The organism is Desulfovibrio sp. ZJ746 (genome assembly GCF_011039155.1).
Classification (GTDB): domain Bacteria; phylum Desulfobacterota; class Desulfovibrionia; order Desulfovibrionales; family Desulfovibrionaceae; genus Desulfovibrio.
Genome location: NZ_JAAKEK010000004.1, coordinates 169,796 through 223,422, shown reverse-complemented (window position 1 = coordinate 223,422; position 53,627 = coordinate 169,796). Strand labels below are relative to the sequence as shown.

The following is a 53,627-nucleotide window of genomic DNA, read 5'->3' as shown; positions in this document are numbered from 1 at the left end:
CGTCGCCAAGGCTTATGCCGCGCACCTCGTAATCGGCCCGCGCCTGCTCCCATTGTGCGGCTGTCAGTCTGCCCATGTTGGCCTCACTTGCGCCGACGGCGCTCCTCTGCGATCCGAGAAACAGCCACAACCCAGCCCGGCCTCTCGCCATACTCCTTGCCGATGATACAGCGGGCGACTTGGCTATCGTCGCGCCAAAAACGGAGACGGGTCATGCAGTCCTTGAGTTGCTTGGCGAGGTTGTCCAGATCGGGCTTTGACGTGTGCCCTATCGTGCCCCGCAGCATTGCCGCCCGCTCGCGCCCGGACACAGATTTTGGGACGGGGAAGATCGCCTGAAAGGCCAGTTGGAGTGTGCCGTCCATCGGCTCGTCGGGCACCCACTTGAGCATCAGGGCTTCCAGGGTTCGCTCGTTGGCCTCCTGCGCCTCTGATTTATACGTCCTGTGGAAGCCGCCCTTGGTCATGTGCCGCGCCCGCTGCTGCGCCGTGGGGATGCAGGACAAGAAAAACGATATGGAGCCCGTGGGCGTATCATTGCGCCGGGGCTGGTGCTCACAGCCGGGGAACATTGCCTGCTCCATGCTCATTGCCGCACCGCCTGAACGCCCATTGCACGCCCCATGAGGCGGGCCATTTTCTCCCTTGCCTCCATGTCTCCCCGAAGGGCGCGGGTCACAACCATGCCGATACCCGGCGTCCTCGTGCCTTCGCCCTCCATAGGCAGGGCCGCGTAGTCGTGACGCTGCGCCCGGCATTGCGGGATAATCGCAAGGATGTGGGCCGGAGTCGGGAAGCGTGTGCTGCCCCGGCGGTGTGCGGCGAAGGCCCGGTCAATGGTCTCGGCATCCTCGCCCGCCAGATCGTCGGCAAAGATGTCCGCCAGCAGGGCAAGCTCTTCCTGGCTCCGCCCGGTGCGATAGACCATCTCGGCGTCGATAAGGCGCACGAGCAGCCTACGACGCAATGCTTCTCGTTCCATTCTTCGCCTCCCGCTCACTCTCGCGCATTGCCAGTCGTGTCCTTGCCAATTCTCGCGATTCCTGCTGCCGCCGCTGGTGTTCCGTCGGCGCGGATGCTGCCGTCTGCGCGCGGCCAGTGACGGGCGCAAGCCATGTCTGCTCACGCAGGTATCGCCCAAGGCCGATCTCAAAGCCTGGGCTCCATACCCCTGCCTCCTTCCGGGCCGATATGTCCTCGGCTATCCGCGCAATGCCAGGCCACTGACGGGCAGCCTTGAGTTGCTTGTACTCGGCAAAGCCTGCTCGCGGGCCTTCGGCGCGCATTAGCCTGCTGTAGAGTTCCCGGAGCTCCACGAACTCCATGCCGGGATCATCCTGGGAGACTGACGCGGGTGCGTCCCCTCCCCCCTCCTCGCGGCGCTCTGGGGAACGCGCGCGTCTTTCATTCACAGTCTCCCCTATGTGTATTTTAATATTCTTAATATCTTGTTCATGTTCATGATCATGTTCAGGGGGAGGGGCTACCCCCTCCCCTTGCTCGCCCGTTGCCGAGGGGCTTGCCAAGGGGCTTGGTAAGGGGCTTCCCGACTCGTGGGGAAGGGGCTTGCCAAGGGGCTTGGAAGGGACTTGCCCTCCCCCTTGCTCGCCCGTTGCCGAGGGACTATCGGCCATGCCGTAAGCCTCGGCATACTGCGCCCGGAACTCGGCCAGCAGATCGCACTTGGGGAGCTTTGCCCACTCGCGCGCTACCCAGGCGGCGCGATTGTCCTTCGGGCTGATCTTTTCCCCGATCTGGAACCGCGCCATATTGCGCACCCAGACGACATCCGCGTCGAAATCGTACTCGCAGAACCCGGACTTGACGCAATACTCCATAGCCTCAGCAGCTTCCCCAACGCTCATGTTGAGATCATGCGCAAGGTACATGAGAGGCATGTAGTAGAAGCCAAAGGCGTTGCTGTGCGGCGTCGTCATGAGGTACATGGCCACAAGCAATGTATTCGGGCCTGCCCGCCGAAGGGCGCGCCCGGTCTCTCCCGACCAGAATTGCGGGGCTACTGTGGCATAATCGCGCATTTTGACGCCTCCTCAACGCTGATTGGCCGGAACGTGTATGTCCAGACGTAAGGGTTATTTTCCCAAGAGTTATCGCTGCTGGCCCCGTACAGGCGATCCCAGACAAAGGCGAAGTAGTCCCGGCGGCACACCGCTTCCATGCCCTCGGCTTTGACGTCGGCCTCAGTGATGTCCTGTACGCGCGCGAGGTCGATACCCTCCACGCGCAGGAAGATGCGCGCGATCTCAAAGCGCATGTGGATGCTCGGACGCCACTTGCCGGGGAGGCTGTCCGGGCTAAAGCGTGGCCCATTGGTGGTACAGAGGCAGTAACTGCTCAGGTAGCCGTCCAAGAGGTAGTAGCGGCGCCCGTCCGGCCCCACGCGCCAGCGGTAAACCTCGCCGCCGTACTCGTAGGCAATCCTGCCGTCGGGCAATTCGCGCCATGCCTCCCGGCCCCAGAAAATATCTCCGGGGCGCACGGGTGGACGGAAAACGAGGTTTTCCTCGTCCCGGAACTCATTATCCCCGAGACGGATAACCGTCCCCACGGGCTGCTGACGCAACGGCCTGCGGGTCTGCGTCTTTTTGCGTTGCCTGATTGCCCATACCATGTCACCGCTGAAAATCAGCGGGTAAAACTTGACGCCGGGCGTGGTTTTGCTCATACTCAACTCTCTTTTGTTCGGGCGGCTGCCCACCTTTGCCCCGGAACCTCGGACCGGGGCTTTTTTATTTGCCTTCCATGTGCGCGGGCCATTCGCCGTCACCAGCGCGCAAACGAGGACGGGCGGCACAGAGTTGCCGCACATCCGCACCTGCGCCGTCTTGGACATCGGCTTGCCCTTGTAGGGCGTGTCGATCTTGTAATCCGGTGGGAAGCCTTGGGCGTTGTAAAGCTCGCGCGGGACCAGCATCCGCATACAGATGTCAGTGATGCGGTATGTCTCCGCGCCATGGCCGATGATGGGCTCGTCCGTCGGGCCGATGACGCCCCACTCGCGCAGCCAGTCTCTTGTCCGGGCCGCGCGCTCGTCCACGCCCTCAAGCGTTGCCGTGATCAGGCCCATCCGATCCTTGCTGGTAATCGTGTGCAGCGGCGCGGAAACAGGGACGCCGCCCTGCTCGTTGCCGTAGTATTTGACCATGCAAGCCGTAGCGAGAGAATGGTGATCAATGGTCGTCACCGTGCCAAGGGGACGGGCAACATCATGCCCCACGACGCCGCCATAGTTTTTGGCGACAAACGGGGCGCAGGCCGACACGGACTCCTCTGCGCGCTCCAATGTGGCGCCAACGAGCGCCATGCCGCCGCCCTTGGGATATGCCGTGATTGTCCGCAATGGCTCGTTGGCGGGCATGACACCGTGTTTAGCGCTTCCGTGCTGGACGTGTTGCACGAAGGGCACAGTGCGCAGCGAGGCAAGGGCAAAACCCGGCGCGCGCGTGATGGTACGCAGCGGCCCCTTGATGTCCTGTCCGCGAAATGGCGTATACTTCGGCGCAACATGATTGGGGCTGATGATTGCCCCGGCCACAAGCTGCTGCTTGCCCGTGGTCACGGTGGGCAGCGGGGTATCAACGGACTTCGGGGCGTGGCCTGTGGTATTGGTGATCACCACGGGCGAGACGAGCCCAAAGCGGTTTTCGGTGGTCTGGGTGGGGAGTGGCCGATGCAACGTCTGACCGCGAAAATCACTCTCGGCCTTAGCGCCATAGTAGGAGATGACAAAGGGTTGTACGGCCTGAAATACATACCGCCGCAAGCCCTCAGCGATCCGGCGCTGCGTATTGCGCGCCAACGGTTTTGCGCGGTCAAAGATGCTCCGGCTCTGAATGTGCCAGTCAATGCACTCCGCCGCCGTGCGCCAAGGCAGGAGCTTGCCGGATTGCACCTCTGGCGACTCCGGGGCCCCATGCGTGGGCCGTGGCCATGCAATGCGGCCACGGTCGCACCTGGCGACGATGAACAGGCGCTTGCGCGTAGTTGGGGCGCCGTAATCGCAGGCGCGCAGCAGGCGCCACTCCACCTGATAGCCCAGGCGGCGCAAACGGCGCGTCCATTCCCGGAAGGTCTGCCCGGCCTGCGCCTTGATGGGGTGGCCGTCCCGATCCAATGGCCCCCACGTCTGGAACTCCTCCACATTTTCCAGAGTGATCAAAGTCGGATGGGTATCCTCGGCCCATCGGATGACCACCCACGCCAGATCGCGGATGTGCTGGCTACGGGGCTTGCCTCCCTTGGCTTTCGAGAAATGGGTGCAGTCCGGGGAAGCGTGGAGGATTGCCACCTCTCGCCCGCCCGTAGCCTCAAGAGGCAAAACCCGCGTGATGTCGTTTTGCAGGTGTTGGGTGTGCGGGTGGTTGGCAGCGTGGAGCGCCAGCGCCTCGGCATCGTGATTGATCGCAATGTCCGGGTCGCGCCCAAGTGCCCAGGCAAGGCCAGTTGAGGCGCCGCCCCCGCCCGCAAAGAGGTCAACCACAAGACCCTGCATCACATATCCCCCACAGGCAGGCCGCGCCCGATGCCCCACAGATCGCTAGGGAGCGGCAGGCTATCTGCGGACATCGGCGGCATATCCGCTGCTTGGAGCTTGTCGAGGTCAACCACGATAGGCTCAGGGACTACGCATTGCCGCACGGTCTCGCGGCGCACCTCCTCAAGGCCGAGGGAGAGGTCCGCGGCCACTCCTTCGCTCAGGATGTCCGCGTAGCTCTTTCCTTTGGGCAACGCGCTGTAATGGCGTTGCAGGAGGTGTGACATAGCCGAGACCTGCGCCAGATACCTCTTGCGTGTGCGGCTATCCATTACTCCCTCCCGTCTGGCCGCGCCCTGCTTGCCACTCTCGAAAGCTCGGCACCTCCCGCGCCTTCGCGCGCAGGCTGTCGGGCATCTGCTGGTACAGGGTGCAGTACCGCGCCTGAAAAATCTTGAGGGGAGCCGACTGCATCTCGCCCGTTTCGGGGTCGATGATGTCAACGGCGTCGCCGAGGTGGCGATAATACACCGGCGAGGCGTCACTCATTCTGAGCGCCACTTCCCAAAAATTGCTGGTAGCCAAGGATTTCACCATCTCCAAAACCTCCCCCACCACGGCGCATTGCGTCGAACCGAGGCAAGCGGGGCCACCTCGGTCATATCCCGGTAACTTGCTTGCTCGGCCAGGCTGGCCTGAGCTTGGCGGCATTCCGCGATCACGTCGCCGAGGAGGCTCCGCACGTCGCGCGCGCAGGCGGGATCAATCCCCCTGCCCTCGCTATCCGCAAGGACGCGCTGCGCGTCTCCCATGCAGGCAGCGGCGCGCGCCATGGCCGTCAGAACTTCCGCCCGGCTCCGTGCGGGCGGAGCCTCCGGCACGTCAAGCTGCGCCTCGATCCACTGGACAATCACCTCATTGCCCATGGCGCGGCATAAGATCGGGATGCGTTCCAGCGTGGGTGCATACCCCGAATTGCGCTCAAGATAGTGGCGTATGGTGGACGCGGGCATGTCAGCAGCCTTGGCAATCTGCTCCACCGTCATGCCTGATACGGCCTTGGCGTGGCGCACGGCCCCTATGGCCGACATGTTCTGATAGTCCGGCATGGTAAATCACCCCCATCTTTACCCGGTGACGGCTTGCTGCGGCTGGCTTACGCTTTCCACAGGGGCCGGGGCAGGCAAGTCCTGGGCGGCGGTCATGGCCTTGAGGATGATCAGGTTTTCCATGCGCCTATTGATGCGCGAGTGCCCATTCCTCAACGCCCGGTAATATCCTGGGGCGAGTTCCAAAAACCGGGCGGCGGCTACATGGTTCCCGCACTTAGACCTCAAAACTTCAAACGCCTGTTCGAGAGTGAGTTCCATAGTCGCTCCTTACGGGGGATAATAGCAGTATTTCTGCTAGTGATGGAAGCAAAAAATCTGTCGTTGAAAAAGTGCATAAAATAAAGTGAATTAGACAAATGGATGCGTACCGATACGAAAGGATGTTCGTCCAGATTATATCCGAGATCGCCGCCCAAAGGCAGATCAATGATGCGCAGCTAGCGCGCATGGCGTGGCCGCATCAAAAGTCAGCCGCTACCGCTTGGCGGAAAATGAGAAACGATGACGAGAACCCCAAACGGCTAAATATTGAGGAAGCTGTTTTGCTGACTCAAGCTCTTGGCGTTTCCATGTCCGATGTGTGTGGGATGGTGCAGGGACGCCTCATGAAAATAGATGTACCCGCAGAGTTTCCCCCCTCAGAAAAGGGAAAGGCGCTCACTGGACACACAGAAAAACAAGGCGTTTCTGGTCATTCCGTACTCCAAAATCAAACAGTAGCATGAGAGTAGTCGTATCAGTACTTTTCTTCCTGCTATTGCTTCCTGCTACGGTTTTCCCCTCGTCAGGTGAGGAGGAAACCATTGGCTACGGCATCTCACTCACAATGCCAAAAGGCTGGAGACAAGTTTCCAACCAGCTATTGACACAGGCGTACAATAAGACGGAAGCCCTAACAGGAATAAATCAAAGAAATAATAAAGTATTGTATGGAAGTGTATGCCGCCTTGAGGACGGATCAGAAGTTGCCAGCTTCCGTATAAGTATAAAAAAGGCAAACCCAAAAGAGACGGAAGAATATACACATAATATAATATTTGCTGATGAAAATTTTTCTAAGTTTAGATTGAGTTCTGTAGCTATCGCAAAAGAATTGAACTCCAAGCACAATATGGGGATAGATATAATCAGTATTCACATTGAAGAGGTGCATATAGATAACATAATCGGCATACTCACCTCTTTTGATAGGAGATTTGGAAATACAGTTGAATCTATTTCGTCAATAATTCTTCCAGTATATGACGGATTTATAAAAATTAGGTATAGCTATATAAAACAATACAAAAATTTATTTGCTCCGATTATAAATAATATTCTTTCATCAATTAAAATAAAAAACTTTTATATTGAGGATAAAGTCAATAGCAAAAGGCATGATTATAGACCATACCTTATTAATTAATATCCAGCAGTACCCATTGTACCATTGCCGACATACCCAACTTTCCGCCTGCCAGAGCGCAGATACCTACGCGCGCGTCCGCTAATGCCAACCAGTTCATAGCGCATCTCGTTCCCTACCCACTGATCGACTGAGCCAAAGTCAATTCATTTCCCGCCATATTTCTCTAGCAGAAAAACTGCTATTTTTTTCTTGCGCACTAGCAGAATTTCTGCCATTATGGAGCTGCCAACGGGGAATGGCGGCGAACGCGATCCACGGATCAAAGTAGCCACGAACCAGGAACCAGCAGCAACCGCCTGCGCGGCAGGGAGGCCGGGACTACGAGCTCGGTGGGGCCGGAAAAGAGCCGCCCCCGCAAGCTGGAACGAGGCGCGAAAAGGGCGGGAAGCACACAGAATCGCATCACGAAGAACAAGACAACAGCCCAATAGCATGGGTTTCCCGCAAGAATGGCGCTCTGCGAGAGCGCAGGCCGAGAGGCGGCGGGCGGTGGCGACGAGAGCGCCGCACGGGTGGACGCCAGATACGAGCAGCCCGTGAAACCCCACAGCGAATTTTGTTTCTGACGGCTCGCAACCCCCGTTGCGGGCCGGATTGAAGCAAAAATCAAAGAAGGAGAGGACAATGGCAACCTATCAGGTTTCCCGCGCCAGTGACAATTCGTGGTTTGAGGACGATCCCATCCGTATTGAGGCTGATAGCCTCGCCGCCGCCAAGCGCAAGGCATACGCGCTGCGGGAGGACGGCATGAACATTTACTTGGCCGATGCCAAGGGCACCATCATGTTCGTGCGCCGCTGGCTTCAGTGTATCGACTCCCGGTTCAATCGGTTTGGCAGGTGGGAGTTTGTTGCCCCGGCGTTCTAGCCTGTCATGACATTTCGGCCCTTCGACTCCCCGGAGGGCCTTTTCTTTTGCCAAAAAATCGGAGCGTGGCGCAGCGGTAGCGCGCCTGCTTTGGGAGCAGGAAGTCGCGGGTTCGATCCCCGCCGCTCCGACCACAAGGGGCCATAGCTCAATCGGGAGAGCAGCGGCTTTGCAAGCCGCCGGTTGCGGGTTCGATCCCCGTTGGCTCCACCAAGGCGGCGTAGCTCAATAGGCAGAGCCCCCGGCTCATAACCGGAGTGTTACAGGTTCGAGTCCTGTCGCCGCCACCACACAGCCGCATAGCCAAGAGGTAAGGCATCGGGTTTTGGCCCCGACACCGTAGGTTCGAGTCCTGCTGCGGCTGCCAAATTTCAACCCCCAGGAGATGCAATATGTCCCTCAATCCGCAGAACGTCCGCCCCGGTCAGGAACAGTATGAAGAGTACACCGTCCCCGCGCGCCTGTCGCGGGATCGCAAGGCGCACAAGAGGTGCCAGTACGACTACCGGGCGCTGGACGGTGAATTGTTCTCCTGCACGGCGCCGACCCTTGAGGAGTGCCGCGCCAAGCGCGACGCCTGGCTCGCGGAACGCGCCGCGTAACCCCTCCCACGACACCATAACACCGAGGAGCAACGCTATGGCCGAGAGGTACACCATTTTCAAGAAGGATAGAGCCTACGAAAATTTCCGCTGCCTGTTCCCCTTGCCCTTCCCGGACGAGTCGAGGAACTGCGTCCCTTGGAAATGCCCGGCGTGGATTGATGAACTGGACGAGAACGGGGAACCCACCGGGCGCGGGCGGTGCGGCATGGTGCCCGCGAGGATCGAGCTGGCGCCCGCGTAAAAACACCTACCAGACCACCACGGGCCGGGGCTCATGCTCCGGCCCTCTTTTTTTGGAGGGGATCATGACCCTTGAAAACTTCATCCGGGAGCGGGCCGACGTGCTCGCCTATGAGGCCGAATGCTATCCGGCCACGGCCCATGTGGCGCAAACGTGGCTCGACAACGCGCTCCGTTGGGCCGGGGAACGCAATGCCACTGACCTTGAGGAGCACCTGCTCAAGCGGCTCAACCGCCTTTCCTGCATCCGTTGGAAAAGGCTCGGCGTCAGCAACTCCGCCTTCGCGGTGGGATAGGAGGCGCCCATGTGCTACACCGGCACCTGCTACTATGAGGACTCCTTCGGCGAGTGCCGCAAGCCGCGCCGCGTACTGTGCCCGCTGGAAGCCGAGGACTGCGAAGCATTGGACGACAGCGGGCGCGACTCCCTCTGCGACACCCTTTACGAGCAGCGGCGCGATGACGCGCTCATGGAGGCCCCATGTTCGTGTTCATAGCCCGTGACCGCGCCACAGGGCGCGAAGCCACCATCATTATGCCCCGCGCGGAGTTCCTTGAATGGCTCCGCGCCCTCGGCAAGACGCGCCTCTATGACGCGCTTTTTATTCCGGCCAGCAGGAGGCTCCAATGATGACCCCCATCCCCATCCGTGCATCCTCCCTGGGAGAGCTTTTTGACTGCCCGGCCCGCTGGGAGGCGAAGCACATCCGCAACCTGCGCCTGCCGCGCTCGGCAGCGGCGCAGCTTGGCACGGCCGTCCATGCGGGCACGGCGCTCTATGACCAGAGCCGCCTGGACGGCAATCCCCTCACCGCAGACGAGACCGCAGGGGCCGTTGTGGATGCTTTGCAGCATCCGCGTGAGGATGTGGACTGGGAGGACACTTCCGCCGCCGAGGTGGAGCGCATGGCCCTCCCGCTGCACGGCCTCTACTGCCGGGAGATAGCGCCCCGCCAAGAGTATGTGGCCGTGGAAGCCCTCTGCGAAAACCTCACTTTAACCGACATCGGCCTCACCCTCACGGGCACCGTTGACCGAGTGCGCGCAACCGATGACGGATTCGGAATTGTGGACATCAAGACGGGCAAGACCGCCGTGGCCGCTGACGGCACGGTCAAGACCCAGGGCCATGCCGCGCAGATAGCCGTGTATGAGGTCTTGGCATCCCACGCCCTTGAACACCCCATTGACGCCCCGGCCCAGATCATCGGGCTGCAAGTCGCCAAGACGGACAAAGGGCGTCGCGTGGGCGTCGGCACAATCCCGGCCGCGCGCGACATCCTTCTGGACGATGGTGAGAGCCCCGGCCTGCTGCGCCATGCCGCAACCATGCTGCACAGCGGCAACTTTTACGGCAATCCCCGCTCCCAACTCTGCAACCCCAAATACTGCCCGGCCCATGCCGGATGCCGGTGGAGGAAGTAATGAGCCTGATCCCAAATGCGCCATCGCCCAGTGGCAATGCTACCAGCCTTGCGGCTCTGAAAGCGGCAACAAAAGACCTGCCCCCCGATACCCCCATGAGCTTCTTTTCCGCTGGTGGCTTCACTCTCATGCAGCGAGCCGCAACCATGCTTTCCCGTAGCACCCTCGTCCCCCCACAGTATCGGGAAGAATACGAGAAAAAGGACAGCAGGGGTGGAAAAGAAATGGTCAAAAACCCCAATGCGCTGTCGAACTGCGTCCTTGCGCTGAACATGGCCCAGCGCATAGGCGCTGATCCTTTGATGATCATGCAGAACCTCTACATCGTGGAGGGCAGGCCCGGCTGGTCGAGTCAGTTTATCATTGCTGCCATCAACGCCTGCGGCAAGTTCAGCCCGCTTCGATTCACCTGCGAGGACAATGGCGAAAAACAGATCACTTGGAAAACACAGGAATGGTCCGGCCCCCAAGGTAATCGACAGCGCAAAGAAGTTGAGCATAAAGCGATCATTCGGGCCAAATCGTGCACCGCGTGGGCAATCGAAAAGGCTACCGGTGAAAAGCTCACGGGCCCCGAAATAACCATGGAAATGGCGGTTGCCGAAGGATGGTACGGCAAAAACGGTTCCAAATGGCAGACAATGCCTGACGTGATGCTCCGATACCGCGCCGCATCCTTTTTTGGACGCCTGTATGCCCCAGAGCTTTTCATGGGACTGCAAACGGCGGAAGAAGTCAGGGATGCCACCATCACCTTGGAACCCACTGAGCACGGTGGGTTCACGATGGAGCTTGATGAACTGCGGGCACCTCTTGGCGAGGCCGCAACGGTGGCGGAAACCCCGGCTGAAGTGGAGGCCCCCACGGAAGCCGTGAAGGCGTCGCCAGAGCAGCGCGCCGAGCCCGAAGCCGCGCCGAAGCAGGCGGGGAATGACACACCACACCAGCAGGCGCAGCAGGCCGCCCTGTCTGCAACGCCCACGCCGGAAGCGGCCCCGACGCCGCAAGCTCCCCAGGAAATGCCGACCTTCCAGTGTCCGCGCCCGAACAAGGACGGCTCCACGCGCATTGTTGACGAGAGCGTGTGCATGAACTGCAAGGATAGGCCGGGCTGCCCTGAATGGGATGGAGGTTTCTGATGGACGTGACGCAGGAAAATGTCCTTGCACTGGAAAAAGTCCCCATGACCGACGAGGCGTTCGACATGCGGACGCGAGCGCCCGCAATCAGCTTCAATTATGCCGGGCTTGAGGAGCAAGCCAAGGCCCTCATGTCGAAGTATGAGGGCCTTATTGTGTCCGAGGATCAGGTCAAGGGCATCAAAAAGGAAATGGCCGAGATCAACGCCCTCAAGATACGCCTCGATAATGCGCGAAAGGAGGCGAAGAGGCAGATTGAGGCCCCTGTGAAGGAATTTGAGGCGCAGGTCAAAAAGATTTGCGCCATTTTCGACCGAACCTATGCCGCCCTCGGCGCACAGGTAAAAGCCTTCACGGAGAAGGAGCGCGAGGAAAAGCGCGGGAAGGTGCAGCCAATCATTGACGAGGAACTGCAAGCCGCCTCCGCGCGCGTTGCCCCTTTCCCCATCCCCATACAGGAAAGCTGGCTGAACAAGTCAACCACGCTCAAGGCCGTCCGGGAGGCCGTTCGCGACATCATTGAGCAGCGCATCCAGTCTGAAGCGGCCCGCAAGCAGGCGGAACAGGCCCGCACGGAGCGGGCGTCCGCCATTGAGCAGGCCGTGAAAGCTGCCAATGCCGAATATGGCACGGCCCTCACCGTGGCGCAGTTCATGTCGCAGGGGAACCTCAATCTTGAAACCCCGCTCACCGACGTAACCATGGGCATCATGCAGGCCGCCCAAGCGGCTGCCAATGCCCAGGCGGCGCGCCAAGCTCCCGCCGCAACGCCGAGCGCCCAGACGGCCCAAGCCGCCCCGGAAACTTCCCTTTCCATCATCCTGCGGTTCAGCGCCGAAAACGAGGGCGCCGTAAGGTTCGCCCTCAACAAACTCAAGAACCTCTGCACGGAATTTGCCGTGCGGAAGCAATAAGGAGGCATCATGGCCCGGAAAAAAGCAGAAGCCTTGCCCTATCCCAACCCCGAAATGTGGGAGATCAAGGGCGAGCTCGTGCAGGAGACCGAGGACGCGATCCTGCTCATTATCGACGATGACGAATACTGGCTGCCCAAGAGCCAGATCAGCTACGACGGCGAGCGCGGGGACGTGGTTACGGTGAGCGTCCCCGACTGGCTCGCCAAGGAAAAAGGGCTTTCCGACGGTGACGGCGGCGCATACGCGCAGCGGGCACAGCGCGGCGCCTCGGCCACCTCGGAGCCGGGGGAGGAGGACGCCCCCGATGCCTTCCCTGAAGGAAGCAACAACCTCGTCCTCGATGCCGACCGCACCGTGGACATCACGCTCACCATCATTGCCTTCTCCGAGGACGGGGAAAGCGCCACCGTCAAGGTCGAAGGCGGCGAGCCCTGCGAACTCAGTATGGCGGACTTCACCCACGACGCCGAGAGCATCAGCGAGGGCGACACCCTGCTTTGCCACGTCAACCTTCTGGCCGCTATGGCCGCTGGCCTTGTGGGCCCGGACGCCCCCCACGCCGACAAGGGCGTGACATGGCTCCGCAAGGACAAATTCGAGCGGAGCTTCCCCCTGGGCGACGAGGAAAAGCTGGAACTCGGCAACCGCATGGCCGAGGCTCAACAGCAGATTGACGATTTTGAGGACGAGCTTGCGGGCATCCGCAAAGAATTCAAGGCCAAGATCGAGTTGCAGCAGACGATCCTCTCCGATGCCGCCAAAGCCTTCCGCGATGGGAAATCCGAGCCGGTGCTGGTGGAATGTGACGTACTCCAGGACTGGAACACGGAGGAACTTGTGTTCGTCGCCTGCGACGATGGCGTGGAGCTTTTCCGCCGCCCCATGACCGCCGAGGAAAAGCATCCCACCCTGTTCACGAGCGCGCCGGGCGGCGCCGCACCGCTCGGCGAGGATCCCCGCAAGCGTCACGACATCCCCACCGCCACGCCCATGACATGGGGCCACACCTGCGTTGACTGTGCCCATCTTTTCGACAAGGAATCCGGGCAGTCCGAGGAGTGCGCCACCTGCGCGCAGGCCGTGGAGGGCGGAACGGACAACTGGACGGCCCGGCGCGAGTGCAAGACGTGCAACTACCGCACGATGTCTGTCAAGATGCCGCCGTGCAGCGGGTGCAGCCGCAACCCCGAATACCAGGGCGCGCCGGAGGACGCTGACGATTATTGGGTCATTGCCGCCAATTCTGCCGATGCCAACGCCCCCGAGGACGAGACGCCCCCGGAATCCGACGGGAAAATCGCAGGCGCGGCCACGGGAGCCATTCAGTGAAGGACTACGACAACCCGGCGCGCCCCGAATGGCGCGGAAAACGGAAATCAAAAAACTTCGCGCGCATCTACTCAAGCTGTAAGGGCGAGCGCCTTTCAGACGGTAAGCCGCCCCGCGAGTGCGCCAAGTGCGGCCTCGTCTCCCGCAAGAAAATATGCCCCGGATGCGGCTGCACGACATTCAAAAAGCTGTGATCCTCCTCTCTGACTTCCCGCGTCCCCGGACGCGGGGAGGATTGAGCGGGGGTGCGGACCAGACGGTGGTTGCGCGCGTAAAACCAGGTGTAATGTCGGTTCAGATCCGACCCGCGCCCCCGCTCTATGCACGAATACACGAGGTACGTTGTGAGCGAAAAAATCAGCACCGCCAAGCCCAATTACGGAATCGTCTGTACCGACTGCGGCAGCAAGCCAACTGTGGACATCGTGAACCCGGACGGCAGCATTGAGCATACCGAGCTTTGCGGCGTGTGCTGCTTCGGGGATGCAGACTGTGCCGACCCGGAAAATTGGTGAAGGGAGCAGGGGCTATCCATGCGTATAGGCACCACCCGCCAAGCAAGCCTGCCTGGCTATGACCTCGGGGATTACATCCGGGAAAGTATCGACTTCCTGCGGGCGCACGAGCCGGGGGAAGGGTATTTTGTCGGCTTCAGCGGCGGGAAGGACAGCATCACAACCTTGGCGCTGTGCCGCCTCGCGGGCGTTAAGCATCGGGCCTTTTACTCATGCACCCGGATCGACCCGCCGGAAGTCATGCGCTTCATCCGGCGGGAATACCCGGCGGTGACGTGGCTCTATCCGAGAGCAAGTTTTTGGGCGCTGATCCAGCGCAAGATGCCGCCCATGCGGACGCAACGCTGGTGCTGTGACCTGCTGAAGAAGGCCCCGTCCAAGGACGTGCCGATGAAATATCGGCTCATGGGCATCCGGGCCGAGGAAAGCGCACGGCGCGCGAGCAGGCCGCGCATTGACCACTATCGGAGCAACCAGGTGCTACTCAAGCCGATCTTCTTATGGCCGGAGTGGGCCGTCTGGGAATTTATTGACTCGCAACGACTGTCGTATCCCTCGCTCTATGACGAGGGCTTTGCCCGCATCGGTTGCGTGGTGTGCCCCTTCATCTTCGGCTCACGCCAACGCCTCCGCGCCAGCATGGAGCGTTGGCCGGGTATGTGGCGTGTATTTGAACACGCCGTCAAACGATGGTGGCAACCGAACCGGGAACGGAGCTTTTGGCCCACGGCTGACGCCTTTTGGCAGGCGTACATCAACGGCGGAAAACTGGATGGAGAGACGCCATGAGCAATAGCATAGGATGGTGCGATTGCACCATCAACCCCACAGTGGGCTGCACAAAATGCAGCCCCGGATGCGAGAACTGCTACGCCGAGAAGTTCGCCGCCCGGCTGGCGAAGAATCCGAAGACGGCGAAGAAGTATGCTGGTGTGGTCGATGCCTGCGGGAAGTGGACAGGACAGATAAACCATGAAGGATGGGGCTGCTTGGATACTTTGCCAGAGGGTCCAAAGCGCGTTTTTCTTGGCTCGATGACCGATATTTTCCATGAAAATAGCTCCGAATCTACCTTAGATGATCTTGTGGATTATATGCAGTATGTGTACCCGCAGCATACCTTCCTGATTCTCACAAAACGGCCCCACATTGCAAAGCAACGCATACAGGCAATACCGCTCCCGAAAAACGTTTGGCTTGGGGTGACCGTCTGCAATCAACAGGAGGCGATTGATAAAATCCCCGTCCTCCTTGATACCCCGGCGGCAAAGCGCTTTTTGAGCGTGGAGCCCATGCTTGGGCCCGTGGATTTGACCCGCTTCCTTCCGGGACTCGATTGGGTCATCTGCGGCGGCGAATCCGGCCCCGGTGCGCGCCCAATGCACCCGGATTGGGTACGGCGTCTGCGCGACCAGTGCGTGAATGCTGGCGTCCCGTTCTATTTCAAGGGGTGTGGCGGGACGAAGAAGGCCCCGCCCCTGTTGAACGGCAGGGAGTGGCGGGAGTTCCCCAAGCAGGAGGCATAAAATGACCGGCGCAGAACTCATTGCCCAAGAGCGGCAACGGCAGATTGATGAAGAACAGTATTCCCTTGAGCACGATGCCACCTGGCATTCAAAAGGGGAACTTGCCAGAGCGGCGGCATGTTATGCCTTTCCCAATGAACTCCGCTGCAATATCGAGTATGCCTACATCCCCAATTCCATACCCTCGTTCTGGCCTTGGTCTTGGGAAACATGGAAGCCCACACCACAGGATCGCATCTGGGAACTCGTGAAGGCGGGGGCCCTCATTGCCGCCGAAATTGACAGGCTACAGAAGCTACCCAGAAGTAGGAGACAGTAATGCCGAGAGAAATCGACCTTTCCACTGAGGCCCTTCTCAAACACCGGGCCATTGCCGAAAAGGCCACGCCGGGGCCGTGGGCCGTCCAAATATATAATGGAGGCCCCTACCCAGGCCCCTTCCAGATTTGGAGCCAGTCTGCCCCGAATGCAATACTGGTCAGCATATCCGTAGAGGGCTCCCGGAACTGCGCCCACATTGCGGCCAACTCGCCGAATGTGGTCATGGCCCACGTTGACGAAATCCTGCGCCTGCGGAACGACCTCGCGGCCACGGAATGCCGTAAAGGCGAAGGCGACGCCTATGTGGAACAGTTGTGCCTTGAGCGTGATGATCTGGAAGCTCAGGTGGCGCGCTTGGAAGGTGAGGTGGAACGGCTGAATAAAGAGGCGGACTGGCTGGCGCATAATGTGTGCAAGGGCTGCCCCCCTATTCCCCCTGAGCGCCTCCCGGATTGCGACAACGAGAATCACCCTCATGACTGCGCCGCCTGCTGGCGCGAAGCCGCCCGCAAGGCCGTGGAGGAGCAATGCCAAAAGTGATAGATACCCCCCCCCCGAAAATAATTTAGTAATTACAATGCCCCGCAACTTCAACAGCAACACGGACAATAACGATGAATGGCTCACGCCGCCCGAAATACTCCGGGCGCTTGGGCCATTTGATCTTGATCCCGCCGCGCCCATCGTGCGCCCTTGGGATATGGCCGCGCGCCACTACACCAAAATCGACAACGGCATGGCGCAGCCCTGGGAGGGCCGCGTCTGGCTCAATCCTCCCTATGGGCGAGAGACCTTCCACTGGCTTGCCCGGCTGGCCGAGCATGGCAGCGGGCTCGCGCTGATATTTGCGCGCACCGAGACAGTGGGCTTCCACGCCGAGATATGGGCCAAGGCCCGCGCGATCTTCTTTTTCCGTGGACGGCTCCGCTTTCACCGCGTCACAGGGGAACGCGGAGGCACGGCCAATGCGCCCTCATGCCTTGTGGCGTATTCGGGGGAAGATTGTGCCCGGCTGCTTCGGGCACAAAACGAAGGGGCGCTCTCGGGCGCCCTTATTCATTTGAGGTAGCCCACAATGCCCGAAAGATTTTTGCGAAAATCGGAAATCGGCGCCGTGTTCGGCACGTCCCCCGATGTTGCCCGCGCTATCCTCATGGATCACGGCGTTCAGCCGGTCGATCTCGGCGCAGGCCGTGGGCGCGGGCTCCGTTGGTTGGAATCCGCTGTGCAGGCGGTGGCCGAAGAAATGCACAGGCGCGCGCAGCCCCCGCCAAAGACCTCAAAGACTCCCCTTCGACCCGTGGCCGGCGCCCCCGCCGGATTCCTGTCAAGGGTAACGTTGGATGAACTTTACCTGCTGACACACAAGCCAAGCGTCCAATAAATCCCTTCTGGGCACATTGGCGCATGATGGAGGGCATCATGGCCATTCGTGAACGGAAAGGGCGTGCCAGTCCTTGGCAGGTCTATTGGAACAACCCCATAACCGGGCGCAGGGAGAGCGCCAGCTTTGAAACCAAGCAAGAAGCGGAAAAGCAGGATTCTTTGGTCAAGCATCGGCTTCGCTTTGAAAGGGAATCATTCCGGGAGGAGCAAGGAGCCGGAGAACAAGGGGGAGGGGAGATAACCTTGGAAGGAGCATATCTGCTCTATCTCAGGGAAAAGCAGTTCGACCGGGAAGGGCTCGCGTGGCAAATGGGCGCTATGCGGCTGCCGTTGCGGCTGTATGGGGCGCTCGCTCTCTCAGAAATTGATGCTGCGAAAATATCTTCGCTCATGGCAACCATGAGCGCACGGCCCGTAAAATCAGCCACGGTGCGGGGGAGGCTATCCGTTTTGCGTACCGTGCTGAGATGGTGCGCTGAACATGAGTTGTGCGAACCCATCAGGTTTCCCAAGCTACCGCCAGCGTTGTACGAAAAGTTCATTCCTCCTTCCCCGGAGGAGTTGTCTGCAATCATCAGTGTTGCTGAACCTCATATCGTGAGGGTGGTCATTCTCGGCGCTCAATGTGGCGTCCGCGTCGGGCCGTCTGAATTGCTCCGCCTCACTTGGGATGACGTGGATATGCTCCAACAGGTATTGCGCGTTCATGGCGCAAAAAAGAACGCCGCCGCCCCATGGCGCGAAGTGCCAATCAGAAAGGGGCTCTTGCCGCTCTTTGAATCATGGCGGGCAGACGACGCAAGACTCGGGATCAGCCACCTAATCCACTACAACGGGCGCAAGGTTGCTTCTATCAAAACGGCCTGGCGTCGTACCCTCCAACGGGCAGGCATCCATCGGCGGATACGCCCGTATGATCTCCGACATGCGTTTGCCACGGAGCTTATTGCGGGCGGCGTGGACATTGGAACGGTGGCAAAGCTCATGGGGCATAGCTCGCCAACCATGATCTTGTCACACTACCAGTATGTTCTGGACACGCAAAAACGGGCCGCTGTCGAGGCGCTTCCTGAAATCGGAAATGTGCCCAAGGTCATGTGCCCAAAGCAACAGGCGGCTACCTCGTCACAGTAACCGCCTGGGATAATTGGCGCGCCCGAAGGGAGTCGAACCCCTGACCAAGAGCTTAGAAGGCTCCTGCTCTATCCTACTGAGCTACGGGCGCGTAAGGTGATGTGGTCTAGGTGTCGGCGTTGTCCTTGCGTTTGGGGAGCTCGAGGAAGCCCAGGCGCGCGGCAAGTTCCACGGTCTGGAGCGCGAGCGGCACGAGCGCGAGGCCGCCTGCGCCGCGCCTGAGAACGCTCAGCGAGAGGCCGAGCAAAAAGGAGCAGGACAGGCTCTTCACAGGGTGCGCGCGCACATAGTTGAGCGGCGCCACGGAGGCCGCCGCCTGGAGAAAGCGCGTCTTGGCCTCGCGGACATTTTGCGCCGCGGCCCCGAGCTTTTCCTTCATCGCTTTTCCTGCATCCGGCCGCCCCGCTGCGGGGAGTGGGGTTTTCCGCACTCGGCCCGGGTGGCCGTGGCGCCCCCATGCCCATAGGGGGCAGCGTGCGCCCAAGGGGCATGGCTCTCGGCCGCCGGCTGTCCGGCCGCGGGCTTCGGGGTCGGCGCGCTTGCAGACTTCGGGGCGCAGGCCGTTTCCGCCTCCCTGGGCTGCTTGACCGGCTCCTCCGCTCCGGGCTTGCCGGCCCCCTCCTCCGCCTTCGTCTCCCCGGCGTCCTGAGCAGCCCCGCCGCGCGCGCTCCAGAGGAACAGGCCCGCGATGACCGCGCTGGCGGCGCCAAGAAGCCCGAGGGCCGCGGGCCTGGGCAAAAGGGCGGTCAGCAGGGCATAGAGCGCGGCCAAAAGCAGCGCAAGGGCGGCGGCGCCGAAGAGCAGCCCCAGAGAGAGCAGGCCCACCCGGCGCACGGTGCGCAGGATGCCCGCCTCGAGGAGGCGCCCCTCGGCTTCGCACAGGTCGCAGAGGCTGACGACCAGTTCCGCCAGGCCCTTCACGCGGCGGGCTACCTCAAGTTCCTGAACAGGCAGGAAAAGACGCAGCCCGCGCCGAAGGCGATGAGCAGGCTCATCATGGGGTTGCGGCGCACCTGTTCGCTCACTTCGTCCATGCCTGCGCTCCCGGCGTCCTGGAGCTTGCGGGCCTGGTCCTGCGCGAGGTGGCGGTAGTGCGAAAGCTCCCGCGCGAGGCGCGAGGAAAGCTCGCCGCCAATCTCGTCCTTTTTGTCTTTCAGCGTCTCGAGCAGGCTGTCCATCTGCTCGCGCATGGCGTTGAGTTCCTGCCTCAGTTCATCCACCGTATGTTCATGATGGTTGTCGGCCATGATATTCTCCGTCTTTTGCCGGGCAAAGCCCGTCATATCCGCACCCGGGCACCCTTTGCCCGGCATGGCGAGACTTTACATAGCGGCCCGGCCCTTGGCAAGGGGCGCCGCTTTGCCTTTGCGCCGAAACGTGCTATGCCTGCTGGCGTGCCGGGATGCACCCGGCGAACGCGCCGGAGGCGGCATGGCGGACGAGCCCAGCATCAAGCCCATTATCAGGATAGAACACCTCGAAAAGAAGTATCCCGGCCACGGCGAGGCCGTCTATGCCCTGCGCGGCATCGACCTTTCCATCGGCAAGGGCGAGATTTTCGGCATCATCGGCAAGAGCGGCGCCGGCAAGTCCACCCTTGTGCGCTGCATCAACCTCCTCGAGCGGCCCACGGCCGGGCGCGTGCTGTTCGAGGGGCGCGACCTCTGTGAGCTCTCGGGCGCGAGCTTACGCGAGGCGCGGCGCTCCATGGGGATGATCTTCCAGCAGTTCAACCTGCTCATGCAGCGCACGGCGCTCGAGAACGTGCGCTTCCCGCTGGAGCTCGCGGGCGTGTCCCGCGCCGAGGGGCGGCGCCGCGCCGAGGAGCTGCTCGACATGGTGGGCCTTTCCGCCCGCATGCAGGCCTATCCCTCCCAGCTTTCCGGCGGCCAAAAGCAGCGCGTGGCCATCGCCCGCGCGCTGGCCACCCGGCCGCGCGTGCTGCTCTGCGACGAGGCCACCTCCGCGCTCGACCCGGCCACCACCGACTCCATCCTCGCGCTCATCAAGGACATCAACGCCCAGCTTGGCATCACGGCCGTGGTCATCACCCACGAGATGCGCGTCATCGACCAGATCTGCAGCCATGTGGCCATCATCAGCAAGGGCGTCATCGTGGAGCAGGGCCCGGTGGAGGAGGTCTTCTTCCACCCACGCACCGAGGCCGCGCGCAAGCTCGTGCTGCCCGAGGCGCTCCAGAACCTGCCGCTCGACAAGTGCGACAACCTCTACCGGCTCATCTTCAACGGGCGCTCCTCGTTCGAGCCGGTCATCTCCAACCTCGTGCTCCACTGCGGCTCACCGGTGAACATCATGTATGCGGACACGCGCGACATCGGCGGCACGGCCGTGGGGCAGATGGTGCTCCAGCTGCCGGACGCCAAGGCCACGCGCGAGCGCATCATGGACTGGGCGAGGGACCACCACCTCGCGCTGGAAAAACTGGAGGACGCGCCCCATGATTGACGAAAAAACGCTGGAGATGCTCCTCGTCGGCACCTGGGACACCATCTACATGACCGTGGTGGCGACCTTCTTCTCCTATGTGTTCGGCATCGTCATGGGCGTGGCGCTCGTCATCACGCGCAAGGGCGGCATCCGGCCGCACGCGGCCTTTTACAACGTGCTCGACGTGGTGGTGAACCTCACGCGCTCCTTCCCCTTCCTTATCCTCATGATCGCGGTCATCCCCTTCACCCGCTTCCTCGTGGGCACCACCATCGGCAACAACGCCACCATCGTGCCGCTGGTGCTGGCGGCCGCGCCCTTCGTGGCGCGCCTGGTGGAGTCCTCCCTGCTCGAGGTGGACCACGGCGTGGTGGAGGCGGCGGAGAGCATGGGCGCCTCCGTGTGGCAGATCATCACCAAGGTGCTTATCCCCGAGGCGCTGCCCTCGCTCATCAACGGCAGCGCCGTGGCGGCCATCACCATCCTCGGCTATTCGGCCATGGCCGGCGCCGTGGGCGGCGGGGGCCTCGGCAAGCTCGCCATCATGTACGGCTACAACCGCTACCAGACCGACATCATGATCATCACGGTGGTGCTGCTTATCATCATCGTGCAGGCCATCCAGAGTTTCGGCAACTGGGCCACCCGCCGTTCCGACCGGCGCGGCGGCTAATGGCGGCGCGGGCCCCGGTCCGCACGCCCCCGGCATCACCCTCAACGTGAAGGAATCGCAGGCATGAACAAACTCTTCCTTGCGGCGGCATTCGCCGCCAGCCTCTGCTTCGCCGGCGCGGCCCACGCGGCCACCACACTCACCGTGGGCGCCTCGCCCACGCCGCACGCCGAGATCCTCGCCGAGGCGGCCAAGCTGCTCAAGCCCGCGGGCATCGAGCTCAAGATCGTGGAATATTCCGACTATGTGCAGCCCAACGTGGCGCTGGACAGCGGCGATCTCGACGCCAACTACTTCCAGCACAAGCCCTATCTGGACGATTTCGTCGCCCAGAAGGGCGTCAAGCTCGCCTCCATGGGGCCCGTGCACTACGAGCCTTTCGGCATCTACGCCGGCCGCAGCAAGGACCTGAAGACCCTCAAGGACGGCGCCATCATCGCCGTGCCCAATGACGCCACCAACGAGGGCCGCGCCCTGCTGCTGTTGCAGGACGAAGGTCTCATCAAGCTGGCCCCCGGCTCCGGCCTCACCGCCACGACGCGCGACATCGTGGAGAACCCCAAGAAGCTCAGGATCGAAGAGATCGAAGCCCCGCAGCTCGTGCGCGCCCTGCCGGACGTGGACGCGGCCGTCATCAACGGCAACTACGCCATCCTGGGCGGCCTCAAGGTGGCCGAGGCGCTGGCCGTGGAAGCCGCCGACTCCATGGCCGCCTCCACCTACGCCAATGTGCTCGCCGTGCGCGAGAAGGACACCGCGCGCCCCGAGCTTCAGGCGCTCTATGAAGTGCTGGTCAGCCCCGAGATTGCCAAGGCCATGCGCGAGAAGTACGCCGGCGCGGTGCTGCCCTCGGTGGCCAAGTAGGAAAGTTGCAGAAAAGGGAGCGCGGCGCCCGCCAGGGGCGCCGCCTCCGCACGCCAGCCATGCCCCCCCGCGACAGCTATCATCTCTGGCACCCCGACATCCTGGGCATCTTCCAGGCCGCCCGGGCCCAGGGGGCGCCCGTCACCCTGAAAAGCCACATGCGCCTCGACGCCGCCAACGAGGCCGACGTCACCCTGCGCGGCGGCATCACGGCCGTGCGCGGGCAGGTGGCGCGCTTCAGGGCCGACGGCTACGATTTCTCCTTCGGGAGCCGCGCCCCGCTCGACCCGGCCTGCGCCTATGCCTTTGCGGTGGACCTGCCCCGGGGCCTCAGGGATGTCATCCGCGTGGAATACGAGGGCCGCGCCACCATCCTCGACCGCGCCCTCGGCCGCAACAACCTGCCCATGGCGCTGGAGCTGCGCGTCTCCCTGCCCTCGAAGATCCGCCGGCGCCGCCGGCACGACCGCATCAACTGCGGCCCGGGCCGCGTGGAGGGCGCGCGCCTCGTGCTCGTGGAGGCGCCCCCGCGCCGGCCGGCAGACCTCGAGCGCCTACTGGAGCCCGGTGGGCAGGCGCAGCAGCAACTGCTCAATCTTTCCGTCAGCGGCGCCTGCCTTCTGGCCGGCGAGGCCATCCGGCAGAAGCTCATGGCCGCGCAGGAGCGCTACCTCGTGGCCTTCACCCCGCTCACGCCGGAGCGCCCGGCGAGGCCGCTGGCCTTTCTTGGGCGCAAGGTCGGCGTGTTCCCCCGGCGCGACGGGCCCGCGGCCCTGCGCATCCGCTTTTCTGAAGAACTGGAGTGGAATGACGGCGAGCTGCGCTGGCTGAACATCGAGCGCAACGGCTCGCAGGCCCTCGCGCGCCTGCTCCGGCACTGGGAAAAGCTGGACGCCGAAGAGGCCGCGCGCGCGGCCGAGGCGGAAAGGAAGGCCCGGGAAGAGCGGGCGGCCATCGAGGCCGAGGCCGAACGCGCCGCTGACCTCGGGCTGCCCGTGGCCTTTCTGGACGAGGAAGAGCCGTAGGTATCAGCTACGACTGCACACGCGGCGCTTTCGTTATGGCTTTGTTATACTTTTGAGCAGGTGGTGCGGCTGTGCTGCATCTGTAATGCCGAAATTATCCGTCAAAAACAGCCTTGCTCCAGCCGTTGCGACGCAGGAAGCTACGGATGGAGACAGCAAATAGTTTCCTCTACATCCAGCCAACGCTGCCACTGTCGCTATCCGTGCTCCAGCCGTTGCGACGCAGGAAGCTACGGATGGAGACAGCGGTTAGGTAACGCGGCAATCATTCAACGAAACCGCTGTCGCCATCCGTATGGCTCGCAAGCTCGCCGACGGCTAGCGCGCCAGCGTCGAAAAATCTTATTTTTTAGGATTCTTCCGGCACCAGCGCCCGTCTTCCGCTGCGCTCCAGACGGATCTAAGGAAGATCTGGCAACTGCTCAGTATAACATAACCCCCGTTATCCCAACGACTGTCCCTCAGCGCTCGCGCAGGGCGTTCTGCTTGGCCTTGAGGATGGGCTTGAGCAGGTAGTCGAGCACGGTCTTCTTGCCGATGAGGATATCCGCCGTGACCATCATGCCCGGGATGATGGGCAGGGTCTCGCCGTGGTGCTCGATGGCCGTCTTCTGGGTGCGCACCTTGACCACATAGTGCAGGTCGCCGCGCTTGTCCTCGATGGTGTCGGCGCTCACCGATTCGAGCTTGCCGTCGAGGCCGCCGTAGATGGAGAAGTCATAGGCCGAGACCTTGACCATCACATCCTGCCCGGGCCGCAAAAAGGCCACGTCCTTGGGCTGCACGCGCGCCTCCACGAGCAGGGTGTCGTCCAGCGGCACGATTTCCATGATGGGCTCGCCGGGCTTGACCACGCCGCCCACGGTGTTGATGTGGATCTGCTTCACCGTGCCGCGCACGGGCGCCCGAAGCTCGGTGCGCTTCACGCGGTCGCCGCCGGCGGAGATGGTTTCGCGCAGGCTGGTCAGCTCGAGGCGGCGCTTGGTGATCTCCTGGGTGATATTGGCCTTCTGCTCGGCCTCGCGGGCGGCGATGCGCTGGCGCGATTCCTGCGCGGCGGCCTGCGCCTTGGGGATGCTCGCGGCGAGCATGTCGATCTGGCCCTTGAGCTCCACCACCTTGGCCTCGAGGCCCAGAAACTCCATGCGCGCGAAGTTGCGGCGGCGCATGAGCTCGGCCGCGGTGTCGCGCTGCTCCACGGCGATCTTGTAGCTCTTTTCGAGCTGGTCCTTGCGCGCCTCCTGCTCCTCCACGTCGCGCTCGCGCTGCTCGTACTGGGCACGGAGCACCTCGAGGTCGGCATCGAGCTGGTGCTGGCGCGACTGCCACGCATATTCCTGGTCGCGCATGAGCTGGCGCGCGCGGGCGAGGGTCTTGCTGTCCACGTCGCGGCCGAGGCGGCTCGTGAGCCAGCGGCGCAAATCTTCGGGGAAGACCGGCTTTTCGCCGCGGTGCTCGGCCTCGAGGCGGATGATGGCGAGGCTGTTCTCGATGGCCTTGCTCACCGCGTCGCGGAAGGCGGACTCGGCCATCTCGTTGTCCAGCTGGGCGAGCACGGCGCCCTTCTCCACGATCTGGCCCTCGTGCACCTGCACCTCGCGCAGGATGCCGCCCTCGAGGTTCTGGATGGTCTGGGTGCGCTGCGAGCCCACCACCTGACCCTCGGCGTGGGTGACTTCGTCGATGTCGGCCACCGCCGCCCAGATGATGAGGCAGAGGAACATGACCGCCACGGTGACGGAAAGCGCGCGCACCCCGAAGCGCGGCCGGCGCGCCAGCGCCGCGTCCACCTCGTCGGCATAATGGATGTCGTCGGGCGTGAGGCCGTTGAGGGGCGCGTCCATGGCCGCGAACAGGCCCTGGCCGCCCGCGCCCGGGGCGCCTGCCGGGCCTTGCGCGCCGCCTTTGCCGAGGCGGCTGTCCAAGGCCGCCCGCGCCATCTCGGAGAGGGGCTTGTCCGGGGTCTGCTCGTTTTCGCCACGCACGAAGATGGCGCGCACAAAGGCCGCGGCCTCGGCGAAGAAAGCCCGCCAGCCGCCATCCTGCGGGGAGACTGGGGACGCCGGCGGCGTGGGCGCGGCGGCGGACGGCGCGGGGGATTCACCGGGCATCTGGCCAGCGGGCCGCCCGGCCTTTTCGGCCGGAGCGGCGGGCGCCGGCGTTTCGCTTTCGGGAACGGAAGTTTCTGGATGTTTCTTCATCACGCCGCCCCCCCGGCCGAGGCCGGCCCGGCATTCACGGCCCGCGCACGGGCCCCGGCGCCGGCCTGTCGGGCGCCCCGCGGGGCCTTGCCGCGCAGGCGCGCCAATACCTCGTCGCGCGGGCCGTCCAGCTTGATGCGGCCGTTTTCCATGACGATGAGCCGGTCAACGATGCGCAGCATGGAGAGCCGGTGCGTTATGAGGATGAGCGTGCGCCCCTGGATGATGCCGGCGAGGCGCCGCTGGAGCAGGAGCTCCGAGTCCGTGTCCATGTTGCTCGTGGGCTCGTCGAGAATGAGCACCTCGGGGTCGCGCACGAGCGCCCGCGCAAGCGCCACGGCCTGCCGCTGGCCGCCCGAGAGCGCCCGGCCCTGCTCGCCCACCTGGCTCGCGAAGCCGGCCGGGAAGCCGCGGATAAAGTCCGTCACGCCGGCCAGCGCCGCCGCGCGCAGCACCAGATGGTCATTGATGGAGGGGTCGCCGAGGGCGATGTTCTCGCGCACGCTGCCGTAAAAGAGGGTCACGTCCTGCGGCAGCACGCCGATGCGGCCGCGCAGGTCGGCCGAGGGTATCTGGCGGATGTCCACCCCGCCGAAGCGCACCGCGCCCTCGCCCGGCTGGTAGAGCCCGAGCAGCATGCGAGAGAGCGAGCTCTTGCCCGAACCCATGGGCCCGATGATGCCCACGCGCTCGCCGGGCCTGATGGTGAGCGACACCCCTTCCAGCGCCGGGCGCTCGGAATGCGGGTAGGAAAAGCTCACGTCATCGAGGGTGAAGGTGGGCTCGAGGCTGCCGTAATCCATGCTCACGCGCTCGGCGTCGTTCTCCGAGGGGAGCTCCATGAGCATGTCCAGCGCCTTGAACGCCACGCGCGAATTCTGCACCCGCGTGAGCAGCGAGGCCATCTGGAGCAGCGGCGCCATGGTGCGCCCAACGAGGATGTTGCAGCCGATGAGCGCGCCCATGCTCATGAGGCCGTCGTTGATGCGGTAGACGCCCCAGACGATCATGATGACCGTGACGATCTGGGTGATGAGCATGGCCGAGGTCACGGCCATGCTGTTGTATTTGCGCGCCTCGCTGGAGGACTTGGCCGAGAGCCCGGCGATGGCCTCCCACAGGCGCTGCATGCGGCTTTCCGCCATGCAGGACTTGAGCGTCTCGAGGCCGCCCACCATCTCCACCAGCAGGGCGTTTTTCTGCATGTTCTGGCGGTAGCCGGCCTCGGCGCTCTGGCGCGCGCGCCGCTGGAGGAAGAGCCCGAGGCCCACGAGCACCGGGATGGCGCCCAGCGGCAGGAGCACCATGGGCCCGGCGATGAAGGCGATGAGCAGAAGAAAGATGACGAGGAAGGGCAGGTCGATGCAGGCGAGCAGGCTGGAGGAGCTGAAAAACTCGCGCAACTGCTCGAACTCGCGCAGGTTGTTGACCATGGCGCCCGTGGACTCGGGCTTGGCGTCGAGCCGCATGGAGAGCACCTTTTCCACCAGCGCGCTCGAGAGCACGATGTCCGCGTTGCGGCCGGCCACGTCCACAAAATGCGTGCGCAGGGCCGAGAGCAGGAAGTTGAAGAAATAGATGACGAAAATGCCGGAGGCGAGCACCCACAGGGTGTCCGTGGCGTTGTTGGGCACCACCCGGTCATAGACGTTCATGACGAAGAGCGGGCTCGCCACGGCGATGAGGTTGATGACCACGCTCGCCAGCGCCACATGCCGGTAGATGGGCGCGTAATAGCGCAGCACATCCCAGAACCAGCGCTTGCCGCGGCCGAGGCGCGGTGCGTCCATGCGGCGCTCCGGCGCCTTGGGCACGGCCGCGAAGATGGCGTAGCCCGCGTAGTCTTCCTGCAACTCCTCCTGCGAGACCGTCTGCGTGCTGTCGCTGATCTCGGGAAAGATGACCTCCGCGCGGCCCCCGCGCAGGGCGGTGAGCACGCAGGAGCGGTCATTTTTTAAGAGGAGGATGCAGGGCAGCACCAGGGGCGGGATGTCGTCAAGGCTCGGGCGCGAGGCGATGCGCCCGGAAAGGCCCGCCTTGCGCGCCGCCCCGAGGCAGGCGCGCGGCGTGACCTGGCTGCCGGAAAGGCCGGCCAGCAAAAGCTGCGGCGAGACCGGCTTGCCGCGCAGGCGCATGAGCACGGAAAGGCTGCGCAAGAGGCCGGGCATGAAGTCCACGTCCGACGGGCGCAGGCCGCCCACACCCTGAGCCCCGGAATTCACGGACGCCTTGCCGCCACCCGCGCCATTTTGGCCCGCGGGAGCCGCGTCTACCGCTCCTGCCGCCGCCATGGTCCCGCCGCCGGAAGCGGCGCCAGACTGCGCGGCTTCGGCCTGTGCGGCGTCGTTGCGGGCGCCGCCCTTCTCCGCGTGTTCCTCGGGCGTGTTGCCGATTCTCTCTTTCTCCGCAGGCTGTTCCGCGTTCGGCGTTTCCATGCCCTCCCCCCTGCCGCTCAGTTGAACCAGCCGAGGTCAAAGTCTTCGCGCGGGTCCTTGGGGTCGCGCGGCGGGTTCTCGCCCAGGGGCACGAGGTCGATGGAGAGCATGGGCAGAAGGTTCCCGGTGAGGGCGCACAGGCGATAGGCGCCCACGAGGATGTTGCCGCGCGCGGTCTCGGCCTGCGTGGAGGAGCTGTAGAGCTCGTTTTCCGCGTCGAGCACGTCGAGCAGGCTGCGCTTGCCGAGCTGGAACTGCTCCAGATAGGCGGTGCGCGTGAACTCGGCGTACTTCATGGCCTCGGTGTAGTTGCGGTATTGGTCCTGCGCGGCGAGGTAGTTGACCCAGGTGCTTTCGATGTCCAGCTTAAGGTCGTCGCGGAAGTCGTACATGAGCTGGCGCGCCTGGCGGATGCGCGCGGAGGCCGCCCTGGTCTCGGCCACGTCAGCGCCGCTGTTGAAGAGGTTCCAGCGCATGGTCGCCACCACGTCGAAGCTGTAGACCCAGCGGTCATAGGCGCCGCCTCGGTCGGTATAGGAGGGGCCGACCTCGGCGTTGAACGTGGGGTAGAAGGTGGATTCGGCGAGCTGCTTGTCCGCCTGCAGGGCGCGGATGTCCTGCATGTAGGCGAGGAGCTTGGGATTGTACTCCTCCGCCATCTCAAACACGGGCTCGGGCCCGGAGAAGGTCTCGGGGGGCATGGCCACGGGCTGCATGTTGGCCGCGGGCGGCATGCCGGTAAGGCGGTTATAGGTGTCCTCGGCCACGAGCAGCGCGGCCTGGGCCTCGGAGAGGCTGGAGAGGGCGCGCATGAGCCGCGACTGCGCCTGGCTCACGTCGGCCTCGGTGTCGGCGCCGAGATTGGTGCGGTCCTGCGTCTGGCCGAGGATGGCGCGGTGCTGCGCCACGTTGCGCTGCGCGAGCGCATAGAGGGCGCGCCGGCGCAAAAGGTCGATATGCGCGATGATGCCGTCAAGCGAGAGGGTCGTGGCCGTGTCGAACACGCGGGCCTTGACCGACTCCAGAGTGGACTTGGCGTTGCGCACGCGCGAGCGCGTGGCGAAGCCGTCCCAGATGGGCTGGGTGAGGCGGGCGCTGATCTCGCCGATGCCGTACATCTGCTTGTCGAGGTCGGCGTTGCGGGTGGTGTTGTCGCTCAAAAGCTGGCCGCCGGCGAGGCCCTGCACGTCCACGCTGGGGCCAAAGCCCGCGCGGGCACGGCGCAGCTCGTGCTCGAGCACCTGGCGGTTCTCCTGCATGCCCTGCAGGGAGCGGTGATGCCTGAGCACGCCATAGATGGTGTCCGCCAGGGTCACGGTGTCGCCGGCGGGCGGCGGCGGGGGCCAGGCGCTCTGTGCCTTGCCCTCGGCGCAGAAGGCGGGCGCCGGCAGGCAGAAACAAAGGGTGAGGAGCATGGCCACGAGCGCCGGGACAATGGTGACACTTTTCGCAGTTTTCACGACGGTCTCCAACAGTTTCCCACACTTGACAAGGCGCGCCCCCCACGGCCTTTTCTGTCCCTTCTGACAGAACGGCGCGGCGTTGCCTGCCGCGGTCCGGCAGGCGCGGCCACGCCCGGAACAAGGTTTGACGCGCCTTTCAATTTATCGGCGTTTGATGTATACCTCTTTAGGCATTAAGGCAATACGCCCCCATGCCCGTCACCCTCTTTCCCGGATGGACCATGCGGCAACGGTTTTTCGCTTTCTTCCGCGCTTTCCCCCGTCCTTGGGGCGCCGCAGCCGCGGCTCTCGCGCTCATCCTTCTCGGCGCCGGTGTGGCCGGAGCCCTCGCCGCGCCGGTTCAACGCACCCCCGTGGGCGTGGCCCCGGACATGGAAATGGCAGCGGAGCCCGAGGTCCACGTGCCTGAAGCAACGTCGCCCGACGCGGTATCGGGCGCCCCCGCGCCCGTCCTCCCGGCCGCGCAGGGCGCCACGGGCCACGGCATCAAGCTCTTCGGCACGGTGGAATTCCGCCGGCCGCTCTCCACCCTGCCGGGCTGGCTGGACGTGCTCGACCGCAATGCGGCTAGCCCCATCTTCAGCCCGGAGCGCCAGTTCAACCGCACGACCACCTGGAAGATCCTGAGGGACCGCGCCCAGGGCAAGAGCCCGCGCGATGTCCTGAAGGTCGTCAATACCTTCTGGAACACCTGGCCCTACCGCGAGGACATGGTCAACTGGGGCAAGCCCGACTACTGGGCCGTGCCCGCGCAGTTCCTGAAAAAGTCCGGCGACTGCGAGGATTACGCCATCGCCAAGTATTTTACTCTCAAGGAGCTGGGCATCCCGCCGGAGGACATGCGCATCGTGGTCCTGCGCGACACCATCCGCAACCTGGCCCACGCCGTCCTTGTGGTCTATCTCGACGGCGAGGCCTATGTGCTTGACAACCTGAGCAATGTGGTGCAGCCGCATTCACGGCTGCGCAACTATGTTCCGCAATATTCCGTCAACGAAAACGGCCGCTGGACGCATATCAAGGGGCGCCCGGCGGGTACCGCCAAGGCCCGGGGGGGGAAACGGCAATGATGGCACTGGAAGATACCGACAGCGCATTGGGCAACGAGTCACGGCGAAAAATGCTCCGCCGCGTGCTGCTGGGCTGTTTCCTGATTTTCCTCATCCTGATGGCCCTCCTCATCGCCCGCTTCCGGGTGGAAAACGCCACCCAGACCATCCTCGCCAAGCAGCGCGACACCCAGCAGACCTGGCTCGACAAGTCGCTGGACGCCATCCGCGTCTGGCGCAACGAGCTCGTGGAACAGTCGCGCTTCATCAGCGCCTCGGAGATGTTCCGCCTCTTCGTCATGGACGCGCGCGAGCTCGACGCGGACGCGCTTTCGCGCATCGCCGACCCCGAAGCCCTCAATTCCGATGACGAGGCCGTGCGCTCGCTCGCCGAGCAGCTCACCTACATGCAGGACCTGCTCAAGGATTTCACAAGGCGCCGCGCCTGGACCAGCGCCCGCGTCATGCGCGCGGACGGCACCCCCCTGGTCGCCCCGGATTTCGCCACGCCGCTCACCGCCCCGCAGACGGCCCTCGTGCGCCGCGCCGGCGAAAGCGGCAAGGCGGCCTTCGGGCCCCTGCGCATGACCGACAACGGCCTTGTCATGGACATGGCCGACCCGCTCTTTGAAGTGCTCGGCGCCGAAGAGCCGCAGACCGTGGCCGTGCTCCTGCTCTCGGTGCCCATGGACAAGCCCCTGGCGAGCTTCCTCGCCCGCACCGGCGAGCACGAGGAGACCCTGCTCCCGCGCATCGTGGACCAGGGCCCGGACGGCCCGGTCATGGTGCTCATCAAGGGCGGCCATGTGGTGCAGGAGCCCGTGACCCCCACCCTCGTGCAGGAGCTGGAGCCCAAGACCATCCCCTTCATGCGCCGCGAGGCCCTGGACGGCCACGGCGAGGTCTATTCCATGGGCGCCAGGCCCACCGTCCTCGACTGGCGCTTCATGCTGGAAACGCCCGCCGCCGAGGTGGACGGCATCATCCGCAGCAGGACCATCCTGAATTATGCGCTCTTCCTCGCCTGCGCCGGGGTGCTCTGGCTCTTCATCACCCTCATCTATGTGCGGCAGTCCAACCGCGCCTCCGAAGCCCGGAACCGCGTGCTCATGGACAAGAACGCCACCATCAGCAGGCAGAAGGCCCTGCTCGACAGCGTGAACGCCTCGCTCCACGCCGGGCTCGTGCTGGTGGACAGCCAGGGCCGCGTCCAGATGGAAAACCCGGCCTTCACCGCGCTGGCCGGCCACAAGGACGCCATCGCCCCGGGCACGCCGCTCGTGGAGGTGCTGCCCGGCAAGGTGGCCGTGCAGCTCCTGGGCGACATGGCCGTGGTGCATGACTGCGGCCAGTCGGCCACCGTGGAGGTCGCCATGCCGCCGCTCCCGGGCGCCCCGGCCGACGCTGACGATGACGGCGACGGCACGCGGCTTTTCCGCGTGACCCTCTATCCTTATGACGCCGACGCCAAGAGCGGCGAGCTGGCGACCACGGGCTGCGTGGCCACCTTCCAGGACATCACGCGCTTCCGCCGCAATGCCGAGCGCGCCCGCCAGCGGCAGCTCGCGCTCATCACCGCGCTCGTGCACGCCATCGAGAGCGTGGACCCGAACCAGAACGGGCACTCGGACAGGATGGCCCGCGCCGCCGAACTGGTGGCCGACGAGCTCGATCTCGACAGCCGCGAGAAGGAGACCCTGGGCCTTGCAGCCAGGCTCTCGCAGATCGGCAAGATCTTCGTGCCGCGCGAGCTTTTGACCAAGCGCGAGGCGCTCACCCCGGAGGAAAAGCAGGAAGTGCTCCGCGCGCCCGAGCATGCGGACAGGATACTCCACGACCTGCGCTTCGACCTGCCCGTGCGCGAGACCGTGCGCGAAATGGGCGAACGCATGGACGGCTCGGGCAGCCCGCAGGGCCTCACCGGGGAGGAGATCTCGCGCGCCGGCCGCGTGCTCGCGGTGGTGAACGCCTTTGTGGCCATGACGAGCCCGCGCGCCTGGCGCGGCGACAAGGGCATGGACCCTGCCGAGGCCGTGCGCCAGCTCTCCAATGACCTGCGCTTCGACCAGGAGGTGGTGGCGGCGCTGGCCCGGGTGGCCGGAAGCGCCGCGCCCGGCGGCGCGGCGGCAAGCGGGGAAGCGGCGCAGTCATGAGCCGTCCAGCGAAACGTCCGCGGCGCCCGGGGGGGGGCGTGCAGGTGACCCGCGCCAACCTGCCCCCGCTGGAGGACTATCTCGGCTGCGTGCGCCGCATCTTCGAGACCCATGACCTCACCAACATGGGCGAATACGCGCGCCGGCTCGAGGCGGAGCTCGGGCGCATGCTCGACGCGCCGGCCATCGCCGTCTGCGCCAACGGTACCCTGGCCCTGCAGCTCGCCCTGCGCCTGCTCGGGCTCAACGGCAAGACGGTCATCACCACGCCCTTCACCTATGTGGCCACCCTCTCGGCCCTGCTCTGGGAAGGCTGCACCCCGGTCTTCGCGGACATCGACCCCGAAAGCCTTTGCATGAGCCCGGAGGAGACGGCGCGCCAGCTTGAGGCCCACCCCGGGGCGGCGGGCCTTTTGCCCGTGCATGTCTACGGCAATGCCTGCGACGTGGCGGCCCTCGGAAGCCTCGCGGCCGAGCGCGGCATCCCGGTGCTCTACGACGCGGCCCACGCCTTCGGGAGCCGCCTGGGCGGCAAAAGCCTCTTCGCCTTCGGCGACGCGGCCACGGCGAGCTTCCACGCCACCAAGCTCTTCCATACGGTGGAAGGCGGCTGCGTGGTGGCGCACGACCCGGCCGCCAAGGCGGAGCTCGAGCTTTTGCGCGCTTTCGGCCACAGGGGCGACACGCATACCTCGCTCGGCATCAATGCCAAGCTCTCCGAGCTGCACGCGGCCATGGGCCTCTGCCTGCTGCCCGGCGTGGCGGAAAACATCGCCAGACGCGCGGCCCTCAATGCCGTCTATGACGCGGCCTTCGGCATCGGGCCCGACGGCGCGCCCGGGCGCGAGGGGCTGCGCCGGCCTCGGCTGGCGCCCGGGCTGGTATGGAACAACGCCTACTCCCCCGTCATCTTCCCGGACGGCGACGCCCGCGCCCGCGTCGCGAAGGCGCTCAACGCGCGTGACATCCACCCGCGCCGCTACTTCTATCCGAGCCTTACGCGTCTCCCCTATGTGGATTCGCCGCCCTGCCCCGTCTCCGAGGACATGGCCGAGCGCGTGCTCTGCCTGCCGCTCTGGGCGGACATGGCGCCGGAGCTCGCCGCCGAGGTGGCGGACGTGACACTGAAAGCCCTGCGCGGCTGAGGGTGAGGCGGCACAAGCCCGCGCCGGGCCTTGATGCTTTGGCCGCTCTCCTGTACAACCATGGCACGGCTCCCGCCGGGGCCGCAGCCCGGAGCCTTCATGCCCTGCACGTTCACGCCCGCCTTCTGCCGCATCGACCTCGCGGCCCTGCGCCGCAATTTCCGCCGCCTGGGCGATCCCGCGGGGCTTATGCCCGTCATCAAGTCCGACGCCTATGGCCACGGCCTTTTGCCCGTGGCGGCGGCTCTGGCGGATGCGGGCGCGCGGCGCTTCGCCGTGGGCACGGCCAGCGAGGGCGTAGCCCTGCGCCGGGCCGGCTTCGGGCAGGAGATCGTGCCCCTCATGGGCTGCCTCACGGCGGGGGAATGGCGCGCGGCCGCGGCCAGCGGCCTGACCCTGCTCATCGCGGGCTTTGACGACATCGAGGCGGCCGCAGCCGCCGCCACGGCCTCGGGCGCGCGCTCCGTGCCCGTGGCCCTCAAGTGCGACACCGGCATGGGGCGCCTCGGCTTCACGCCCGAGGACGCCCCCGCGCTCGCCGAGCGCCTGCGCGCCCACCCCGTGCTTGCGCCGCGCTTTGCGCTCTCGCACCTTTCCAGCGTGGACATGCCCGTGGAAGACGCCTACACCGCCATGCAGGTGGAGCGCTTCGGGCGCTTTTTCTCGGTTCTCTCCACGGCCTTCCCGGGGCTGCTCCCTTCTCTCGGCAATTCCGCAGCCACCGTGGGCCCCGCGCGGGCCGAGAGCGGCATCTGCCGGCCGGGCCTCGCGCTCTATGGCGGCAACCCCTTCGCCGGCACGAGCCGCGAAGCCCTCGGGCGGGACCTCGAATGGGCCATGAGCGTGGCCGCGCCCATCCTCGCCGTGCACCCGCTGCGCGCGGGCGAGAGCGTTTCCTACGGGCGCCTGTTCACGGCCCCGCGCGACATGCTGGTGGCCGTGGCCGCGGCCGGCTACGCCACGGGCTACGCGCGGGCGCTCTCCGGGCGCGTGTCCCTGCTCGTGGGCGGCCGCCGCGTGCCGCAGGTGGGCCGCGTCTGCATGAGCATGCTCATGCTGGATGTGAGCGCCGTGCCCGACACCGCGCCCGGCGACCTCGCCTGGGTGCTCGGCGGCCCGGCCCAAGCGGGCGAAACCCCGGTGGACGCGCAGGAGCTGGCGCAACTGCTCGACACCATACCTTACGAGATCCTCTGCCTCATGGGGGGCCTCAACCCGCGCGTCTATGCCTGATACCCCCAAGACGGACGCGCCGCCCCTCTTCTTCCTGCATTTCCCGCGCACGGCCGGCACCACCGTCGACGACATCTTCGCCGCCAACTACCCGGCGGAGCAAATCCTGAAAATTTATTCGCAGGAAGAATTCAAGAAATACCAATATATTGACGAAGCGGCCTTCGCCCGCATCCGCTACATCACCGGGCACTTGCTGCTGACCAGCACGAACCCCACGCAATTTTACGGTATGCCTGTGCGGGCCTTCACCTTTTTGCGCGACCCTGTGAAAAGGCTCCATTCGGAATATATCTTCCTGAAAACGTGGAAAAACCAGCATCTCTACGAATACCTGAACTCGCAGGACATCTCGTTTTCCCAATACATCGCGAGCACCGATAAGCTGCTGCGCTACCGCGGCAAGAACTTCATGACCCGCTGCATCTCGGGCGACCCGCTGGAAAAAACCGACCTTGCGGCATCGCTCGCCAAGGCGAAACACAATCTCGAGCACGCCTTCCTGTTTTTCGGCATTCAGGAACGCTTCATGGAAAGCATGCTCTTGTTGTCAAAGCTGGTGGACCTTCCCAATATCCTGCACCAGAAAAGGAATGCCCTTACCCATGCGGGCACGCAGGCGCCCATGGGCGCGGAAGAGGCGGAACTGGCCCAGGAATACAACAGTGCGGATATGGAGCTTTACCGCTTCGCGCAGGAGCTTTTTGCGCGGCGCGTCGAGCAGGCGGGGCCGGAATTTCAGAAGCAGCTGAAAGAATACACTTTTATCAACGCCAAATATCAGAAAATCTCAAATCTGCTCTACGAGCGCGTGGCCGAAGCCCAGGACGAGACGGCCGGCATCGCCCTGTCCAAGGACATCCGCTGGTAGGCGGGGAGAAAACGCTGCTGGCGCGGGGGGCCACCGTCACAGGCGCCCCGGCAGGGCGGCACGCCCAAACGGCCAAAGGAACCCGGAAAAGGGCGAGGCGCTAGCCCTGCTCGGCCGGCGCCTTGGCCGCGGGCTTGGCGGGATTGCGCATGGTGATCTGGCCCTCGATGACGCCGCCCTCCTCGGTGAGCAGGCTCGGCGTCTGGAGCGTGCCTTCGAGCACGCCCGAGCCGTAGACCACCACGCGGCGCTTGGCCACGACCTCGCCGTTGAAATGCCCGGAAAGCAAAAGCTCGCCCACGTTGAGCGTGCCGCGCACCTGCGCGTCCTTGCCCACGTTGAGGGTGCCGTCGCTCGTGATGTCGCCGGTGAAGCGGCCCTCGATGCGCACGGTGCCCTTGAAGCTGAGCTTGCCTTCATAGACGGTATCCGAACCGAGATAGGCGATCTCGTCCTTGCCCATGTTTCCTCCCGGGTGAAGCGGCGCTAGCCCTTGAACATGAAGCGCCGCATGGACACATTAAGCACAATCCCGAGCAAGGTAAAGTTCACCAGAGTCGCGCTGCCGCCGTAGCTGATGAAGGGCAGCGGGATGCCCACCACCGGCATGAGGCCGATGACCATGCCCATGTTGATGAAGATCTGCCAGAAAAAATAAAAGAACACGCCCACCACGAGCATGCTGCCGAACCTGTCCTTGGCCTGCACGGCCGTGGAGAAGATGGAGAGCAGAAAGAGGCAGAACAGCGTGACCAGGGCCACGCAGCCCACGAAGCCCCACTCCTCGCCGAACACGGCCACGGCGAAGTCCGAATGGCGCTCCGGCAAAAAGCGCAGCTGGCTCTGCGTGCCCTCGCCGAAGCCCTTGCCCCAGATCTCGCCGGAGCCGATGGCGATGCGCGACTGGAGGATGTGGTAGCCCGATCCGCGCGGGTCATTGCCCGGATTGAGAAAGGTCAGGATGCGCTGCCGCTGGTAGTCGTGCATGCCCACGAACCACATGAAGGCCGCGGCCAGCGGCACGGCCACGAGGCCGGTCTTGATGATGTAGCCGCGCACCCCGTGGAAGAGGATCATGCCGCCCAAAATGAGCAGGATGAGCATGGTCGTGCCGAGGTCGGGCTGGATGAGGATGAGCCCTGCCGGCACGAGGCCCACGGCCATGACCGAGCAAAAGGCCTTCCAGCCCAGGGGGCGGCTGTCGCGCGCGAGCAGGCGCGCGCCGAGCACGAGCACGGCGAGCTTGGCGAGCTCCGAGGGCTGCACGCTCATGAACCCGAGCGAGAGCCAGCGCTTGGCGCCGTAGACCGTCTTGCCGGCGATGGGCACGAGCAGCAGAAGGACAACGGTGAGGAGAAAGAAGGGCCAGGCCATGTTGCGCAGCCGGCGATAATCGAAGCTCATGGCCGCGATCATGCCGAGCAGGCCGACGAGCCCCCAGATGAGCTGGCGCTGGTAGAAGTCCGAAAAGGCGAGGCCCGCCTCAAGGCGGGTGCCGCTGGCGGAATAGAGGTTGCCCACGCCCACGAAGTAGAGCGCGAACATGCAGGCCAAAAGGCCCCAGTTGAGGTGGCTGAAGAGGCGCTTATCCACGAGAAATACCGGGGGATAGACCGGGTGTGGTTCCGGGGGAGGCGCGTGGGGCCGTGGGGGGGGCTGTCGCGCCGGGCGCGGGCAACGCGGCCGCCGGGGCCGGAACAGTGGCCGCGGCGCGCGGCTGTGCCGGGGCTGCGGGCTGGCCGGCAGCGGCAGCGGGCGGGGGCGCCATGCCGGCATCCGGCCCGAACAGGTGCTCGTAGACGCGCTTGGCCACAGGCCCGGCCACGCTGGAGCCGCCGCCGCCGTGCTCCACCATGACGATGACCACATAGCGCTTGCCGTTCTTGCTGCCCCACGTGGCGATCCAGGCATGGTCGCGCTGGGCGTATTCCATCTCCGAGGTGCGCAGGCGCCGGTCGCCCGCGGCCATCTTGAGCTTGACCACCTGCGCCGTGCCGGTCTTGCCGCCCATGTCCGCGTCCTTGCGGCCCACCACGCGGGCCGTGCCCGCGCCGGCCGTCTTGCGCATGGCGTTGACCACAAAGTCCAGCGTTTCCTTGCGCGCGGGCACCTTGCCGCGCACCTCGCGCGGGGCGTCCTCCAGCAGTTGGGGCTTCAGGAGGTCGCCGCCGTTGAGCATGGCCGACACATAGACGGCCATCTGCACCGGCGTCACGAGGGTATAGCCCTGCCCGATGGAGACGTTGAAGGTCTCGCCGCGCACCCAGGGGCGCTTGAAGCGGCGCTTTTTCCACTCCTTGGAGGGCACGAGGCCCGATTTCTCGTGCGGCAGGTCGATGCCGGTGGGCGCGCCGAAGCCCGCGGCCTTGGCGAACTGCTCGATCTTGTCGATGCCCAGGCGCTCGGCCATGAGGTAATAATACACGTCGCAGGAATGGATGAGCGAGCTCTCCATGTTCATGCTGCCGTGGCCGCCCTTTTTCCAGCAGCGGAAGATCTGGTTGCCGAGGCGCACCTGCCCGGCGCAGAACACGGTGTCGCGCGGGCTCACCCCGCGCTCGAGGAACATGGCCGCCATGAGCAGCTTCCACACCGAGCCCGGCGGATAGACGCTCTGGATGACACGGTTCTGGAGCGGGAAGCGGTTGTTGGTGCGCAGGGCCTCCCAGTCGCGCCGGGAAATGCCGCCGGCGAAGAGGTTGTTGTCATAGGCCGGCGAGGTGACGAGCGCCCTGAGCTTGCCCGTGTCCGGCTCCATGACCACCACGCAGCCGGCCTCGCCGTTGAGCGCGTTCCACGCGGCGCGCTGGAGCTCGCTGTTAAGCGAGAGCCGCATCTCGGCGCCGCCGCGCGGCTCCTCGCGCAGGGTCTTGCCGAGGGCGCGGGCGTGGGCGTCCACCTCCACGTCGTAGAGCCCCTTGCTGCCGCGCAGGTCTTTTTCCAGCTTGTATTCGAGGCCCTGCTTGCCCACAAGGTCGCCCATGGCGAGCGCCGGGTCGGCCTCCATCTCCTTTTCGTTGGCTTCGGCCACATAGCCGAGCACATGGGCGAAGAGCTCGTTTTCGGGGTAGCTGCGCTTGGTGCGGACGACTATTTCAAGGCCCGGCCAGGCATGGATCTCGGACTCGATGCGCGCCACGAGGTCGAAGTCGATGTCCGTGATCATGAGCAAGGGCTCAAAGGGCTTCACCTTGAAGCGGTCCTGCTGGTACTTCTCCTGCACATGCGAGAGCGGGATGCCCGACCAGGCGCTGATCTGCGCGAGCGTGGCCGGCAGGTCCTCGCAGTCCTCGCGCACGAGGGAGAGGCCGTAGGCCGTGCGGTTGTCGGCGAGCACGCGGTTGGCCTCGTCGAGGATGCGGCCGCGGGGCGCGAAGATGCGCTCCTGCCGCAGCCGGTTTTCCTGCGCCTGGCGCGTGAACTCGGCGCCGAGATGCACCTGGAGATACCAGAAGCGGACAACGAAGATGAAGAAAAAGACCCCCACCAGCACCTGGAGGAGGATGACGCCGCCGCGCGGGGGCTGGTAGCCCTCGTTCTCCACCTGGATCCTGAGCCAGGAGTGGCCCTGCGGACGCTTGGCGTCCTGGCCTTGGGGTGATGCGCCGTGTGTATCTTTCTGCTGCATGGGCTCGATGGTTAAAAGTTAGGAAGGCCGCAATTTTCATGCACATTCGATGCCAGCGAAACCCGGCAAAAAGCGCCGCGCTTGCAGCCCGGCTATTCCTCCTCCTCGGGGACGTTCAGCTGCCGCGCCGCCACCAGCAGGCGCCACGCGAAGGGCATGAAGAGCGCCTGCATGAAGGCCTTGTCCAGCGTGTCTTCAACATTGAAGCTCAGGTTCTGCAACGGCGCCATGAGCCACGTCACGCCGTAATAGGCCGCGCCGAGGCAGGCCGAGAGCAGGAAGACGAAGACGAAATTCTCCACCTCGAAGAGCCAGCGCCCCAGCCGGAAGAGCACGATGGTCGCCGCGTACCAGACGATGACCGCCCCGAAGGGCCGCGTGCCCATGCCCTCCTGCACCAGCACGAAGAGCGGCAAGAGCCAGGCGAGGTTTTTGTAATCCCGCTCCTGGAGCAGGATGATAAGGCCGACCGCCAGAACGTCCAGTCCCGGCGCCAGGGCCTGGATGCACACGCCCACAGCGAGAAAAATGAGCCACCAGCCGGCGGTCTTCAGCACCTTCATGGGCGCTTGCGCCTCATGGCAGCACCACGCGGTAGCGCGGCGCCGTACCGTCGGAAGCGGGCGGCGCCGGCGGAAGCGGGGAAGCCCCGGCCCTTGCGTTGCCGGCGGCTGGCGCGGAGGGCGCCGTGCCCGCTCCCGGGGCCGCGGGCGCGGCCTCCCTTCGGTTTGCAGCGGGACGCGCCACGGGCGGCGCTGCCGGGGCGGACTCGGGGGCCGCTCGTTCGGCTGCCGGCGTGGCCGGCGGGGCGGCTGGCTCCGCCGGTGGCTTGCGGGGCTGCGCCGGGGCAGAAGGCGCGTCCTGCACGGGGGCCGGCTGGCCCGCTGCCGAGGGCCCGGTTGCGGCCTGGGCTTGCGCCGCCCTCGCCTGCGCGCGCAAGGGGCGCAGGCCCTCGGGCTCGGGCGGCCCCACAAAGATCGGCGGCGGCCCCTCGGGCTCCTCGGGCGGCGGCGCGATGCCGCTGGGCTCCAGCAGGAGCACTTCCTCAAGGTGCTGCAAATCCACCAGCGGCACCGCGGCCACGGCCATGAACTGTGTATAGTCCGAGGGCGCCACGCTCACCACGCGCGCCACGGGCAAGCCCTTGGGATACTTGCCGTCGAGCCCGGAAGTCACCAGTATCTCGCCGTTTTTCACGCTGGCGTCGCGCTGGACGAAGTTGACCTCGAGCTCGCGGCCCTTGCCCTTGCCCATGAGGATGCCGGGGGCCCGGCTCTCCTGCCCGAACACGGCCACGCGGCTCCCGGGGTCGGTGATGAGCAGGGCCGTGGAGGCGTGCGGGCTCGCCTTGAGCACGCGGCCCACGAGCCCCAGGTGTGTCACGAGCGGCGTGCCCGGGCGCCCGCCCGTGGCGTAGCCGCGGCTGATGGTGATGCTGTCGAGCACGGCATTGGGCCCGAGCCTGCCGGCGAGCACGCGCGCGCCCAAGGGGCGCCAGCTCACGTCCACCGGGAGCTGCACGAGCTCACGCAGGCGCCGGAGCTCGGCCAGGTCCTCGCCGCTGGCGAGCAGGCGCGATTCCAGCTCGTCCACGCGGGCCTTGAGGCGCAGGTTTTCCCCGCGCACGTCCACAAGGTCGAAATAGCGGTCCCAGAAGCCGGAAAACACGTCCTGCACGGCGCGCAGGGGGCGGAGCACAGCGCCACCCACCTCGAGGCCCACGGAGGCCGCGAGGTCGTCAAGGGCATGGGTGCGCTGGTTCCAGGAATACATCCCCAGGAACAGGATGAGCAGAACGCCCGCGAGAATAAGGATGCGCCGCAGGTTCACAAAAGCCTACCCCCGGGGCGCCTGCCCCGAAGCGCGGGGGCGCCGCAGCCATGTGCGCGGCCGCTCAATCGATGCAGACTTCCTTGAGGATGTGGAGATTGTCCAGCGTCTTGCCGGTGCCCACGACCACGGTGGAGAGCGGGTCGTCCACCACGGTGATGGGCAGCGAGGTCTCCTCGCGCAAGAGCTGGTCCAGCCCCTTGAGCAGGGCGCCGCCGCCGGTGAGCACGATGCCGCGGTCGACAATATCGGCGGCGAGCTCGGGCGGGGTCTGCTCAAGGGCGATGCGCACGGCCTGGACGATGCTGTCCACCTGTTCGGAAATGGCCTTGCGCACCTCCTCGGAGGTGATGATGATGTTCTGCGGGATGCCGGTCACAAGGTCGCGGCCCTTGACCTCGATCTGCTGCTCCGGGTCCTGCGGGTAGGCCGAGGCGATCTTGATCTTGATCTCCTCCGCCGAGGATTCGCCGATGAGCATGTTGTACTTGCGCTTGACGTGGGTCATGATGGCTTCGTCCATCTTGTCGCCGCCCACGCGTACCGAGCGCGAATACACGATGCCGGAAAGGGAGATGACCGCCACCTCGGTGGTGCCGCCGCCGATGTCCACCACCATGTTCGACGTGGGCTCCTGGATGGGGAGGTCCGCGCCGATGGCCGCGGCCATGGGCTCCTCGATAAGGTAGACCTCGCGCGCGCCGGCGGACTGGGCCGACTCCTTGACCGCGCGCTTCTCGACCTGGGTGATGCCCGTGGGCACGCAGATCATGATGCGCGGGCGCACCATGCGCCTGGAATTGTGCACCTTGGCGATGAAGTGCCTGAGCATGGCCTCCGTGACCTCGAAGTCGGCGATGACGCCGTCCTTCATGGGGCGGATGGCCCAGATATTACCGGGCGTGCGGCCGAGCATGCGCTTGGCGTCCTGCCCCACGGCGAGGACCATGTTGTTGCCGCGCGCGTCTTTCTTGACGGCCACCACCGAGGGCTCGCGGAGCACGATGCCGTGCCCCTTCACATAGACACAGGTATTGGCCGTGCCGAGGTCAATGGCAAGATCATTGGAAAAAAGGCCCAATACGGCATCCATAACCTTGGACATGCTTCGTTCGCCTCGCTTGGACGCTGGCTTGGCATGCTAAGGGCGCATGCGGGATTTGCCCCGGGCGGGAGCTCGCCGGGGTGGAAATGTGTTCTTCCAAAATATCCGCAAAGTCAAGCCTGCCGGGGGAAAGTTCAAAATCTTTGCCGGGTTCCACGGGCTTTCCGGCGCAAGGGCGCCCGATATACGGGGCCTGCGCCGATGCGGGGCGGGCGGGCGCCCCTGGCCGGGTCAAAGTTCTGTACAGGCCCGCCAGAAGCGCCCCCCAGAGGCTCCCCTAGAAGCGGAAGTCCCGGCGCCCCGCGGCGATGTCCGCAAGGCGCTTTTCCGCGATGGCGCGCACATGCGGGCTCTCCACATTGGCGAGCTCCTTCTGGATAAGTTCCTCGCCGCGCTCGCGCGTGGCCGGGCTCGCGTAATCCTCCAGATATTCCTTGAGCGTGAGCAGCGCGTTGGGATGGCAGCAGTTCTGGATCTGCCCGCTCTTGCACAGGCTCATGAAGCGGTCGCCGGTGCGGCCCTCGCGGTAGCAGGCCGTGCAGAAGCTCGGGATATGGCCCATGCCCATGAGCCAGTGCACCACCTCGTCCAGGCTGCGATTGTCGCTCACGTCGAACTGGCGCGAATTTTCCTCCTCGGCCTCGGGCGCGGCATAGCCGCCCACGCTGGTGCGCGAGGCGCCGCTGATTTGCGAGACGCCGAGCCCCAGCACCTGTTCGCGCACGGCGCGGCTCTCGCGCGTGGAGATGATCATGCCGGTATAGGGCACGGCGAGGCGGATGGCGGCGCAGATGCGCGCGAAGGTGGCGTCGTCGATGCCGTGGGCGAAGTCGCCGGGGTCGATGCCGTCGGCGCGCCGCACGCGCGGAACGCTGATGGTATGCGGGCCCACGCCGTGCACGGCCTCGAGGTGCTCGGCGTGCATGAGCAGGGACGCGAATTCCTCCCGCCACGAGCCCAGGCCGAAAAGCACGCCCAGGCCCACGTCGTCGATGCCGCCCTCCATGGCGCGGTCCATGGCCTCGGTGTGCCAGGCGTAATCGTGTTTCGGCCCCGTGGGATGGAGCTGCGCGTAGGCCACGGGGTCATAGGTCTCCTGAAAAAGGATATAGGTGCCGATCTCGGCGGCGCGCAGGCGGCGGTAGTCCTCCACCGTGGTGGCCGCGATATTGACGTTGACGCGGCGGATGGCGCCGTTGCGGTGATGGATGCCGTAAATGGTGCGGATGGACTCGATGATGTAGTCGAGCGGGTTCTCTTTGGGGTGCTCGCCCGCCTCCACGGCGAGGCGCTTGTGGCCCATGTCCTGCAGGGCCGTCACCTCGCGCACGATCTCCTCCTGCGTGAGCTTCTTGCGCGGCATGTGGCTGTTGGTGCGGTGATAGGGGCAGTAGACGCAGCCGTTGATGCAATAATTGGAGAGGTAGAGCGGCGCGAAAAGCACGATGCGGTTGCCGTAGAAGCGCTGCTTGATGCGGCTGGCCAGGTCGAACATGGCCCGGGTGGTTTCCGGGTCGTCCGCGGCCATGAGGACGGACGCCTCGCGGTGCGAGAGGCCCCGGCCCTCGGCGGCCTTGTCGAGAATGGCGGCCACGGCGGCGCGGTCTTTGGCGAGCCGGTCGGCCTCGGCCACGGAAGCGGCCGCTTCCTGACGGTCAATGAATTCCGCCGCGTGGCGGGATGCGGGATCATACATGGCAAACCCCGGAGCGCGCCGCCGGGGCGCGCCATTGCTGAAAAGGGACGGGGCGGGAAGGATCATGCCCGGGTTCAGGCCAGGATGGCAAGGCGCCCGGCGCAAAGCCGCGCCTCGCGGACGCAGCAGGCCGGGGCGTCCCCCGCCTCATGGGAAACGAAGACGAGCGCGGGCCCGGTGCCGGACGCGGACAGGCGCTCCAAGGAAGAAAGATAACGCTCCCTCGCCGCCTCGTCCAGACCGGAACAGGGTTCGTCCAGCAGGAGCACGTCCGGGGCTCCCATGAGGGCGCGCGCGAGAAAGAGCCGTCGAAGCTGCCCGGTGGAGAGGCGGCGGATGGAGGCCGCCGCCACGCGGCCGGCCTCGCCTTCGGGAAAAAACAGCTCCACGAGCCGCCGGGCCTCCGCCTGCTCCGCGGCGCTGAACTCGCGGTAGAGGCCGATGCTGTTGTCAAGCCCGGAGCAAACGAGCTCGAGCCCCGTGAGCGGATAGCCGTAGAGCGCCTGGGAGAGGTCGGAGACGAGGCGCACGCCGTGGCGCACCTCCTCAAGGGTCTCGGCCTCGCGCCCGAGGGAGGGCAAAAAGCGCCTGAGCGTGCCGCCGGCGGCGGCGAACTCGTCCCCGGCGAGCAGGCGCAGCAGGGTGGACTTGCCCGAGCCGTTGCCCCCCGTGATGCGCCAGTGCTCGCCCCGGCGCATGGTCCAGTCGATGTCGTGCAATATCTTGTGCCTGTCGATATAGACCGAGACGCCTGAGAGCTCGAAAAGCAGCGGCGCGGATGAACTCGCTCCGGGGGCGTCTGCGCGCGGAGCGGGACGGGAACCGACGGGCCTTTCTGCGGGCGCCGGCCGGCCCGGTTCTTCGGTGATGAGGCGCCCTCCCTCCAGCCACGCGCGGCCCCGGCACCATTCGGGCACGCTCTCCGCCCGGTGCGAGGCCATGAGGACCGTGCCGCGCTCCGCATAGGCGGCCAGCGCCTCGCTGAAGCGGCGCCGGTGCGCCCCGTCGAGGCCGTCCAGGCACTCGTCCAGCAGCAACAGGGCCGGCTCGCGCGCCAGCGCCGCGGCCAAAAGCACGAGGCGGAGCTGGCCCTGCGAGAGCTCAGGGAGAAGCCGGGGGAGGAGTTCTTCGCAGCCGAGGCTTTCGGCGGCAGAGCGGGCGCGGGCCTCGGCCGCTTCTTCAGAAACGCCGAATTCGGCGCCGGCGATGGCGCCCATGATGTATTCCAGTCCGCTCATGAAGGGGGCGCGGCGCTGCCACATCTCCTGCACGGCCGGGGAGACGAGGGCGCACAGGCTGCGGCTCACGATGGGCGAGGTCTCCATACCCTCTGCACCGCGCCAGAGGATGCGGCCGCTGCCGGGCCAGAGCTCGCCGGCCACAAGGCGCAGCAGGCTCGACTTGCCCGCGCCGTTGGGCCCGAAGAGCGCGCGGTGGCCGCCGGCCGTGACCTGCCAGTGGATATCCCGGAGCACGGGATGCTTCCGCTCCGGGTCGCCGGGGAGGAAGCAGGTCACCCCCTCGATGCCGACGAGAAGTTCCTCTTGCTGCATCGCGCTCAAAACGGGACGAGCCTGCGCCGGCCGCCCTCGAAGAGTGCCTGCCGCGTGTAGCCGAAGCGCCGCGCATAGCCGGCGAGGCGGTCGAAATCGCGGGCCACGTCGCGCACGCTGTGGGCGTCCGAGGCGAAGGTCACGGGGATGCCGAGCCCAGCGGCCAGTTCCATGATGGGCGGCGCGGGATAGATCTCGCGGCAGGCCTTGCGCAAGCCCGCCGAGGAGACCTCCAGCGCCATGCCCGTGTCCGCCAGGGCCGTGAGGGCGCGCCGCACCCGCGCCAGGCTCTCCGGCCGGGCGAGCCACGCGCGGAAGCGCTCCACCGAGAAGATCTTGATGAGGTCAGGGTGCGCGGCGATCTGGAAGAGCCCGGAAGCGAGCATGGCCTCCCAGGCCGTGAAATAGGCGTCGTACCACGCGTCGCACCGCTCCTCGTCCGCGTCCCGCCACGGCGCGTCGCCGTCGTCGAAGCCCCAGTGCCCGAGAAAGTGGACGCTGCCGATGAGGTAATCGAAATCCGCGGCTTTGCAGGCCTTGCGGATGAAGGCCTCCTCGCCGTCGAGCCAGTCCATTTCCATGGCGAGCAGGGCGCGGGGCTGGCCGGGCTTCGCGTTGTCGCGCAGGGCGCGCACCTCCCGGAAATAGTCCGGGAGGTGGGCCTTGAGCTGGTCGCGGTATTCGTGACGGTAGGTGAAGCCCTCGGGCCTCGGCGAATGCTCGCTGAAACCGATGATGTCGAGCCCGGCCGCCGCTGCCGCCGCGTACATGTCCTCAGGGCTGTCCGCGCCGTGCGAATAGCGCGTATGGGTGTGCAGGTCCGCCGTGATCATTGGATGCGCATGGCCTTTGTGCGTGGCTTTGTTATGCTTTTGCGTCGGTAGTGCTGCCGTGCGGTGTGGGAATGCCGAAATTATCCGTCAAAAACAGCCTTGCTTCAGCCGTTGCGACGAAGGAAGCTACGGATGAAGACAGCAGTTAGTTATCTCAGCAGCCAGTCAACGGAACCGCTGTCGCTATCCGTAAGGCTCGCAGGCTCGCCAACGGCTAGCGCTTCGGCGCTTGCTGCGTCAGAGAAAAATTTTCTTGGTCGAGTACTTAAGTACACTCCCTGCGAAAATTTTTATCTTCCTTGCAAGCGCCGAAAAATCTTATTTTTTAGGATCATTCCGGCACCATCGCTGCTGTCGATGCCCGTAGGGCTCGCTTTGCTCGCTAACGGGCACGGCGCTTCGCGCCGCCATCCGGTCGCAGCACCCGTCTTCCGCTGCGCTCCAGACGGAATGAAGGAATATCCCTCCACTGCCCTAGATTCACATTTTTTACGCTCATTTGCCCCCGAGCCGGCGCACGATCTCCTGCGCGGCCTTGCGCCCGGCGCCCATGGCGAGGATGACCGTGGCAGCGCCCGTCACGATGTCGCCGCCGGCGAACACATTGGGAATGGAGGTCTCGCCCGTTTCCGGGTCCGCCTCAATGTAGCCCCGCTCGGTGCGCGCGAGGTCGGGCGTGGCGTCCAGCAGGATGGGGTTGGAGCGCGTGCCCAGGGCCACGATGGCGAGGTCGGTCTCAAGGTCCTCCACCGCGCCTTCCACGGGCACCGGCCGCCGGCGCCCCGAGGCGTCGGGCTCCCCGAGTTCCATCTTTTGCAGGGTCACGGACGTGAGGCGCAACTGCTCGTCGCCGTTGAAGCGCAGCGGCGCGGAAAGCAGCGCGAACTCCACGCCCTCCTCGGCCGCATGCTCGATCTCCTCGGCGCGGGCCGGCATTTCCGCGCGGGTGCGGCGGTAGACGATGTGCACGCTTTCCGCGCCCATGCGCAGGGCCGTGCGCGCCGCGTCCATGGCCACGTTGCCCGCGCCGAAGACGGTCACGTGCCTGCCCGGGAAGGGCGGGGTGTCGTGCTCGGGGAAGTCGTAGCCGCGCCCGAGGTTGATGCGCGTCAGGTACTCGTTGGCCGAGAACACGCCCACAAGGTTCTCGCCCGGCACGCCAAGGAAGATAGGCAGCCCCGCGCCCACGCCGATGAAGACCGCGTCATGGTCCTTGCGCAAGTCCGCCACATCCACGGTGCGGCCGCCCACATGGTTGAGGTGGAAGCGCACGCCGAGCTCGCGCAGGCCCGCGATTTCAGCCGCGACAACGTCCTTGGGCAGGCGGAAGGCCGGGATGCCGTAGACGAGCACGCCGCCCGACTCGTGCAGGGCTTCGTACACGTCCACCTCAAGCCCGGCCGCGGCGCAGATGCCCGCGCAGGTGAGCGAGGCCGGACCCGAGCCGATACAGGCCACGCGGCCCTTGGCCTGGGTCTCGCTCGTCTCGGACGGGCAGGAATCCGGCGCGGCGGCGCATGCGGCGAGGTGCGTGTCGGCCACGAAGCGCTCGAGGCGGCCGATGGCGATGGCCTCGCCCTTGGCTTTCAGGATGCACTTGCCCTCGCACTGGTTTTCCTGCGGGCACACGCGGCCGCAGACCGCGGGCAGGCTGTTGGCCGTGCGGATGATTTCATACGCGCGCTCCACATTGCCGGCCGCCACCTCGCGGATGAAGTCGCGGATGGGCACCTCCACGGGGCAGCCCCTGACGCAGGTGGGCCGCTTGCACTGCAGGCAGCGCGAGGCCTCGGTGGCGGCCATGTCGCCATTGTAGCCGAGGGCCACTTCCTTAAAATTATGACGCCGCTCCGCCGGGGGCTGGCAGGGCATTTCCACGCGCGGGGCGACTTTTTTGGCGGAAGCTTCAGTTGCCATGGGGCTGCTCCTTCCTGTAGCGGTCATAGGATTCGGCCTCCTGCTCGCGGAAGGCCGCGAGCCTGCGCCGAAGCTCGGGGAAGTCCACCTGGTGGCCGTCGAATTCCGGCCCGTCCACGCAGGCGAACTTGGTCTTGCCGCCCACGCTCACGCGGCAGGCGCCGCACATGCCGATGCCGTCCACCATGATGGGGTTGAGGCTCACGGTGGTGGCGACGCCGAAGGGCCGCGTCACCTCGGCCACGGCGGCCATCATGGGCACGGGCCCCACGGCCACCACCTCGCCCACGCCGCCGGCCTCGAGGCGCTCCTTGAGGGGCTCGGTGACAAGGCCCTTGCGGCCGTAGCTGCCGTCGTCCGTACAGACGACGAGCTCGTTCACGAAGCCCATGAGCTCCTTCTCAAACAGCAAAAGCGACTTCTCGCGCGCGCCGATGACCGCCACCACATGATTGCCCGCGCGGGCGTGGCCCTTGGCGATGTGGTGCATGGCCGCGATGCCCGTGCCGCCGCCCACGCAGATGACCGTGCCGACTTTTTCTATTTTGGTGGGACGCCCGAGCGGCCCGCAGACATCGAGGATGCTGTCGCCCGCCTCCAGCGCCTCCAGAAGGGCCGTGGACTTGCCGAGCACCAGATAGACGATGGTGATCTCGCCGCGCGATGCGTCCGTATCGGCGATGGTGAGCGGGATGCGTTCGCCCTCGGGGCTCATGCGGAGCATGACGAAATGGCCCGGCCGGGCCTTGGCCGCGATCTCGGGCGCGTGGAGCACGAGCTTGCTCGTCTTGCCGGGGATCAGGCGCTCCTTGCGCAAAATGGGTGTGGGCATGGTGTCCTCCGCCTCGGGTGATGGCCCGCGGGGTGGCCCCCCGCGCGGCCGTGTCGCCGGCGCAGCCGGCATGCGCCAGCATAGGCGCGAACCATGCGGCTGGCAAGCGCCGGGAGGGGCGCTTCACCGATTGCCTCTCTGTGAAAAATGGTGCATACTGTCCCCGACCTGTTGTTGAGGATACGCCCGCGCGGACGCTGTGCCCTTCGCGCGGCTCTTGTCATTCCCTCTTGTGACACAAAACGAGGAGGATACCATGGCTCAGGACTATTTCCGCGCCCTTAGGGACGTTGCGCTGGTCATCAACTCCAGCCTGGAACCCAAGGAAGTGCTCCACAAAATCACCGAGCAGACCGCCAAGACCATGGGCTGCAAGGCGAGCACCATCCGCCTGCTCGACAGCACGGGCCGCTTCCTTCTGCCCAGCGCCGCCTGGGGCCTTTCGGCCAACTACATGCGCAAGGGGCCGGTTGAGGTCAAGCGCAGCGGCATGGACGGCGAGGTGCTCGCCGGCAAGAGCATCCACCTGAAGGACGCCGCCGCCGACGGCCGCTTCCAGTATCCCGAGTCGGCCAAGGCGGAAGGCCTCGTCTCCGTGCTTTCCGTGCCGCTCATGGCCGACGGCAAGGCCATCGGCCTCATGCGCGTGTATTCCGACGTGGAACGCGAGTTCACCCCCGACGAGGAGACCTTCATGGAGGCCGTGGCCGCCATCTCCGCCGTGGCCATCGAGAACGCGCGGCTGCACGAGGCCCTGCGCAACAACTACGAGCTGATGAGCAAGCACGCCTATTCCGTCTACGAGGACTAGTCCGGTCCGCACCCCATATTTCAAGCCAGCAACGAGGTATCTGCCATGAGCAAAGTGAAAGTCGGCATCAACGGCTTCGGCCGCATCGGCCGCCAGGTGTTCCGCGCCCTGCACCAGAGCTACCGCGACAAGGTGGAAGTGGTCGCCATCAACGACCTCTTCGACGTGAACACCTATTTCCACCTCGCCGAGTACGACTCGGTCTACGGCCGCGTCAATCTCGACTACAAGATCGACAACGACACCGTCACCGTGGGCGACTGGAAGATCCACTGCTTCTCCGAGCGCGACCCCAAGCAGACCAACTGGGGCGAATACGGCGTGGACATCGTGGTGGAGAGCACCGGCATCTTCCGCACGGCCACCCAGGCCGCCGTGCACCTGGAAAACGGCGCCAAGAAGGTCATCATCACCGCGCCCGCCAAGGAAGAGGACATCACCATCGTCATGGGCGTCAACCAGGACATGTATGACCCCAAGAAGCACAACATCGTGTCCAACGCCTCCTGCACCACCAACTGCCTCGCCCCGGTGGCGCTCGTGCTGGAAAAGGAGTTCGGCATCGAGCTCGGCAACATGGTGACCATCCACTCCTACACCAATGACCAGCGCATCCTCGACATGGCCCACAAGGACCTGCGCCGCGCCCGCGCCGCCGCGTGCAACATCATCCCCACGTCCACCGGTGCCGCCCAGGCCGTCGCCAAGGTCATCCCGCAGCTCAAGGGCAAGTTCAGCGGCTATTCCCTGCGCGTGCCCACGCCCACGGTCTCCGTGGTGGACTTCTCGGGCATCCTGAAAAAGCCCACCACCACCGAGGAAGTGCTGGCCAAGCTCAAGGAAGCGACGGAGACCTACCTCAAGGGCATCATGGAATACAACGACAAGGCCCTGGTTTCCATGGACTTCAAGGGCAACCCGGCCTCGTCCATCGTGGAAGCCTCCTACACCACCATCCAGAACGGCACCCTCATCAAGGCCGTGGCCTGGTATGACAACGAATGGGGCTATTCCAACCGCGTCTGCGACCTCATCTGCCTGATGAAGGAAAAGGGCTTCTAGCAAGCCCGGGGGCTTTCCACCCCCGATGCGGCCATTTACCCGCCCCCGGCAGCCATGATGCCGGGGGCGGGGCGTTTTTTTGGGCGCCCCCCGGGGGCGCGCAGGCAGGGGCGAAAAGCGGGAAAACCGCGCCGCGGGCGCGCAAAATCTCGACAGGCCCGAAAAAATTTTCTACACTTGGCGCAAGGCGGCGGAGGAATGCGCCACGGGCGGCCGGCTTCAGGCAGATGCCCGCAAGAAAGCCTCCCCCGCCGGGCCGGCGGCCCGTGCGCCTCGGCCGAGCGATCGGGTCATGCGCTGCCCTCTCGTTTCCGTTCATTTCCGCTTCCGCAGCACAGCCCGGCTTCCTTCCAACCTCCACTCCAGGAGGCCGTATGCGGTTCAGTTTTGACAAGGCCGCCTGCCAGAATACGCGCAGGGCCCTCCGCAAGGAATGGCTGCTCACCAACGGTCTGGGCGGCTATGCCAGCAGCAGCATCCTCTACTGCAATACCCGCAAATACCACGGGCTGCTCGTGGTCGCCACGCCCGACGGGCGGCAGGTGCTGCTCTCCGCCATGGAGGAGTCCCTCACCGGCGGCGCCAAGGAATTTCCCATCTCCACGCGCCAGCACCCGGGCGTGCTGCACCCCACGGGGCACCAGTACCTCGAAAAATTCACGCTGGACCCGTGGCCTAAGTTCACCTACCGCGTGGGCGACGTGCGCCTCACCCGCGAGGTGCTGCTCGTGCGCGGCGCCAACCGCGTGCTCTTCCGCTGGACCTTGCAGGGGCCGGAAAAGAACCACGGGCGGCTGCCGCGCCTCTCGCTGCGCCTCAGGCCGCTTCTGGCCTACCGCGGCTTCCACGAGCTGACCCACGCCAACGGCGCCATCAGCCCGCACACGGACGCCGCGCCCGGCGGCTTTTCCATCGCGCCGTATGAGGGCATGCCCGCGCTCTACATCCAGGCCGGCAGCGCCTCGGTGTTCACGCCGCAGCCGGACTGGTTCTACAATGTGGTGTATTTTCAGGAGCGGGAGCGCGGCTTCCCCGAAAAGGAAGACCTCTTCCAACCCGGCGTCATGGACATCCCGCTGCCGCCGCTGCCCGAGGGCGGGAGCGTCTACCTCGCCGTGGGCACGGAGGAAGTGCCGGCCGCCAAGGGCGGCGGCGCCGCCGACCTCGAGGCCGCGTGGCAGGCCGAGAGCGAGCCGCGCCTCGCCGTGCACAAGAAGGTGCACGGCCTCATCGGGCACCTCGAAAAAATGGGCGCCCAGTTCTGCGTGAAAAACCCCTCGGGCGACGCGGCGGTCATCGCGGGCTACCACTGGTTCGACGCCTGGGGCCGCGACACGCTCATCGCGCTGCCCGGCCTCGCCTTCTACGGCGGCCGCACCCAGTTCGGCCTCGATGTGCTTTCGCAGGTGCCGGCCTCCATGAAGAACGGCCTCGTGCCCAACATGTTCGCCCATCAGGGGGAACACGCCTACAACGCGGCGGACGCGGCCCTGTGGTACGCCTTCGCCGTGCAGTGCTACCTGCAGGAAAATCCCGACGGCTACGCCTGGGTGCGCGAGCACGCATGGAAGGCCCTCAAGGAGATCGTCGCTGGCTACCGCAAGGGCCCGGGCAATGACATCCATGTGGACGAGAACGGCCTCATCCACGCGGGCAACGGCCACACCCAGCTCACCTGGATGGACGCCATGAGCGACGGCAAGCCCGTGACCCCGCGCCACGGAAGCCCCGTGGAGCTCAACGCCCTGTGGTACAACACCCTCGTCTTCGTGGACCACCTCGCCAAGAAGTTCGACGAGCCCGACTGGCGCATGGGCGACCTGAAACCCATGCGGCAGAGCTTTTTCGAGCATTACTGGGTGGCGCGCGACGGCGGCTATCTCGGCGACGTGTGGCGCGACGGCATGCTCGACCAGAGCATCCGCCCGAACCAGATCCTCGCGGTCTCGCTGCCGCATCCCATCCTCGAGGAGCAGTACCGGCCGCAGGTGATGGAATGCGTGCGCAACCGCCTGCTCACGCCGTATGGCCTGCGCACGCTGGCCCCGTCCGACCCGGCCTACAAGGGCAAGTACGAGGGCGGCCCGGCCGAACGCGACGCCGCCTACCATCAGGGCACCATCTGGCCCTGGCTGCTCGGCCAGTACACGGATGGCCTCCTGCGCGTGGCCTGGGACACGGACGGCGCGGCCAAGGCCCTGCTCGACCGCGTGACGCCGCTCTTTTCCGACCACCTCATGGACGCGGGCCTCGGCAGCATCTCCGAGATTTTCGACGCCTCGCCGCCGGCCCGGCCCAACGGCACCATCGCCCAGGCCTGGAGCGTGGCCGAGTGCCTGAGGATGCTCATCCGGCTGAAGCGCGCCGCGCCCGGCGTCTAT

The 53,627-nt window shown here is 65.2% G+C and carries 58 protein-coding genes and 5 tRNA genes (2 of these 63 running past the window's edge); 36 read left to right on the top strand and 27 right to left on the bottom strand.

Annotated elements, in window-relative coordinates:
- The 9 genes in view from G7Y54_RS08450 to G7Y54_RS08410 are tightly spaced (at most 18 nt apart) and all read right to left on the bottom strand, a layout consistent with a single transcriptional unit that may run on beyond the window.
- Positions 1 to 76, bottom strand: partial view of a hypothetical protein gene (locus G7Y54_RS08450; protein WP_165078875.1) — the beginning only. 488 nt of this gene lie to the left of the window's left edge; only the first 76 of its 564 coding nucleotides appear in the window; its start codon is at positions 74 to 76; its stop codon lies off the left edge, out of view.
- Positions 77 to 83: 7 nt separating this feature from the next.
- Positions 84 to 590 (bottom strand): RusA family crossover junction endodeoxyribonuclease, encoded by a 507-nt coding sequence (locus tag G7Y54_RS08445; RefSeq protein ID WP_165078874.1) that lies wholly within the window; start codon positions 588 to 590, stop codon positions 84 to 86.
- Entirely contained in the window at positions 587 to 982 is a 396-nt protein-coding gene (locus G7Y54_RS08440; RefSeq protein WP_165078873.1) for a hypothetical protein, read from the bottom strand. Before G7Y54_RS08440 ends, G7Y54_RS08445 begins: the two co-directional genes overlap by 4 nt.
- Positions 957 to 2,039 (bottom strand): hypothetical protein, encoded by a 1,083-nt coding sequence (locus tag G7Y54_RS08435; protein ID WP_165078872.1) that lies wholly within the window; start codon positions 2,037 to 2,039, stop codon positions 957 to 959. Before G7Y54_RS08435 ends, G7Y54_RS08440 begins: the two co-directional genes overlap by 26 nt.
- A complete protein-coding gene (locus tag G7Y54_RS08430) occupies positions 2,018 to 4,513 on the bottom strand; it encodes a DNA cytosine methyltransferase (protein ID WP_165078871.1) in 2,496 nt (831 codons plus the stop codon). Before G7Y54_RS08430 ends, G7Y54_RS08435 begins: the two co-directional genes overlap by 22 nt.
- On the bottom strand, positions 4,513 to 4,827 hold the full coding sequence (locus G7Y54_RS08425; RefSeq protein ID WP_165078870.1) for a hypothetical protein: 315 nt from the start codon (positions 4,825 to 4,827) through the stop codon (positions 4,513 to 4,515). Before G7Y54_RS08425 ends, G7Y54_RS08430 begins: the two co-directional genes overlap by 1 nt.
- On the bottom strand, positions 4,820 to 5,092 hold the full coding sequence (locus G7Y54_RS08420; protein ID WP_165078869.1) for a hypothetical protein: 273 nt from the start codon (positions 5,090 to 5,092) through the stop codon (positions 4,820 to 4,822). Before G7Y54_RS08420 ends, G7Y54_RS08425 begins: the two co-directional genes overlap by 8 nt.
- The gene (locus G7Y54_RS08415) at positions 5,086 to 5,604 is read right to left on the bottom strand and encodes a helix-turn-helix transcriptional regulator (RefSeq protein ID WP_165078868.1); all 519 of its coding nucleotides are present in this window, start codon (positions 5,602 to 5,604) and stop codon (positions 5,086 to 5,088) included. Before G7Y54_RS08415 ends, G7Y54_RS08420 begins: the two co-directional genes overlap by 7 nt.
- Before the next feature lie 18 nt (positions 5,605 to 5,622).
- Entirely contained in the window at positions 5,623 to 5,865 is a 243-nt protein-coding gene (locus G7Y54_RS08410) for a hypothetical protein (RefSeq protein ID WP_165078867.1), read from the bottom strand.
- Positions 5,866 to 5,987: 122 nt separating this feature from the next.
- Between G7Y54_RS08410 and G7Y54_RS08405 the strand changes: the two genes are divergently transcribed.
- The 24 genes from G7Y54_RS08405 to G7Y54_RS08290 all read left to right on the top strand — a co-directional run bounded on the left by G7Y54_RS08405 (position 5,988) and on the right by G7Y54_RS08290 (position 18,419).
- Positions 5,988 to 6,332, top strand: coding sequence for a hypothetical protein (locus tag G7Y54_RS08405; protein ID WP_165078866.1), 345 nt, complete (start codon positions 5,988 to 5,990; stop codon positions 6,330 to 6,332).
- Positions 6,329 to 7,012, top strand: coding sequence for a hypothetical protein (locus G7Y54_RS08400; protein ID WP_165078865.1), 684 nt, complete (start codon positions 6,329 to 6,331; stop codon positions 7,010 to 7,012). Before G7Y54_RS08405 ends, G7Y54_RS08400 begins: the two co-directional genes overlap by 4 nt.
- Before the next feature lie 627 nt (positions 7,013 to 7,639).
- Complete coding sequence (locus G7Y54_RS08395) at positions 7,640 to 7,882, top strand: hypothetical protein (protein WP_165078864.1); 243 nt, start codon at positions 7,640 to 7,642, stop codon at positions 7,880 to 7,882.
- Positions 7,883 to 7,941: 59 nt separating this feature from the next.
- A tRNA-Pro gene (locus G7Y54_RS08390) sits at positions 7,942 to 8,016 on the top strand.
- Between the two features lie 3 nt (positions 8,017 to 8,019).
- Positions 8,020 to 8,095, top strand: a tRNA-Ala gene (locus tag G7Y54_RS08385).
- 1 nt (position 8,096) lies between these two features.
- Positions 8,097 to 8,172, top strand: a tRNA-Ile gene (locus G7Y54_RS08380).
- A 3-nt stretch (positions 8,173 to 8,175) separates the two neighbouring features.
- Positions 8,176 to 8,249 (top strand) — tRNA-Gln (locus G7Y54_RS08375).
- Positions 8,250 to 8,274: 25 nt separating this feature from the next.
- Positions 8,275 to 8,484 carry a DUF3873 family protein gene (locus G7Y54_RS08370; RefSeq protein ID WP_165078863.1) on the top strand — a complete coding sequence of 70 codons (210 nt, stop codon included), beginning with the start codon at positions 8,275 to 8,277 and terminating at the stop codon, positions 8,482 to 8,484.
- A gap of 37 nt (positions 8,485 to 8,521) precedes the next feature.
- Complete coding sequence (locus G7Y54_RS08365; RefSeq protein WP_165078862.1) at positions 8,522 to 8,728, top strand: hypothetical protein; 207 nt, start codon at positions 8,522 to 8,524, stop codon at positions 8,726 to 8,728.
- Between the two features lie 64 nt (positions 8,729 to 8,792).
- Positions 8,793 to 9,023 carry a hypothetical protein gene (locus G7Y54_RS08360; RefSeq protein WP_165078861.1) on the top strand — a complete coding sequence of 77 codons (231 nt, stop codon included), beginning with the start codon at positions 8,793 to 8,795 and terminating at the stop codon, positions 9,021 to 9,023.
- Between the two features lie 9 nt (positions 9,024 to 9,032).
- Complete coding sequence (locus G7Y54_RS08355) at positions 9,033 to 9,224, top strand: hypothetical protein (protein WP_165078860.1); 192 nt, start codon at positions 9,033 to 9,035, stop codon at positions 9,222 to 9,224.
- A complete protein-coding gene (locus G7Y54_RS08350; RefSeq protein ID WP_165078859.1) occupies positions 9,209 to 9,358 on the top strand; it encodes a hypothetical protein in 150 nt (49 codons plus the stop codon). Before G7Y54_RS08355 ends, G7Y54_RS08350 begins: the two co-directional genes overlap by 16 nt.
- Entirely contained in the window at positions 9,355 to 10,152 is a 798-nt protein-coding gene (locus G7Y54_RS08345) for a PD-(D/E)XK nuclease family protein (protein ID WP_165078858.1), read from the top strand. The genes G7Y54_RS08350 and G7Y54_RS08345 overlap by 4 nt, the downstream gene beginning before the upstream one ends.
- Positions 10,152 to 11,291, top strand: a complete 1,140-nt coding sequence (locus G7Y54_RS08340; RefSeq protein WP_165078857.1) for a hypothetical protein — start codon at positions 10,152 to 10,154, stop codon at positions 11,289 to 11,291. The genes G7Y54_RS08345 and G7Y54_RS08340 overlap by 1 nt, the downstream gene beginning before the upstream one ends.
- Positions 11,291 to 12,205, top strand: coding sequence for a DUF1351 domain-containing protein (locus tag G7Y54_RS08335; RefSeq protein WP_165078856.1), 915 nt, complete (start codon positions 11,291 to 11,293; stop codon positions 12,203 to 12,205). Before G7Y54_RS08340 ends, G7Y54_RS08335 begins: the two co-directional genes overlap by 1 nt.
- Positions 12,206 to 12,214: 9 nt before the next feature.
- Positions 12,215 to 13,537, top strand: a complete 1,323-nt coding sequence (locus G7Y54_RS08330) for a hypothetical protein (protein ID WP_165078855.1) — start codon at positions 12,215 to 12,217, stop codon at positions 13,535 to 13,537.
- Positions 13,534 to 13,731: a hypothetical protein gene (locus G7Y54_RS08325; protein ID WP_165078854.1), complete on the top strand. Its 198-nt coding sequence runs from the start codon at positions 13,534 to 13,536 to the stop codon at positions 13,729 to 13,731. Before G7Y54_RS08330 ends, G7Y54_RS08325 begins: the two co-directional genes overlap by 4 nt.
- A 150-nt stretch (positions 13,732 to 13,881) precedes the next feature.
- Positions 13,882 to 14,052 carry a hypothetical protein gene (locus G7Y54_RS08320; protein ID WP_165078853.1) on the top strand — a complete coding sequence of 57 codons (171 nt, stop codon included), beginning with the start codon at positions 13,882 to 13,884 and terminating at the stop codon, positions 14,050 to 14,052.
- A gap of 18 nt (positions 14,053 to 14,070) precedes the next feature.
- On the top strand, positions 14,071 to 14,841 hold the full coding sequence (locus G7Y54_RS08315) for a phosphoadenosine phosphosulfate reductase family protein (protein ID WP_165078852.1): 771 nt from the start codon (positions 14,071 to 14,073) through the stop codon (positions 14,839 to 14,841).
- Entirely contained in the window at positions 14,838 to 15,578 is a 741-nt protein-coding gene (locus G7Y54_RS08310) for a phage Gp37/Gp68 family protein (protein WP_165078851.1), read from the top strand. The genes G7Y54_RS08315 and G7Y54_RS08310 overlap by 4 nt, the downstream gene beginning before the upstream one ends.
- A 1-nt stretch (position 15,579) precedes the next feature.
- On the top strand, positions 15,580 to 15,897 hold the full coding sequence (locus G7Y54_RS08305; protein ID WP_165078850.1) for a hypothetical protein: 318 nt from the start codon (positions 15,580 to 15,582) through the stop codon (positions 15,895 to 15,897).
- A 224-nt stretch (positions 15,898 to 16,121) separates the two neighbouring features.
- Positions 16,122 to 16,439, top strand: a complete 318-nt coding sequence (locus G7Y54_RS08300) for a hypothetical protein (protein ID WP_165078849.1) — start codon at positions 16,122 to 16,124, stop codon at positions 16,437 to 16,439.
- A gap of 37 nt (positions 16,440 to 16,476) precedes the next feature.
- Positions 16,477 to 16,968 (top strand): DNA N-6-adenine-methyltransferase, encoded by a 492-nt coding sequence (locus G7Y54_RS08295; RefSeq protein ID WP_165078848.1) that lies wholly within the window; start codon positions 16,477 to 16,479, stop codon positions 16,966 to 16,968.
- 353 nt (positions 16,969 to 17,321) lie between these two features.
- Positions 17,322 to 18,419, top strand: coding sequence for a site-specific integrase (locus tag G7Y54_RS08290; protein ID WP_165078847.1), 1,098 nt, complete (start codon positions 17,322 to 17,324; stop codon positions 18,417 to 18,419).
- A 14-nt stretch (positions 18,420 to 18,433) separates the two neighbouring features.
- On the opposite strand, the gene G7Y54_RS08285 is transcribed toward G7Y54_RS08290, so the two are convergent.
- The 4 genes from G7Y54_RS08285 to G7Y54_RS08270 all read right to left on the bottom strand — a co-directional run bounded on the left by G7Y54_RS08285 (position 18,434) and on the right by G7Y54_RS08270 (position 19,666).
- A tRNA-Arg gene (locus tag G7Y54_RS08285) sits at positions 18,434 to 18,510 on the bottom strand.
- A 15-nt stretch (positions 18,511 to 18,525) separates the two neighbouring features.
- Positions 18,526 to 18,798 carry a hypothetical protein gene (locus G7Y54_RS08280; RefSeq protein WP_165078846.1) on the bottom strand — a complete coding sequence of 91 codons (273 nt, stop codon included), beginning with the start codon at positions 18,796 to 18,798 and terminating at the stop codon, positions 18,526 to 18,528.
- Positions 18,795 to 19,340, bottom strand: coding sequence for a hypothetical protein (locus tag G7Y54_RS12505; protein WP_206214930.1), 546 nt, complete (start codon positions 19,338 to 19,340; stop codon positions 18,795 to 18,797). The genes G7Y54_RS08280 and G7Y54_RS12505 overlap by 4 nt, the downstream gene beginning before the upstream one ends.
- Before the next feature lie 8 nt (positions 19,341 to 19,348).
- Positions 19,349 to 19,666, bottom strand: coding sequence for a DUF883 family protein (locus G7Y54_RS08270; protein WP_165078845.1), 318 nt, complete (start codon positions 19,664 to 19,666; stop codon positions 19,349 to 19,351).
- 184 nt (positions 19,667 to 19,850) lie between these two features.
- Between G7Y54_RS08270 and G7Y54_RS08265 the strand changes: the two genes are divergently transcribed.
- The 4 genes from G7Y54_RS08265 to G7Y54_RS08250 all read left to right on the top strand — a co-directional run bounded on the left by G7Y54_RS08265 (position 19,851) and on the right by G7Y54_RS08250 (position 23,429).
- Positions 19,851 to 20,885 carry an ATP-binding cassette domain-containing protein gene (locus G7Y54_RS08265; protein WP_165078844.1) on the top strand — a complete coding sequence of 345 codons (1,035 nt, stop codon included), beginning with the start codon at positions 19,851 to 19,853 and terminating at the stop codon, positions 20,883 to 20,885.
- Complete coding sequence (locus G7Y54_RS08260) at positions 20,878 to 21,540, top strand: methionine ABC transporter permease (protein ID WP_165078843.1); 663 nt, start codon at positions 20,878 to 20,880, stop codon at positions 21,538 to 21,540. The genes G7Y54_RS08265 and G7Y54_RS08260 overlap by 8 nt, the downstream gene beginning before the upstream one ends.
- A gap of 63 nt (positions 21,541 to 21,603) precedes the next feature.
- A complete protein-coding gene (locus G7Y54_RS08255; RefSeq protein ID WP_165078842.1) occupies positions 21,604 to 22,404 on the top strand; it encodes a MetQ/NlpA family ABC transporter substrate-binding protein in 801 nt (266 codons plus the stop codon).
- Positions 22,405 to 22,463: 59 nt separating this feature from the next.
- Positions 22,464 to 23,429, top strand: coding sequence for a hypothetical protein (locus tag G7Y54_RS08250; protein WP_165078841.1), 966 nt, complete (start codon positions 22,464 to 22,466; stop codon positions 23,427 to 23,429).
- A 461-nt stretch (positions 23,430 to 23,890) separates the two neighbouring features.
- Here G7Y54_RS08250 and G7Y54_RS08245 read toward each other — a convergent pair whose 3' ends face one another.
- Genes G7Y54_RS08245 through G7Y54_RS08235 form a run of 3 tightly spaced genes read right to left on the bottom strand, consistent with a single transcriptional unit; the run spans position 23,891 to position 29,525 of the window.
- Positions 23,891 to 25,630, bottom strand: coding sequence for an HlyD family type I secretion periplasmic adaptor subunit (locus G7Y54_RS08245; protein ID WP_241159426.1), 1,740 nt, complete (start codon positions 25,628 to 25,630; stop codon positions 23,891 to 23,893).
- Entirely contained in the window at positions 25,630 to 28,065 is a 2,436-nt protein-coding gene (locus tag G7Y54_RS08240) for a type I secretion system permease/ATPase (protein ID WP_241159425.1), read from the bottom strand. Before G7Y54_RS08240 ends, G7Y54_RS08245 begins: the two co-directional genes overlap by 1 nt.
- A 17-nt stretch (positions 28,066 to 28,082) precedes the next feature.
- Positions 28,083 to 29,525, bottom strand: coding sequence for a TolC family protein (locus G7Y54_RS08235; RefSeq protein WP_241159424.1), 1,443 nt, complete (start codon positions 29,523 to 29,525; stop codon positions 28,083 to 28,085).
- Between the two features lie 224 nt (positions 29,526 to 29,749).
- Between G7Y54_RS08235 and G7Y54_RS08230 the strand changes: the two genes are divergently transcribed.
- The 5 genes from G7Y54_RS08230 to G7Y54_RS08210 all read left to right on the top strand — a co-directional run bounded on the left by G7Y54_RS08230 (position 29,750) and on the right by G7Y54_RS08210 (position 35,979).
- The gene (locus G7Y54_RS08230) at positions 29,750 to 30,598 is read left to right on the top strand and encodes a transglutaminase-like cysteine peptidase (RefSeq protein WP_241159423.1); all 849 of its coding nucleotides are present in this window, start codon (positions 29,750 to 29,752) and stop codon (positions 30,596 to 30,598) included.
- The gene (locus G7Y54_RS08225; protein WP_165078839.1) at positions 30,595 to 32,730 is read left to right on the top strand and encodes an HD domain-containing phosphohydrolase; all 2,136 of its coding nucleotides are present in this window, start codon (positions 30,595 to 30,597) and stop codon (positions 32,728 to 32,730) included. The genes G7Y54_RS08230 and G7Y54_RS08225 overlap by 4 nt, the downstream gene beginning before the upstream one ends.
- 38 nt (positions 32,731 to 32,768) lie before the next feature.
- Complete coding sequence (locus G7Y54_RS08220; RefSeq protein WP_241159422.1) at positions 32,769 to 33,875, top strand: DegT/DnrJ/EryC1/StrS family aminotransferase; 1,107 nt, start codon at positions 32,769 to 32,771, stop codon at positions 33,873 to 33,875.
- A gap of 99 nt (positions 33,876 to 33,974) precedes the next feature.
- Entirely contained in the window at positions 33,975 to 35,108 is a 1,134-nt protein-coding gene (gene alr, locus G7Y54_RS08215; RefSeq protein WP_165078837.1) for an alanine racemase, read from the top strand.
- Positions 35,101 to 35,979, top strand: a complete 879-nt coding sequence (locus G7Y54_RS08210) for a sulfotransferase family 2 domain-containing protein (RefSeq protein ID WP_165078836.1) — start codon at positions 35,101 to 35,103, stop codon at positions 35,977 to 35,979. Before alr ends, G7Y54_RS08210 begins: the two co-directional genes overlap by 8 nt.
- Before the next feature lie 100 nt (positions 35,980 to 36,079).
- On the opposite strand, the gene G7Y54_RS08205 is transcribed toward G7Y54_RS08210, so the two are convergent.
- From G7Y54_RS08205 to G7Y54_RS08150, 11 genes are all read right to left on the bottom strand, one after another.
- Positions 36,080 to 36,442: a polymer-forming cytoskeletal protein gene (locus G7Y54_RS08205; RefSeq protein ID WP_165078835.1), complete on the bottom strand. Its 363-nt coding sequence runs from the start codon at positions 36,440 to 36,442 to the stop codon at positions 36,080 to 36,082.
- Between the two features lie 23 nt (positions 36,443 to 36,465).
- Positions 36,466 to 37,572 carry a rod shape-determining protein RodA gene (gene rodA / locus G7Y54_RS08200; RefSeq protein ID WP_165078834.1) on the bottom strand — a complete coding sequence of 369 codons (1,107 nt, stop codon included), beginning with the start codon at positions 37,570 to 37,572 and terminating at the stop codon, positions 36,466 to 36,468.
- Entirely contained in the window at positions 37,565 to 39,607 is a 2,043-nt protein-coding gene (gene mrdA / locus G7Y54_RS08195; protein WP_165078833.1) for a penicillin-binding protein 2, read from the bottom strand. Before mrdA ends, rodA begins: the two co-directional genes overlap by 8 nt.
- Positions 39,608 to 39,699: 92 nt before the next feature.
- Positions 39,700 to 40,170 carry a hypothetical protein gene (locus G7Y54_RS08190; protein WP_165078832.1) on the bottom strand — a complete coding sequence of 157 codons (471 nt, stop codon included), beginning with the start codon at positions 40,168 to 40,170 and terminating at the stop codon, positions 39,700 to 39,702.
- A 13-nt stretch (positions 40,171 to 40,183) separates the two neighbouring features.
- Positions 40,184 to 41,437 carry a rod shape-determining protein MreC gene (gene mreC / locus G7Y54_RS08180; RefSeq protein WP_241159421.1) on the bottom strand — a complete coding sequence of 418 codons (1,254 nt, stop codon included), beginning with the start codon at positions 41,435 to 41,437 and terminating at the stop codon, positions 40,184 to 40,186.
- 64 nt (positions 41,438 to 41,501) lie between these two features.
- Entirely contained in the window at positions 41,502 to 42,542 is a 1,041-nt protein-coding gene (locus tag G7Y54_RS08175) for a rod shape-determining protein (RefSeq protein ID WP_165078831.1), read from the bottom strand.
- A gap of 277 nt (positions 42,543 to 42,819) precedes the next feature.
- The gene (hydG, locus tag G7Y54_RS08170; protein ID WP_165078830.1) at positions 42,820 to 44,238 is read right to left on the bottom strand and encodes a [FeFe] hydrogenase H-cluster radical SAM maturase HydG; all 1,419 of its coding nucleotides are present in this window, start codon (positions 44,236 to 44,238) and stop codon (positions 42,820 to 42,822) included.
- A 74-nt stretch (positions 44,239 to 44,312) separates the two neighbouring features.
- Complete coding sequence (locus G7Y54_RS08165; protein WP_165078829.1) at positions 44,313 to 45,791, bottom strand: ATP-binding cassette domain-containing protein; 1,479 nt, start codon at positions 45,789 to 45,791, stop codon at positions 44,313 to 44,315.
- 5 nt (positions 45,792 to 45,796) lie between these two features.
- Positions 45,797 to 46,624 (bottom strand): histidinol-phosphatase, encoded by an 828-nt coding sequence (locus tag G7Y54_RS08160; RefSeq protein WP_165078828.1) that lies wholly within the window; start codon positions 46,622 to 46,624, stop codon positions 45,797 to 45,799.
- Positions 46,625 to 47,119: 495 nt separating this feature from the next.
- Complete coding sequence (gene gltA, locus G7Y54_RS08155; RefSeq protein ID WP_165078827.1) at positions 47,120 to 48,541, bottom strand: NADPH-dependent glutamate synthase; 1,422 nt, start codon at positions 48,539 to 48,541, stop codon at positions 47,120 to 47,122.
- A complete protein-coding gene (locus G7Y54_RS08150; RefSeq protein WP_165078826.1) occupies positions 48,531 to 49,373 on the bottom strand; it encodes a sulfide/dihydroorotate dehydrogenase-like FAD/NAD-binding protein in 843 nt (280 codons plus the stop codon). The genes gltA and G7Y54_RS08150 overlap by 11 nt, the downstream gene beginning before the upstream one ends.
- A gap of 256 nt (positions 49,374 to 49,629) precedes the next feature.
- Here G7Y54_RS08150 and G7Y54_RS08145 point away from each other — a divergent pair, with 256 nt between their 5' ends.
- The 3 genes from G7Y54_RS08145 to G7Y54_RS08135 all read left to right on the top strand — a co-directional run.
- On the top strand, positions 49,630 to 50,184 hold the full coding sequence (locus tag G7Y54_RS08145) for a GAF domain-containing protein (RefSeq protein ID WP_165078825.1): 555 nt from the start codon (positions 49,630 to 49,632) through the stop codon (positions 50,182 to 50,184).
- Positions 50,185 to 50,229: 45 nt separating this feature from the next.
- Positions 50,230 to 51,246 (top strand): type I glyceraldehyde-3-phosphate dehydrogenase, encoded by a 1,017-nt coding sequence (gap, locus tag G7Y54_RS08140; protein WP_165078824.1) that lies wholly within the window; start codon positions 50,230 to 50,232, stop codon positions 51,244 to 51,246.
- A gap of 374 nt (positions 51,247 to 51,620) precedes the next feature.
- On the top strand, positions 51,621 to 53,627 hold the 5' portion of the coding sequence (locus G7Y54_RS08135) for an amylo-alpha-1,6-glucosidase (protein WP_165078823.1). The gene runs 159 nt beyond the window's last position; 2,007 of the gene's 2,166 nt are visible here — the first part of the coding sequence; its start codon is at positions 51,621 to 51,623; the stop codon falls past the right edge of the window.

What these genes read in the sequence shown, in the direction of transcription:
- G7Y54_RS08445 (WP_165078874.1), bottom strand. Translation starts at nt 590, where the DNA reads ATGAGCATGGAGCAGGCAATGTTCCCCGGCTGTGAGCACCAGCCCCGG.
- G7Y54_RS08440 (WP_165078873.1), bottom strand. Translation starts at nt 982, where the DNA reads ATGGAACGAGAAGCATTGCGTCGTAGGCTGCTCGTGCGCCTTATCGAC.
- G7Y54_RS08435 (WP_165078872.1), bottom strand. Translation starts at nt 2,039, where the DNA reads ATGCGCGATTATGCCACAGTAGCCCCGCAATTCTGGTCGGGAGAGACC.
- G7Y54_RS08430 (WP_165078871.1), bottom strand. Translation starts at nt 4,513, where the DNA reads ATGCAGGGTCTTGTGGTTGACCTCTTTGCGGGCGGGGGCGGCGCCTCA.
- G7Y54_RS08425 (WP_165078870.1), bottom strand. Translation starts at nt 4,827, where the DNA reads ATGGATAGCCGCACACGCAAGAGGTATCTGGCGCAGGTCTCGGCTATG.
- G7Y54_RS08420 (WP_165078869.1), bottom strand. Translation starts at nt 5,092, where the DNA reads ATGGTGAAATCCTTGGCTACCAGCAATTTTTGGGAAGTGGCGCTCAGA.
- G7Y54_RS08415 (WP_165078868.1), bottom strand. Translation starts at nt 5,604, where the DNA reads ATGCCGGACTATCAGAACATGTCGGCCATAGGGGCCGTGCGCCACGCC.
- G7Y54_RS08410 (WP_165078867.1), bottom strand. Translation starts at nt 5,865, where the DNA reads ATGGAACTCACTCTCGAACAGGCGTTTGAAGTTTTGAGGTCTAAGTGC.
- G7Y54_RS08405 (WP_165078866.1), top strand. Translation starts at nt 5,988, where the DNA reads ATGTTCGTCCAGATTATATCCGAGATCGCCGCCCAAAGGCAGATCAAT.
- G7Y54_RS08400 (WP_165078865.1), top strand. Translation starts at nt 6,329, where the DNA reads ATGAGAGTAGTCGTATCAGTACTTTTCTTCCTGCTATTGCTTCCTGCT.
- G7Y54_RS08395 (WP_165078864.1), top strand. Translation starts at nt 7,640, where the DNA reads ATGGCAACCTATCAGGTTTCCCGCGCCAGTGACAATTCGTGGTTTGAG.
- G7Y54_RS08370 (WP_165078863.1), top strand. Translation starts at nt 8,275, where the DNA reads ATGTCCCTCAATCCGCAGAACGTCCGCCCCGGTCAGGAACAGTATGAA.
- G7Y54_RS08365 (WP_165078862.1), top strand. Translation starts at nt 8,522, where the DNA reads ATGGCCGAGAGGTACACCATTTTCAAGAAGGATAGAGCCTACGAAAAT.
- G7Y54_RS08360 (WP_165078861.1), top strand. Translation starts at nt 8,793, where the DNA reads ATGACCCTTGAAAACTTCATCCGGGAGCGGGCCGACGTGCTCGCCTAT.
- G7Y54_RS08355 (WP_165078860.1), top strand. Translation starts at nt 9,033, where the DNA reads ATGTGCTACACCGGCACCTGCTACTATGAGGACTCCTTCGGCGAGTGC.
- G7Y54_RS08350 (WP_165078859.1), top strand. Translation starts at nt 9,209, where the DNA reads ATGTTCGTGTTCATAGCCCGTGACCGCGCCACAGGGCGCGAAGCCACC.
- G7Y54_RS08345 (WP_165078858.1), top strand. Translation starts at nt 9,355, where the DNA reads ATGATGACCCCCATCCCCATCCGTGCATCCTCCCTGGGAGAGCTTTTT.
- G7Y54_RS08340 (WP_165078857.1), top strand. Translation starts at nt 10,152, where the DNA reads ATGAGCCTGATCCCAAATGCGCCATCGCCCAGTGGCAATGCTACCAGC.
- G7Y54_RS08335 (WP_165078856.1), top strand. Translation starts at nt 11,291, where the DNA reads ATGGACGTGACGCAGGAAAATGTCCTTGCACTGGAAAAAGTCCCCATG.
- G7Y54_RS08330 (WP_165078855.1), top strand. Translation starts at nt 12,215, where the DNA reads ATGGCCCGGAAAAAAGCAGAAGCCTTGCCCTATCCCAACCCCGAAATG.
- G7Y54_RS08315 (WP_165078852.1), top strand. Translation starts at nt 14,071, where the DNA reads ATGCGTATAGGCACCACCCGCCAAGCAAGCCTGCCTGGCTATGACCTC.
- G7Y54_RS08310 (WP_165078851.1), top strand. Translation starts at nt 14,838, where the DNA reads ATGAGCAATAGCATAGGATGGTGCGATTGCACCATCAACCCCACAGTG.
- G7Y54_RS08305 (WP_165078850.1), top strand. Translation starts at nt 15,580, where the DNA reads ATGACCGGCGCAGAACTCATTGCCCAAGAGCGGCAACGGCAGATTGAT.
- G7Y54_RS08300 (WP_165078849.1), top strand. Translation starts at nt 16,122, where the DNA reads ATGGCCCACGTTGACGAAATCCTGCGCCTGCGGAACGACCTCGCGGCC.
- G7Y54_RS08295 (WP_165078848.1), top strand. Translation starts at nt 16,477, where the DNA reads ATGCCCCGCAACTTCAACAGCAACACGGACAATAACGATGAATGGCTC.
- G7Y54_RS08290 (WP_165078847.1), top strand. Translation starts at nt 17,322, where the DNA reads ATGGCCATTCGTGAACGGAAAGGGCGTGCCAGTCCTTGGCAGGTCTAT.
- G7Y54_RS08280 (WP_165078846.1), bottom strand. Translation starts at nt 18,798, where the DNA reads ATGAAGGAAAAGCTCGGGGCCGCGGCGCAAAATGTCCGCGAGGCCAAG.
- G7Y54_RS08270 (WP_165078845.1), bottom strand. Translation starts at nt 19,666, where the DNA reads ATGGCCGACAACCATCATGAACATACGGTGGATGAACTGAGGCAGGAA.
- G7Y54_RS08265 (WP_165078844.1), top strand. Translation starts at nt 19,851, where the DNA reads ATGGCGGACGAGCCCAGCATCAAGCCCATTATCAGGATAGAACACCTC.
- G7Y54_RS08260 (WP_165078843.1), top strand. Translation starts at nt 20,878, where the DNA reads ATGATTGACGAAAAAACGCTGGAGATGCTCCTCGTCGGCACCTGGGAC.
- G7Y54_RS08255 (WP_165078842.1), top strand. Translation starts at nt 21,604, where the DNA reads ATGAACAAACTCTTCCTTGCGGCGGCATTCGCCGCCAGCCTCTGCTTC.
- G7Y54_RS08250 (WP_165078841.1), top strand. Translation starts at nt 22,464, where the DNA reads ATGCCCCCCCGCGACAGCTATCATCTCTGGCACCCCGACATCCTGGGC.
- G7Y54_RS08245 (WP_241159426.1), bottom strand. Translation starts at nt 25,630, where the DNA reads ATGAAGAAACATCCAGAAACTTCCGTTCCCGAAAGCGAAACGCCGGCG.
- G7Y54_RS08240 (WP_241159425.1), bottom strand. Translation starts at nt 28,065, where the DNA reads ATGGAAACGCCGAACGCGGAACAGCCTGCGGAGAAAGAGAGAATCGGC.
- G7Y54_RS08230 (WP_241159423.1), top strand. Translation starts at nt 29,750, where the DNA reads ATGCGGCAACGGTTTTTCGCTTTCTTCCGCGCTTTCCCCCGTCCTTGG.
- G7Y54_RS08225 (WP_165078839.1), top strand. Translation starts at nt 30,595, where the DNA reads ATGATGGCACTGGAAGATACCGACAGCGCATTGGGCAACGAGTCACGG.
- alr (WP_165078837.1), top strand. Translation starts at nt 33,975, where the DNA reads ATGCCCTGCACGTTCACGCCCGCCTTCTGCCGCATCGACCTCGCGGCC.
- G7Y54_RS08210 (WP_165078836.1), top strand. Translation starts at nt 35,101, where the DNA reads ATGCCTGATACCCCCAAGACGGACGCGCCGCCCCTCTTCTTCCTGCAT.
- G7Y54_RS08205 (WP_165078835.1), bottom strand. Translation starts at nt 36,442, where the DNA reads ATGGGCAAGGACGAGATCGCCTATCTCGGTTCGGATACCGTCTATGAA.
- mrdA (WP_165078833.1), bottom strand. Translation starts at nt 39,607, where the DNA reads ATGCAGCAGAAAGATACACACGGCGCATCACCCCAAGGCCAGGACGCC.
- G7Y54_RS08190 (WP_165078832.1), bottom strand. Translation starts at nt 40,170, where the DNA reads ATGAAGGTGCTGAAGACCGCCGGCTGGTGGCTCATTTTTCTCGCTGTG.
- G7Y54_RS08175 (WP_165078831.1), bottom strand. Translation starts at nt 42,542, where the DNA reads ATGTCCAAGGTTATGGATGCCGTATTGGGCCTTTTTTCCAATGATCTT.
- hydG (WP_165078830.1), bottom strand. Translation starts at nt 44,238, where the DNA reads ATGTATGATCCCGCATCCCGCCACGCGGCGGAATTCATTGACCGTCAG.
- G7Y54_RS08165 (WP_165078829.1), bottom strand. Translation starts at nt 45,791, where the DNA reads ATGCAGCAAGAGGAACTTCTCGTCGGCATCGAGGGGGTGACCTGCTTC.
- G7Y54_RS08160 (WP_165078828.1), bottom strand. Translation starts at nt 46,624, where the DNA reads ATGATCACGGCGGACCTGCACACCCATACGCGCTATTCGCACGGCGCG.
- gltA (WP_165078827.1), bottom strand. Translation starts at nt 48,541, where the DNA reads ATGGCAACTGAAGCTTCCGCCAAAAAAGTCGCCCCGCGCGTGGAAATG.
- G7Y54_RS08150 (WP_165078826.1), bottom strand. Translation starts at nt 49,373, where the DNA reads ATGCCCACACCCATTTTGCGCAAGGAGCGCCTGATCCCCGGCAAGACG.
- G7Y54_RS08145 (WP_165078825.1), top strand. Translation starts at nt 49,630, where the DNA reads ATGGCTCAGGACTATTTCCGCGCCCTTAGGGACGTTGCGCTGGTCATC.
- gap (WP_165078824.1), top strand. Translation starts at nt 50,230, where the DNA reads ATGAGCAAAGTGAAAGTCGGCATCAACGGCTTCGGCCGCATCGGCCGC.